The following is a 57,671-nucleotide window of genomic DNA, read 5'->3' as shown; positions in this document are numbered from 1 at the left end:
ATATCTCGGTTCACGTTGAGGTAAGCCACCAGCCCCTGATTTTGCCAGTTGTTACCGATATCCACCAATTCCGGCCGTTGTTGCAGGGCATGTTGCAACTTGGGTACCCAGACTGCCAGCTCATCGAGCGAAGTGGCTTGCAAGGTAAACTGGTATTGCGTGCGCGATACTTGGGTATCAATGGTCAAATCCTGTGTCGGTTGCAGGTATAATTTGACGTCAGGGACTTTGGCAATACGTGCCTGTAGGCGTGGGATCACCTCATCAATACGAGCGTCCCGCTGACTGAGGGGCTTCAACGTGATTTGCAGGCGCGCATTATTCAGGGTTGGATTGCTGCCATCGACACCGATAAAGGTCGTGATATTGTCCACCGCCGGATCGTTTAATAACAGCGCTGTGACTTGCCGCTGTTTATCTGCCATGGCATTAAATGAAATGGATTGGGGGGCTTCCAGTGTACCCTGAATCAAGCCGTTGTCCTGCAAGGGGAAGAATCCCTTGGGGATCATGACATAGAGCAGGGCAGTCAGCGCCAGCGTACCGAGTGCAACGCCAAGTGTCATCCAAGGGTGATTCAATACCCGTTTCAGGAAGACGGCATAGACGGCAATCAGACGTTCAAAGAAACGTTCACAGGCCTGTTCGAAGCGATTGTGCTTAATATTCGCTTCAGATTTCAGCATCCTTGCACACATCATTGGTGTCAGTGTCAATGACACCACGGCAGAAATTAAAATGGCGACAGCCAGGGTAATGGCGAATTCCCGGAACAGCCGGCCGACGATATCGCCCATAAACAGCAGCGGGATCAGGACGGCAATGAGTGAGAACGTCAGGGAGATAATCGTAAAGCCAATTTCTCCCGCCCCTTTTAGCGCCGCTGCCAGCGGTTTTTCTCCCCGTTCAATATAGCGGGAAATATTTTCTATCACCACAATCGCATCATCCACCACAAAGCCGGTTGCGATGGTTAAGGCCATTAAGGTGAGGTTATTGACGGAAAAGCCGCAAAAGTACATCACGGCAAAGGTGCCTACCAGCGAAAGTGGTACGGCAATACTGGGGATCAAGGTGGCCGTGACATTGCGTAAAAACAGGTAAATCACCATGACGACCAGCGCAATCGCCAGCAACAGTTCAAACTGCACATCTGCGACTGAATGGCGGATCGAGACGGTACGGTCTGTCAGAATGTCCACCTTGACGGACTTGGGCAGGCTGCTGATCAATTCTGGCAGCATAGCACGGATATTATCCGTCGTCTCAATCACATTCGCGCCGGGCTGGCGCTGAACATTAATGACGATAGCCGGCTTTTCATTGGCCCATGCGCCCAATTTGCTATTTTCCACGCCCTGTTCAATGGTCGCGACATCACGCAGGCGAACCGGAGCACTGTTTTTATAAGCGACGATTAAATTGCGGTAATCGTCGATAGACTTCATTTGATCGTTGGAAGAGATGGTGATGGAGCGCGTCGGCCCGTCAAAGCTGCCTTTTGCCGAATTCACATTGGCTTTCATGATGGCAGAACGGATCACATTGCTGTCTAATCCTTGCGCTGCGACGGCTTGTGCATTCAATTTCACCCGGACAGCGGGGCGTTGCCCGCCCGCCAAGGTGACCAAACCGACACCACTGACTTGAGAAATACGCTGGGCTACGCGGGTTTCCACCATATCTTGCACCTGAGTCATCGCCACGGCATCAGAGGTGACAGCCAGCGTCAATATCGGGGGATCAGCCGGATTGACTTTGCTGTAAATCGGCGGATAAGGCAGATCATCAGGCAGTAAATTACTGGCTGAATTGATCGCCGCCTGCACATCCTGCTCTGCCACATCCAGCGGCAATGAGAGCTGGAATACCAATGTGATAACCGAAGCCCCACCGGAACTTCGGGAAGACATCTGCTTTAGGCCGGACATCTGACCAAACTGACGCTCCAGCGGTGCGGTAACCGCGGATGTCATCACATCGGGATTGGCACCGGGATACAGTGTGACCACTTGGATAGTGGGGTAATCCACTTGCGGCAAGGCAGAAACCGGCAGCATCCGGTAACCAATGATCCCAGCCAGCAAGATCGCAATCATAAACAGCGTCGTGGCAACCGGACGTAAGATAAACAGGCGGGATGGCCCTCCGCCTGTTATTGGCGCATCAGATTGCATTAGGCTTTCTCCACTTGACCGTTTGCTTGCCCTGAATTTTTCTGTTCTTTATCCGCATCAAGTGCTTCAAGGGTCAAGGGTTTGACAATCTCGACTTTGGCACCTTCGGTCAGGCCGTCAATGCCATCAGTAACAATCCGTTCACCGGCTGACAGGCCACTATTGATCACCACCGATTGATTATTTTGCAAACCCGCAATCACTTTATGCTTGCTGACCTTGTCTTCTTTATCCACTTTCCAGACGAAATTACCGCTATTGCCCATTTGTAACCCTGCAACGGGAATCACAATGGCATTGCTCAAGGTATTGACTTTTATCTGGATATTGACGAATTGATTGGGAAACAACCCATTATCTTGATTATTGAATTGTGCTTTCATCTTGATGGTGCCGGTTGTCACATCAATCTGGTTATCGATACTGGAGAGTTTTCCTTGGGCTAATTGCTGTTGATTATTGCGATCCCACGCAATAACAGCCACATTTTCGTGATCTTTTTGCGCCTTTAACACGGTGCTGATATCGTTTTCAGGCAGGGAAAACAGGACATCAATCGGATCGACCTGCGTAATGACCACAATCGGCGTTGCACCGCCACCGGAGATATAGTTACCGACATCAATGCGTTTCAATCCGACACGACCGGAAATGGGTGCCGTGATGCGGCTGTATGCCAATTGCAGTTTGGCTTCGTCGATATCTGATTGATCGGCGGTTAAACTGGCTTCACTTTGGCGAACCAACGAGACTTGTTTATCCAAATCTTGCCGGGAGATCAGTTGACTTTTCGCCAATTGCTGAAAGCGGAGCAAATCCTGTTTCGCATTCGCCAAGGTTGCCTGATCTTTGGCATATTGCCCTTGCGCTCGTGCCAGTTTGACCTTCAGGGGACGGGGGGCGATTTCTGCCAGCAAATCCCCTTTTTTGACATATTGGCCTTCATTAAAATGCAGGGCGATTAACTGGCCTTCCACTTGGCTCGTGACAGTCACCGTATTTGCCGCCTGCACCGTTCCTAATCCGCCTAAATAATGGGGAACAGATTTGATTTCAGCCGTCGCTACCTGCACGGGGGGTTGATTGGGATTAGGCAGCTCCTGTTTTGCTTTTGCATCTTGAGAACCACCTGTTGATGAAGGCGCGTTGAAGTATTTCCACGCAAAGAAAACGGCCACGACGATCACGGCTAACACCGCAGCGAGTCGGAAAAAGGAGGAACGGCTTTTGTTATTCATGTGCTCGACATTCTCTTAATATTGTGGCGGTAACCAATCATGCGGCATCTTATTCTATATTAGACGCAAGAGTACATTATTAGTGTAACCAACAGGAATTCGTCAATAATGAAGAAAATATGGAGGTTATGTCAAAAAGATAATGTTCCCGGGGCGCTGGGTCAGTCGAAAGTTTAAGGCGTTGCGCCGACGCAAAAACTCAGGGCGCGAAATTTCTCGAAAGACTGTGGGGGCAGCGCCCACGGCATTCTCACCTTTCTTACCCTGTCTCATCTAATCAAGATGACCATTACAATGTAATATAATGATATTAAATATAATTTTATTTACCATATAGAAACATTAATTTAACTTAAATTAAACTAATTGTTAACGAGTCATTTGATTACATTGACAACAAATCATTAGCGGTTTAGGTTGGATTAAGGTGAAATTTCTATATTAGAATCATTTCATCTATGTAATTTTTAATTAATCAGCCAATGTTGAAGAATTAGATTTTAAGAGGTACATATGAACGGAAAAACTGATATTCAAGATGTGCAAAATCAAGCTATTAGCGAGATTGAATCCATAGAATTAGTTGAAGTATTAGAACAAATTGAGGAAGCTGGATTAGCCTGCTTAAGCTGCTCTTAATATAATTAATAGAGGGTAATAACTATGTTACCCTCTGTCGTTTGTATATCAAGATTATTAAATTTAATAATTAAGGGAGTGTTTTTCCTTTATGAAAAGTATCTATTTAAAAGAATCATTGAAAAATGATTATTTGAACTTAACTGACTTTCTTGTGTTTCGTAATATTAGAGAGGGTAGGGGGGATAATGTAGCTATATCATATAATGGAAAAATTTTTACTTACCAAGAACTATCAGAAAAAATTTCAAAAACATCAAACTATTTTAAGTCAATAGGCATCAAGAATAAAACTAGAGTTATATTAGCTATTCCTGATACACCTGCATTCGTAATAAATTTCTTTGCCGTTATCGCATGTAATGCTATGGCTATATTAAGTAATCCTCTTAGCGAATTGGTAGAGCTAAACGAGATAGTGAAAAAAACAAATGCAGAGGTATTAATCATTGACCATGAAATAGAAAAGAATAGAGAATTATCTCTAAAAATAACTAATGGCATTAGAACTATTTTCACTGGAGATTTCCATTTAAATCCATCTAGTTTAGAAATAGCAATAGAAAACCAATCGAAAGATTTCTTGAACAGTTATACAAGTGCTGATAACTATGCATATGCTTTACTTAGTTCGGGTACGACAGGAAAAACTAAAGTAATACCTAGGCGTCATAGAGATATTTTGCACTGTGCTTATGCTTTTTCTGAAAATGTTTTACATATGAATTCAACTGATAGAGTACTAGCAGTTCCTAAACTAACTTTTGGTTATGCATTAGGTGGGGTATTACTATTTAGTTTCATATATGGTGCGTCGTGTATTATTTTTAGAGAAAAAACAACATGCAAAAAAATTATGGAATTAAGTGAAGGTTTAAAACCAACGATATTTCTTGGAACACCAAGGATGATATCTGAATTACTTAGTGATAAGAGGAAAAACAAGCTAACATCTTTGCGTATATCTACTTCTGCTGGAGAGGTTTTATCACCTATTCTTTTAGAAAAGTGGAGTAAAGAAATAGGAAGTCCACTTTTAGATGGTTTTGGTTCTACAGAGGTAGGCCATATCTTTCTATCTAATACTCAAGAAGATATAAAACCGCAGACAGCAGGTAAATGCTTAAGTGGTTTTCAGATTAAAATAATTGATGAAAAGGGAAATGAAGTTAATGAAGGAGGCGTTGGTAGGCTTTGCATCCGTGGTCCAAGTGTTGCTTGTGAATATTTAAATGATGCAGAGAGGAGTAAACAATCTTTTAATGGTGGCTGGCATATTAGTAATGACATGTTTAGTGTTTACAATGATTATTTTACCTATTTTGGTCGAGCAGATGATATGATTAAGAAAGGTTGTGGTGAATGGATATCTCCTTATGAGATAGAAAATGAGATATTAAAAAATGATGAGGTTTTAGAGTGTGCAGTTATTGGAGAAACGAATAAAAACAATGTAATTAAGTTAATCAGATAAACTATCTGCATTACTGTTACAATCGATAACACGATAACCTGATTTTCTGCCTGTCCTTATGAAATCGAAGATAATACTTTCTGAGCCTGAACGAATAACATTGCAACAACTCGCTTTGAATCATCCCCACCGGGATATCCGTACGCGAGGAACGGGTTTGCTCATGCTTGCCAGAGGGAGCAAGCCGTCCCAGATCACCGCTGAAATAGGATGCAGTCTCCGGGTTATCTATAATTGGGTTCACATGTGGCACAATTCAGGGATAGCGGGATTATTAGGCGGTCATGCTGGAGGCCGGTATCTCGCTATGACGCCTGAAATGATTGCCACTGCGGTCGAAGCTGCCTGTGCAGAGTCCCTAACTCTCGCACGGATAGCCCAGTGCGTTGAGGCAAAGCATGGGCCCCTGCCTTGTACGCTTGAAACGCTGGCAAATACCCTGAAAAAGCAGGGGCTCACCTATAAACGCACCCGTCTATCGCTTAAAAAAAGCGCAACGAAACGGAGTTTGCTAACAAATCCGCCTTGCTGAATAAAATTAAGGCTGGAGCACAGTTAGGCCATTACCGTTTGGTCTATTTTGATGAGGCGGGTTTTGCCGCATCTCCTCCGGTGCAATATGGATGGAGTCCACGGGGTAAGCCCCATGAAACTGAGCCTCAAGAGCATGACAGGCGGTCAGTTCTGGGGGCGTTAAATTACACGGATAACACGCTGTTTTACCAGACAACGTCAGGCAGTATCACGCGAGATGACGTGATTGATTTTTTAGAGCAGCTCGCCCAACAAGGGGACAACCGCCTGACATTTTTAGTGTTGGATAATGCGCGTATCCATCACGGGATTGAAGAAAAAATCAGAAATAGCTGGTTACGAGAACACAACCTGTTTTTATTCTACCTTCCCGCCTACAGCCCAGAGCTGAATTTGATTGAAATCGTCTGGAAACAAGCCAAATACCATTGGCGACGTTTTATCACTTGGACTCAGGAGACAATGGAGAATGAATTAAATACGTTATTGGGCGGTTATGGTAACCAATTTGCAATTAATTTCTCTTGAGTACTTATATTAAAAGCATGTGTTGTATGTAAGAATAAAGTAATTATATCCTCTTCCTTAGAAGAAAGAATTTTCAATTCAGTAAAAAATAGATGGGCTGACTTTCCACATAAGCATCTAGAACAAATTGAATTTATGGATGCTTTGCCGCGAAACAGCTCAGGAAAATTACAACGTAATATTTTAGGGAGCAAAACTCTAACTGAATTTTCATATGATTGTTAAAAATTTATTTGTCAATTGATTGAGATTATAAGCAAAAATAAGTGTGAGTTTAGTTAAATTAATTATTATGTAAATGAATCTCATAATATATAATGAATGAAGTTTAATTGTATGGCTTTAGTTATACAATCGTATTTTTAGGGGGAGATTATGAAATTTATTGATTTTGTGAAAAAAATAAACCACGAAATTACATCAGTACAAAATATTCCTGATATGATCAATAATATTAGAAATCTTGTATCTATATCAATTGTAGATGAGGTTTTTTTGTACGATTGCGTCAATGAGCTCATTGAAAACACTAAAAATATTTTAAATATTAATGAGAGCAAACCACTTTATATTAATTACGAAAATAAATGGAGAATGAATATTTTTTTGTGGAATCCTAAAAGTGAAAACCAACCACATCAACATAATACGTGGAGTGTAAGTGGGATTATGCACAATAAGATAAAAATAAAAATTTTTGAAAAAATAAATGAAGAAATATCTGTTAGTAAAGAATTAATTGCTGGTGAAGGTCAGACTGGTTATTTAATACCACCATGTACCCATACATTGGGTAATCCCGACTTATTTGAATATAGCGTTACTCTACATGTTTTCTGTGATTCTGACCTGAAAACAGATAAAAATGGCGATACTATATGGTTAGGAAAAAGGGATCCCCGTGATAATATTGATTACTCAATTGTAGCCTTGCGTAATTTGACTTCATGTTTATTGATTTCCGATAAATTAAGTTCAGATCTTCAATTTGATATATTGGAGAAAATATTTACCCTAGGTTCACCACCAATTAAATTAAAATGTTATAAAAAAATGATCAGGCTTAATGTAAATAAAGCTGAAAAATACTCATCTCAGTTGGAGTCTGTTCTATCTGGTGATATTCTAATTAAAATTAGAGAAGGTAATGATAAATTATATGGGAGAGAAGCGTGATGGAAATAAAAGAAAAGGAAGCAATGATTCAATATTTGATTGGTTACTTGGTTACTTGGTTACTAACACTCGATCATTGGATTTTTATACGCAAACCAAAAAATTTGACATTCCTAATTTCAATATACCTGAGGGAATTAAAGATGTTATCTACAATTTAGTTACAATTCAGAAAAAAAGAATTAGAGTATTAAGTGAAATTTTAGATAAAAGACTATATAAGCGTGTGCTTTTATTTTTTCCTTTGTCAACAAAAATAATGGAGGAGGAAATGTTTAACATAAAGTGGATTGACTTTCGTAATACATTATCTAATCATAGATGGAATGATGCTTACTTATATGCATTGGATTTTATCAAATATATCACTAATAAAGATTCGTTATTTTATTCCGATAATGAATTTTTCGTTTCTGAAGTTATTCGTTATGAAACTAGTATTCTTGAAGTATTAAATAACGCTAAAGAAAGTAGATATAATTTATCATCAATATCAGGTTCTAAAAGAGATTGTAATTATCCTGTAGTAATGACAAATCCAGTTTATCATACTTATGATTTTGATATAGTAATGCTGATAGCAAAACTTAGAAAAAATGATGATGTAGACATAGAATTATCGTATGAAAAAATTTTAAAAAATGAGAAAAATAATATTTTAACTTATATCTCTTGGCATGACCAGAAAGTCAGAACTATAAAGGTAAGTTCACTATTGATAAAGTTAATCAAAGAATGTGATTATCGAACAACTTATAAAGAAATTTGTAATGAAATATTTCCATCAGAGTTATCAGATGAGAATTGTTTGAAAATAGACTTGATATTTAATAAGTTAGAGTCACTTGGTGTGATTAGATGGTTTTCAAACATACATTAAAACAAAATAGAAAAAGGAGTTAATATGTTATACAATCTTCCATACGGTATTGGGATTAACTATCGCGCTGAAATAGGTAATGATTTATTAAATAATATTGATGCTTTTGATTTTATAGAAATCATCACTGACTTGTTTTTTTTATCTAAAGATATCCCTTTATCTTTGCAAAAAATTTTAACCAAAAAACATTGTGTACTACATGGATTGAAATCATCGATAGGTACCTATGAAGATATGGATTCAAAATATTTAAAAGCAACAGTAAATATCATAAATAAATTATCTCCATTATGGTTTAGTGATCACTTGGCATATACAAAAATAAATGATTTTGATATAGATCAATTGATGCCTATTAGAAGGAATTCATATAATAAAAAAAGAATAATATCAAAAATAAAAGAGGTTTGCTCATCTGTTAATATACCATTTTTAATAGAAAATATTTCATATTATTTTGATTTTCCTGACAATGAATATAGTGAGTGTAAATTTATATATGATATTGTTAAGGAAAGTGGATGCGGATTATTGCTTGATGTAAATAATCTTTATATTAATTCTAAAAATCATAATTATGATCCTTATAATTTTTTAGAAAAAATAAATTTGAATTCAATAGTGGAAGTTCATATAGCTGGAGGATATATCCATGATGAACTGTTAATAGATAGCCATGGGCATACAATAGAAAAACCAGTATGGGAATTACTTGAATATCTATGCTCTAGAATTGTGCCTCATGGTATTGTCTTGGAAAGAGATTCCAATTTCGACATTAATGATATTTTAGAGAGTTTGCACCGTGCTAGAGAAATATTATTTACTTCCCCTGCATATTGTCGTCTCACCTGTCCACGTAAGTTTGGGCATAAACTAGTGTAATTTTTTGATAACCAATTTATATAATCAACATAATTCTATTGATAATGACGTCACTAACTATATAGAAAGGATATAATAAACAATCTTGGATTCGCATAGTAAGTGCAATTTCTAAGAAAGGCGGTCAGTTGCTATAGTAGGCATCTTTCTCGCCAAAGGAAAATGCACTATGGCCTATACGCAACTGACCGAAACAGAAAGATACCAGATTTTCGGCTTAAAAGAAGCCGGTTTTACACAACGTTTTATTGCAACGTCGCTTAATCGGGCCCCATCAACAATTAGCCGGGAATTGAGACGAAACCGGGAAGCCGAGAAATATGAACCTGAACAAGCTCAGCGTAAAGCATTAGAACGCCGTCATTCTAAGGTAAAAGCCGTAAAAATCACGCCAGAGATAACAAAGTGGATAAAACAGTTAATTTGGCAAGATTTAAGTCCGGAACAAGTTGTGGGTTATCTCAAGCGGGAAGCGAAAATCTCTTTACATCATGAAACAATTTATCGATTGATTTATAAAGATAAAATAAATGGCGGTGATTTATGGCAACATCTTAGGATAGCGAAAAAACCGTATCGTAAACGCTATGGAAGCCATGAGCACAGAGGAAAAATTAAAAACAGAGTCAGTATTGATAAGCGCCCAAAAATTGTTGATAAAAAGCAGCGTATTGGGGATTGGGAAGGGGATACTATCGTTGGCAAAGATCGTAAAAGTGCCTTATTGACTTTAGTTGAACGAAAATCGTTATTTACGATCATCATTAAACTTGAAGATAAAACAGCAGAAGGTGTTGCCAAAGCGGCGACAAGACATTTATCGATGATAAAACATAAAGTTAAAACAATTACCTTTGATAACGGACTCGAATTTGCCGAACACGAACGGATCGGTAAAAATTTAGAGACAAAAATTTATTTTGCTCATCCGTATTCCCCTTGGGAAAGAGGGATAAATGAGAACATAAATGGATTAATCAGAGATTACTTCCCAAAAGGAACCGATTTTAATAAGGTATCAGAGCGGGAGGTTAACCTTGTGGCAAACCGACTAAATAATCGACCACGTAAGACACGAGATTATAAAACACCGAATGAGTTATTTACAGGAACCCCAACTCATTTACTTCGTTCATTACGGTGTTGCGCTTAATATGCGAATCCAAGAATTAAATTTAGTATTAAACTAAGTTTATTTTTATATATAAATTTGATTTTATAGTATATTTTGATTTGGCATAAAAATAAAATCTCATATAGATGGTTTAATAATTTATTGAAATTAAATAGGTGATTGATATGAAATTAGCAATCAATGGTGGTAGAGCTATTCGTCTCGATAACTTTCCCAAATGGCCTTATTATAATGAAAACGAAGAGCGAGCATTATTGAGAAGCTTGCACCAAGGATATTGGTGGAGAAATCAAGGGGAAGAAAATAATTTATTTGAACAAGAATTCGGTCAATACCATAATGGTTATGCTGTTACTGTCGCTAGTGGAACGGTAGCATTAGAATTAGCATTATTAGCTTCTGGTATAAAACCTGGAGATGAGGTTATAGTTCCAGCTTTTACATTTATTTCTACTAGTATGGCTGTTCAACGAGTTGGTGCAATACCAATAGCGATAGATATTTTAAAAAGCACTTATTGCATCGATCCTAATTTAATTGAAAAAAATATAACTCCCCGAACAAAAGCAATCATACCAGTTCATATGGCTGGTCATTTATGTGATATGAACAAAATAATAAAAATAGCTAATAAACACGGCATTTTTATTGTTCAAGATGCCGCTCATGCACATGGAGCCTGTGGAGAAAAAGGGAAAAAGATAGGTGATTGGGGAACACTGGCATGCTTTAGTTTTCATAACCTTAAGCTAATGACAGCAGGGGAAGGCGGTGTTGTTTTGTGCCCTACTCAAGAATTACGTGATCTTGTTTTTCTTTATAGTAATTGTGGACGTCATGCAAAAGATAGAGAATATCAGCATACTGTAATCGCAACAAATGCTAGACTAAATGAGTTCTCTGCTGCAGTTTTACGTACTCAACTAAAAAGACTCAAGGAACAAACTCAGATTCGAGAGCGTAACGCGGAAAGTTTAAAGGAACTATTAAAAACGTTACCAGAAATTACTCTTCAAGAATACGATAATAAAATCGTAACATTTCATCCTCATTATATGTTTATGTTTACACTTAATCAAAGGATTGCATATATTGATCGTAATTACTTTGTATCCTGCCTCTTCGCGGAGGGAATTCCAGCATTTCGTACTTATAAAGCAATCTACCATGTTGATAATTATTGGCTATATCCTTGTACGACACAACATAAGCAAAAATTTGTAGACTCGTGTCCAGTTACTGAATATATTTCAAATAGAGGGGTTTGGATACATCACCGAGTTTTATTAGGGGGCTATGATGATATGCTAGATATTTACAGAGCGATAAAAAAAGTAATTTTGGCATTGAAAAATTAATTAAATATTTTGTTTTTAACCATGCAAATATTAAAATAATTCATTAACAAGAAATCTAGATAAAACAATAAGTTACTCTCGTGCGAATAACTTAATGGCGGTAGCTTTGTTAAACGGAAAATAAATAACAATAGGTGTGTGATTATGCAAGTTAATCTGTTATGTGAAGTAAGTATTTATCATCTCTTCACTTATGAGGTAGATGATTTTAAATATAAAACACTAATATTAATATTTTTAATTAGATGTAAATGATGCTTGTATTAAAAAAACTTATTATATCTCACCTTTCTAGGTGCCTGTTATTCAATATTAAGTTACATGATTATTTAGTGTCTTTTTATACATGACTATATAATAGATAATTAAAACCTAATGTTTTTGATGAAATGGGTAGTTAAATAATTAAAATCCATGTAGCCGGATGATGGAATTAGTTGCAATCATATATTATGACTAAATGTATTTATTTTAAATTAAAATAGGTGTCACGATGATTAAATTATCCAATATATGTAAGGAATATTCAGGAAGCTTTATAATTAAGGATGCTTGCTTTACTTTTCCTAATAATGGTATCTATTGTCTGGAAGGAGAAAATGGTTCAGGTAAATCAACTTTGCTAGGAATTATAGCTGGTGCCATTAAACCTGATTATGGGGATGTGTTTTTAAGGGGGGGGGGGCGGTTGTAGAAAAAAACTTATAGCCTATGCTCCTGATATCCCTTGTATATATGAATTCATTACTGGGAAAGAATTTTTAGATCTTATTTGTTCTATAAGAAAAATAGAGATAAAAAAACAATTTTATTTAATCGATGGTTTTAATTTGCATAATTATATGCATACTCATTTTCGTGATATGTCTCTTGGAACTGCAAAAAAGTTCATGTTAATTTCTGCTATTATAGCAAATGTAAAAATACTTATTTTTGATGAGCCAACTAATGGACTTGATAATGATTCACTTTTATTTTTTATCAAAAACATAAAAAAATTCAGTTTGTCTGGATTGGTTATAATGACATGCCATGATTTTGAAGTTAAAAAATACCTAAAACCTCATGTTATTAACATAAACATATTTAAGGGTAATTAAGTGAATTATTTTTCATTTGTTGGAAAACAAAGTATTTTTGAAACACCATTTATTATCTCATTGCAAAATGATAATAAAGAAGATGTGGTTTTGTCCTGGATTGCTAGTGATGGTAATAACGTATACCATTATTGGTATAAAATTTTTGAAGAGGAAATTATTTTTTTGCATCTAGAAGAAACCATTTATAAAAACATAATTTCTTTTTCTAACGAAAACTATGCCTTGAGTACAAGTAATAACGTTAAGGTTTTTTCTCTCGAAAATAATAAAAGATGTGGGTTAATTAATTTAAAAAACATAAAATCAATGCAATTTGATAGCAAAAATAAATTATGGCTATTATCTGGAGAAACATTGTTTAAAACCTTGCCGAATTCTTTTGGTGAATATTATATTTTTCAAAAAAATGTTAAATCTTTTCTTTTAAATGAAAATAAAAACTATATACTCTCTAGAGATGATGAAAATAATTTCACTTTAGTCATGAATGAGGGGGAAGAAAGTTTCATATATAGAATAGGGGAGATAAATTGTAATTCTAGAACCCATTTTAGTATAGTTTCTACTGAATCATATATATATATCTATATACAACCAAAAGATTTAATTGGTGAAAATAATAATCATCTTATTGTTTTAAATAAATATGACTTTAATTCAATCAAAAATATAAGTGTTGATGCAGTATCTCATTTAAGTATAAAAGATATTAATTTATCAAGATGGAAAAATAACGATGTTTTATTTCTCTGCGAGAGAAATAATAACGTTTATTTATGCCATTATAACTCTGTAAATGAGCATATAACTCCTATATCTCTACCACAGCATGTGGTTATTAACTTTGTTTCATCGAATTTTTACTCTTCAATATATTACATTGCAATTGAATATTCCTCAAATAAACCGGTCAGAAAAATTTTTGAAGTAACAAACTGTGGTAATAAATTCGTCACAAGAATGATTTTTGAAGATGTAGGCTATAAATTGGTCATTATAAAAAACGGTGATTGTATTTTTTATGGATTACTGGAAAATAAACTATCAATATTGAAGTTCAGTCGTGTTAGTAGAGATGTAAAAATATTACATCAAACCAAAACAAAATATCCATGTATATCTGGGATTAATTGGTTATCTGTAAAAAAAGACATCTTAAATCTAAATTGCAAAAAAGAGGATATCATTGTTATTTATTATCCCGGAGCCCATAAATTGGCAATGAGTGGTATGCAGCCAAATATGTTTCAAGAATGTATTTGTCGTCTCTTTACCAAAGATAACTCAAAAGACTATCAAGGTGTTATAATTAATCTTCCTAGTTCCTTTAGTTCTGAAAATAACTTTGAAATCAATAAAGATATTAATGAGGATGATTATCTGAGAGGTGTAATTACAGAGTTGCATGAAATTGGTTTCAATAAAATTGTACTTTGTTCTGGTAGCTTAGGTAGTTTATCTATACTGAAATTTTTGCATAACACTAATTCATCAATTCCAACCATTCTTATTAACCCAGTTTATGATTATAATGTTTTAAAAGAATCTTTAATAAAGAATGAAGCTATAATAAATAAGTTATTTGCAAAGATAGATACCGATATGTTGATAATTCATTCAAAAGAAGATGAGGTGACTCCTTGGGAACATTCAAAGTCTTTCACAGATGCAAGTGTTAAACGTAAATTGTATACGTTAGAAAATGATAATCACATATTTAGACGAAGTGACAGCTGGGAGTACTGTAATATCGAGATAGATAAATTTATTATGCATCTTGAATTTTCATAATAAACAAGGTTGTTAATTAATTGTTTATTTATTTAAGTACAAGTAAGAGTGTTTTTAGTGTCTTTAAAGTAACACCGTTCTCTACGGATATGCAATCTGCGCTTAAATATGTCGCAAATGCAGATCTCATTACATTACTGGAAAGAGTTACAACGAAATGACTTTTGATAAACATTATATTGCTGTCATTACTGGCGCTTGTGGGGGTATTGGTGAGGCTGTAGCCCGTTTGCTGGCGAAAGAAGGTATTTCATTAGCGCTGTTGGATAACAAGTCGCAAGCATTGGAATCTCTGGTTGTCGAGCTAAAAGACGAATATACGCAGCCAATTATGGGTTTTACCGTTGATGTAGCTGACGCTCAATGTGTTGAAAAAGCCTTTGCCACACTGAGTTGTCAGTTGGGGCCGGTGGGATATCTGGTCAATGGTGCGGCCGTATTATGTCACTCTTTTGTTACTGAGACATCCCTTCAGGATTGGGAAAAAACCTTTGCAGTCAATGCAACCGGCGTATTTAACGTTAGCCGCCATGCGGCCAACGTGATGATGAAACAGCGGAAAGGCAGCATTGTGACTATAGCGTCTAACGCAGCGCGTGTGCCTCGAGCCACTATGGCGGCGTACTGCGCATCAAAAGCAGCAGCACAAGCATTTACTTATGCATTAGGGTTGGAGGTTGCACCGTATGGTATTCGTTGCAACGTTGTTGCTCCCGGATCCACCGACACACCTATGCTGCGGAGTATGTGGCAGAACGAACGTGATCGGCAAAATACCCTCAAGGGCAATCTGCAACAATTTCGTATTGGTATTCCGCTCAACAAGATCGCAACGGTGAAAGAGATCGCCACGGCAGTCTGTTTCTACTTGTGCGAAGAGTCAGGCCAAACCACGCTTTCAACATTACTGGTCGATGGCGGTGCCGCCCTCGGAAGTTGTTAATTTTGAGAAGGAAAGCAGAATGGAAAAAATATCGTCTTATCCATTACCGATAGAACACCTATTACCGATATCCATTGCAAACTGGCAGGCTGATTGCACACGCATAGCATTGCTCATCCATGATATGCAGCACTATTTTCTCAAATTTTTTACGGCGAATACATCACCTGTGGCACAGGTTATTGATAATACGTGTCATTTGCTGAATGCTGCCCGATATCTGCAAATTCCCGTGTTTTATTCTGCTCAGCCGGGAGACATGACTCCCCAGCAGAGAGGATTGCTGAAAAGTCTATGGGGACCGGGTATGCGGGCCAGCCACGACCACAAACAGATTGTTCCACAACTAGCACCCCAGGAAGGTGAACAGGTTTTAACCAAATGGCGTTACAGTGCGTTTTTCAATTCCCCACTGTTGTCTATGCTGCACAGCCTTAAACGCGATCAGCTCATCATATGCGGTGTTTATGCTCACATCGGCTGCTTGTGCACAGCACAGGAAGCTTACTCCAATGACATCGAAACTTTTTTCATAGCCGATGCCGTTGCTGATTTTTCTGCAGAAAAACATCGCCTGGCACTAGAGTTGGCAGCAGAAACTTGTTCCGTAGTGTTATCCACCCAACAGCTCATCAACATGTTGGAATAACGTCCTGTATTAAAGGAAATAATGATGTTATCTACTAATAAAACAACACTCGCCGCTTGCAATATCGCTGAACTCCCGGTTTATATCGCCAATCTCGATCGACCTTTTGCTTGTATTTATCGTCCGCAAGTCGATATGGCTGATTCGGTATTATTCCTTGAGGGCAATATTGAGCAATTTCCTTTCCTCTCTGATTTAACCCTCGATACTCCGACGATAGATGCTAACATTCATCAAGTGTCGCAGTTGGTGCTGCTACCTTTTAATCAATTAAAGGAAAAGGGCTATGCTTGCATTGACGACCACGAACAGGTGATCGTTATGCACATTGATAAACTGGCATATCATCCTGTTAACCAGTTTATGGCAGCCATCGCCAATTATGATATTCAGCCACAGAATCTTCATTTCGATCTCGATGATCAAGCGTACAGTGAGATTGTCGATACTGTAATTAACCGGGAAATCAGCACCGGGGAAGGCAGTAATTTTGTTATTTCACGTAGCTTAGAAGCTGATCTTGATGGTTTTAGTATCAGGCACGCGCTGAGTTTATTTAAACGATTGGTACAGTCAGAATGTGGAACTTACTGGACATGGATATTTTATACTGGCAACCGCTATTTTATTGGCAGTACACCCGAACAACATATTAAGGTTAGCCAACAGTCTGTTTCGATGAACCCCATCAGCGGTACATTCCGGTATCCTGAATCTCAGTATTTAGAGCGTGCACTGTGTAATTTTTTACAGAATAAAAAAGAGTGCAACGAGTTATTCATGGTGGTCGATGAAGAACTCAAAATGATGAGCAGTATTTGTCAACGCAATATCCAAGTATCCGGTCCGAAACTCAAGGCGATGTCGCATATCGCCCACACAGAATACTATATTAATGGTGAATCTGACCGGGGTCTGAAGGAAATTATTCAGCAATCGCTGTTTGCTCCAGCAGTCACGGGTAGTCCAATTGAAAATGCTTGTAAAGTCATTGCACGCCACGAACAACGAGGCCGTGGTTATTATAGCGGTGTTGTTGCTATTATCGGTAATAACGGCAAAAAACGTTATCTGGATTCTGCAATCGTGATCCGTACTGCTGATATCAGCTCACAGGGGCATTTCCGTTTGATGGCAGGTTCGACTATTGTCAGGGATTCCGTACCACATAATGAAGCCTGCGAAACACGCGCTAAATTGCAGGGGTTGATGCATTCTTTCTTTGATGTTGCGACAAAATCTTCAGGTTCGCCAAAAGCGGAAATATCCGCAGAGTTGTATAACAGAGCAAACCAACTTTTGGCACAACGCAATGAGAAAGCATCCGCATTCTGGCTGGGAAAGATGGAACAAAACCAGATGATCCTGCCTCACAACAAGATCTTCCTGATTGATATGGAAGATACTTTTACCGAAATGATCGCCTATCAGCTAAGAAGAGTGGGCTGCTCTATCACAATTGTTCCCTGGTATGACAGTCAGTGCAAATTGCCACAGACCAGTAACAACATCGTGTTCATCGGCCCGGGACCGGGTGACCCTACCAACCTGAAACTCGAAAAAGTTCGGATTGCCCGACAAGTTATTGCGCAACAATTGCGTTTCCAGCATCCGCTAATTGGCACGTGTCTGGGGCATCAACTCATTTGTGCTGAGCTTGGCATCCCAATTATACGCTTACCCAAAAATCGTCAGGGTAGTCAATATCAGGTATTGATTCAGGGAAAAAATCATTGTGTCGGTTTCTATAATAGTTTTTCGGCTATGTATCATGAGCCTTACTGGTATAGTACAAAATATGACAAAACTATCCATTTTGAAAGGCTTATTTCCAATGAAATTATTGCATTGTCGTCAAATAATGTGACCTCAATTCAATTTCATAACGAGTCATTTTTAACACAAGATGCTTTTACCATTTACTTATGGCTCATACAAAATGCATTAAGAAAAACGTCAACATCAGAAAAAATTGACCCTGTTTAGAACCATTTTCCGATTTTTCCTGATGTAATTTTTCCAGCTCGGTTTTGTTTGCACCATTTTTATAAAAAACATTTTGTTTTGTCCGTGTTGGATTATTGCCTTTTTAAAGACAAGCAATGCGACCTATTTATTCCTATGATTTATCAATAAAAATACACTATGTCACCGACTGGGCTTACAGAACAGTTGTAATGATAACAATCTCAGGATTAATATTCTGCTGAATTTAATCTGGAATTGGTTAAGAGTCATTTTTCATGAGTGAGGCCTTATGGGTTGTCTTATTAACCGTGGCTCAAGGATCTCTCGGGAAACACACTAAGATAGGGTAAATAAATGAAAGTTTATATTACACTTTTACTTTTTCGTCTCCGACATTATTCTAATGTCACATCTGAAATACTTAAAAAACGCATGGGTGTCACGCTATTTTTTCTTTTAATTATTTCTCCTATGGCAATGCCATTTTTATCACAGATGCGCCTGTTAGCCACTCCTATTTTAGCATTAACTGATGATCATAATATTTATCATGTGTTATTTATATGGTCTTTATTATCAATTTCATTCATTGTTATTTGTAGCATCCAGACAAAAGGTATTAGTGGCGGAAATTGTCAGAATTTTTTAGAGACTTTACCAATCAGTAAAAGTATTATAAATTCATTGAATTTGTCTTTACTATTCATTATTGATATTCCCATTTTTTTGCCATTCTTTGCTGCAATGTTATTTTGTCATGAAGGGGGGGGCAATATTGTTTTTTTAAAAAAAGAAATAATAATTTTATTGTTAATGATGTATTTTTTGTTTTTTCAATTGATTTTCCTCTATTCGCCACATTCTTGTTTAATTGTTTTTTTATTGTCATTATTTATCCCTTTTGTGATGTCTATTACATCATTGCTCACCATAAAAATATTTTCATTTTTGGTGGTATATGTATTTATTTATAAAATTAAAAACTTTCAATTTGTTTTTTTTAAAAAAACAAAACCCCTAAAAATAGTTGACCCAAATAAAGGCTTTAAATCAAATGTCGGAATGATATCATTTTATTACTTGTTTGGTTTGAAATATATAAACCAAAGAATAAATTTATTTATTATTTTAATTGTTCCCATTTTAATACTTTTATTATTAAATTCTATGGGCTTGAGTTTCTCAGTTGTTATTTTACTTGCTGCATTTTTTCATGTAATTCTCATATTTCAAACATCAGCTCTTTTATATACAATGATTTCTTTGCATATGCCGATGCTTGGATTATTTAGGTCTTTTTGTATATCAGAAAAAAATATTTTATCTGCAATTTTAAATGTTTTATCAATAACAATGATTGTACTAACCATTCCTCTTGTTATAACTTTGTGTTATAGTAAATTAACGGCCATAGCTATTTTTATTTTACCAATAACACTTTTCCTATTTAGGATTATCTGCATATTACAAAAAAATAGATCTGGATTTATTTTTAAATTTTTATTATTCAATATATCAGTATTTACTATATGGGAAGGGAGTTGTTTAATACATAATTTAAATATATAAAATAAAAGGGTCATGACTCTGATTCATCCTTATCAGTAAATTGGAGTCATGACCCATTTTTACAAAATGAACTAAACCAAAAACAACGTTGCCAATCCCAAAAAGATAAAGAACCCGCCGGTATCCGTAATGGCGGTGATCATCACACTGGAGCCAATGGCCGGATCTCTGCCCAGTTTCATCATAATAAACGGGATCAATACGCCCATCAGCGCGGCCATTATGAGGTTCAATACCATCGCCAGGGTCATGACGCCTCCCATCGCAAGGTCACCATAGAGCAGATAAGTGATAACACCCATTATTCCGCCCCAGATAATGCCGTTGATAAAGGCAACCCCCAGTTCCCTTAATAGCAGGTAAGAAAAACTGCCTGTCTGGATTTGATGGAGCGCGAGCGCGCGGACGATCATGGTAATGGTCTGATTACCGGTATTGCCGCCAATCCCTGCAACGATGGGCATCAGAGTCGCAAGGGCAACGAGTTGGGAAATGGTATGCTCAAAAAGCCCGATAACCCGTGATGCGACAAAAGCGGTGCACAAATTGATGGCAAGCCACGTCCAGCGAGTTTTGACCGCCTGACCCACAGGGGCAAAAACGTCTTCTTCACGGCTTAAGCCCCCCATGCGGCGAATATTGGTATCCGTTTCTTCGCTCAAGGTATCAACAATATCTTCAACCGTCAGGCGTCCCATTAGGCGCCCGTTATTGTCTACCACGGCGGCAGAAACCAGGTCATAACGTTCGAACGCACTGGCGGCATCTTCCCCTTTTTGCTCCGGCAGGAAAGTCACGGTATCCGTATTCATGACTTCGGAAACGAATTTACCCGGTACGTTAGTGAGCAACGTGGTGAGCGGAAGCTCTCCCTGTAGGCGATTTTTGCGGTCAATAACAAAGATCTTATCGGTGGTTTCAGGAATATCGCCGCGGGAACGTAAAAAGCGCTGAACAGCACCGAGTGTCACATTGCCCCGCACGGTCACGAACTCGAAATCCATCATTTGGCCGATACTGTCTTTATGGTACTGCAACACTTCCCGGATACGATTGCGTTGTCTTGGCTCCAGATAGGTCAGCAGGCGGCGGGTGGTATCGCGGGGAAGATACTCTGCGATATAAGCCTGTTCATCTACATGCAGCTTACCGATGGCGCGTAACAGCTCAACGTCAGACATATCCTTGATCAGGTTATCCCAAACGGGGATGGACGCTTCTACTAAAACCTCACCGCGCTGGCGATTGTCAATCAAGCGCCATAAAGCAAGACGTTCATCATAAGGCAAGGCTTCCAGAATGTCGGCGATATCGGCAGCGTGCAGGCTGGTCAGCAGCGCACTGACTTCCTCTATTTTCTCCAGTAACTGCTCGTCACTGATCGCTGAATGTTCATCAGCTTGCCCCAATAAGGTATCGACAAACAGCTTATCGTGGATAAACAGTGAAAGCAGGTGTTGACGGGCATGTGCCAGTTTTTGGGAATGCTGGTTGGCAACGGTGGTATTATCAGGCGTAAAGGCCGATTGTGACATGAGGCACCTTTAATTGAGCGATTTCTCTGTTTGTTGCTGTATTTGCTGGTGATGCTCCAATGCTGCCACAAATGAATAGATAAAGCGCCCAAATAAAATTAAGAAGCTGATAAACAGGATCAATTGGATAATTTGAACAGGTTTCTTTTTCATAGCGCGACATCGTTAAATCGATTCCTCTTTAATCTGTAAGTGCCAGCCAGTCACGTCACCCCAATAGCTTTGCTCTTGTTCCAGATCGAGCAAGACCAGCGCATTTTGTTTTAAATAATCTTGGGGCAGGTAGAGTGTCCAATGGCCATGATCGGTTTCTAACCTCAGTGACTCCGGTGTGGTAGTTGATTGGCGTTGGTTATTCAACAAGGTTGCCAAGCGTAATATCTTCAACATAGGAAGATACTGTTTTTTCTTAAACAGATAGAAGCGGGGATGCTCATGGACTTTAACCGTTTTACGGTGATAACGCACCAGTGTTGCCAGCAATAATTGCTGTTCTTGGGTGAACCCCGGTAATTCGGTATTTTGCAGGATATAAGCTGAATGCCGTTGCAACCCACTTAAATTAATGCTTAAACCCACTTCATGCAGCATGGCTGCCCACAATAGAATCGCTTCCAGTTGTGGATGAACCCGTTTGGGATTCTGTTCTGCCCATTGGTCATACAGGTTTTTGGCGGTATCCCAAACGCGGCCGGCCTGTTCCCGATCGATATTATAGTGTTCGGCAAGGCTTTTGGCGGTTCTCTGGCGAATATCCTGATGACGGAAACGATCTTCCATTTCATAAAGTACACCTTCCCGCAATGCACCTTGAGACAAGCGTAATTCCTGAATATGCAGGGCATCGAAAATACCGCACAAAATTGACAGGCCGGGAACAAATGTTTGTTTGCGGTCATTGGACAATCCCGGCAATTCCAGCTCGTTGAAATTTTTATATTTCAGGATGCGTTTCACCAGCATGTTTAAGCGTTCTGGTGTAATCAGGCCATCTTTTTCACCCAATTTCACCAAGAGTTCGTGTATGGCTTTGATCGTGCCTGACGCACCCAAGGCAAAATCCCAGCCTTTGGTTCGAAATTGCCAAACGAGATTTTCCAGTTTTTGTGCCGCCTGGAGTCGTGCCTTGCGAAAATTATGTTCATTAATCACACCGTCCGGAAAGAATTGACGGGAAAAACTGACACAACCCATACGGCGGCTCTCAATCAATAGCGGTTCGAAGTCTTCACCGATGACCAATTCTGTGGAGCCTCCGCCAATATCAATCACCAGTTTCCGGCCTTTTTCCGGTTGGGTGTGCTCAACGCCCATAAAAATCAGGCGGGCTTCTTCATGGCCAGAGATAATTTCAATGGGATAGGGGATAACTTCTTTTGCCCGTTGCAAAAATTCTTGTACGTTGGTCGCTTCACGTAAACTATGTGTTCCCACTAAACAGACATTATTGGCGGAAAAACCCTGTAACCGTTCGGCAAACAGGGAAAGACAATTCAGGCCACGGTTTATGGCTTCTTCGCTTAACGCATTTTTGCTGTTTAAACCATCGGCAAGATAAACCCGCTTTTTTAAACGCCCAATCACCTGTAATGCACCGTTAACAATACGGGCGATCACCATGTGAAAGCTATTGGAACCCAAATCAATTGTGGCAATCTCTTGAGGTTTGGGTATTGGGGTGTCATGTTTCAACGGCATAGATCAGGCTCTTGGTTCCGGTTGTTCGAGGTTCTTTAAATAATCATAAACAGCAAGTTGCGCGCGGATTTTACGCTTATTTCCCCGTGGAACATAGCGATTGCTCAATTCCTTATCAATATAGCGTGCTTTGACGGTATCACTGAATTGGAGTTCGAGGATATCCATAACCTGTTGTTTTAGCATCGGATCGAGCAGGCAAACCGCCACTTCAATGCGGTAGTCAATATTGCGGGTCATCCAGTCGGCCGAAGAAAGGAACACTTTTTCATTGCCTTTGTTGGTGAAAACATAAACGCGATCGTGTTCCAGAAAGCGATCCACAATACTGGTGACTTGAATGTTTTCACTAAAGCCGGGCTGATTAGGCACCAAAGAGCACATGCCTCGTACAAGAATGCGGATCTTGACACCGGCTTCCGAGGCATCATACAAGCGATTGACCAGCTCCCTGTCTACCAGGTTATTGATTTTCAGGGTGATCCCCGCCAATTCACCGGCTTGTGCATGCTCAATTTCCTGAGTAATCAGCCGGTTAAGCATAGCGCGTGAATTTTGCGGTGAGACCATTAAATTATCAAACATGACCGGCCGGTAAGGGTTTTCAATAAAGTTAAATACCCGGCGCACCTCATTGGTGACTTCGGGTTTGGCCGTCAGCAGCGAATAGTCGGTATAGAGGCGCGCGGTTTTTTCGTTGAAATTCCCCGTGCCAATATGGGCGTAACGGATAATCTCTTCTCCTTCCAGCCGCGAAATGATGAAGAGCTTGGCGTGAATTTTCAGGCCGGGCGCGGAGAAAATAACATGGACACCCGCTTCAGTGAGGCGTTTTGCCCAATGGATATTGGCGGCTTCGTCAAAGCGTGCCTGCAACTCCACCACCACAGTCACTTTCTTGCCATTGTGCGCTGCATGGATCATCGAGTCGATAATGCGTGAGTCTTTGGCGACACGGTAGATATTAATCTTGATGGAGAGCACACTGGGATCGAAAGACGCCTGACGCAGCAATTCCAGCACATGTTCGAAGGTGTGATAAGGGTAATAAAGCAGGACATCTTTTTCACGGATGGCGTCGAACCCGTTGCGGAAATGGTCGAACCACGTGTGGCGCAGCCGCGGTATGGGTTTATTCAGCAGGTTGCGATTACCTTCATTGGGGAACTTGATGAAATCCCTAAAGTTATGATAACGGCCGCCTGCAATCACCGAGTCATCGTTGGACAGCCCCAGTTTGCTGCGCAGCAGTTCCACCATTTCATCCGGCATATCACGCTGATAGACAAATCGCACCGGCTCCGCGGTCAGCCGCTGTTTCAGCGTGGAAGACATCAGTTCCAGCAGGCTGGATTCCATCTCGGTTGCCAGATCATATTCGGAATCACGGGTCATTTTCATCGAATAGACGTTCAGGGTATCGTAATCGAAGAACCCCTTGAAAATTTCATCCAGTGTGTAGCGCAGAATATTATCAATCAATATCATTGATTTGCGTTTTTTTGGCATCTCCGGGGGCAGGTTGACAAAACGCGGGACTTTATCAGATGGAATCTCTAACAAAGCATATTGCGTTTCTTGCCCCCGGATAATTTCAACGGCCAAATAGGTATAATCATCTTTGAGAAACTCAACCAAATTGGTCTCTGAATTGATGACGATTGGCGTGATGTGTGGCCGCAAATGCTGGCGAAAATATTGCCGCAGCCAGATTTGTTGATTCGGGGATATCTGCCGTTCGTTAATCAAGAAAATTTGGTTACGTGCCATTTCCAGCAGCAAATCGTTATACAGAGCATCAAACTCTTGATCGGTTTTGGCTACCTTGGCTTGAATCTTTCGCAATAATTGGCGGGCAGCCGTGGCTGAACCTTGCTCTTCACTGATAAGAATGCGTCGCTTGACATCGGCAAAGCGAACTTTATAAAACTCGTCCAAATTATTGGAGTAGATCCCTAAAAACCGCATTCTTTCAATCAGCGGGTTACTTTTGTCAGCGGCTTCCTGAAGTACACGCTCGTTGAAAGAGAGCCAGCTAAGTTCTTTATCGGTATAAAGACGATCGTGGGACATGACTACTCCTTACTACTCCTGAGTTTTCCACTGGGTTTAATGGTTGGCATTTAATGAGTTGTGCGGGTTTAGGCTTCACGTGCTTTATTGGTGAAATTTATTGGCAAAATTTATTAGCAAAATAGTGATGTTGGAAAGTACACATTCTGATAGCGGTATGATAAGAGCCGTTGACAAAAAATTCATCGATTAATTCACCTTCAGTGTGGAATCCCAATTTACTGTATATATGAATGGCTTTCGAATTTTCTTTATCCACAATCAGGTACAGCTTGTAAAGATTCAACACAGCAAAAGCGTATTCCATGGCAAGTTTGGCCGCCACGGTGGCATAACCTTGCCCTTGATAGGCTGGGGCGATGATAATCTGGAATTCTGCCCGACGGTGGACATAATCAATTTCAACTAATTCCACCAAACCCACTTTGGAGTTCAGGCTTTCGATGATAAAACGGCGCTCACTTTGGTCATGGATATGCTTGTCATAGAGGTCGCATAATTCAACAAAGGCTTCATAAGGCTCTTCAAACCAGTAGCGCATAACACTGGCGTTATTATCGATTTGGTGAACAAAAGGCAGATCTTCCCGTTCAAGGGGGCGTAAATTGACGGATGGATTTTCTGAACCACTGGACATGGGATACCTCAGGATTTTTTCCGAAATAGGCACTTACAGCAAAGTCTCACCGAAATATAGCACTTAAAAATACTTTAACAAAATCCGCTAACGCAAATCCGTTAACACAAATTCGTTAACACCATGCTGTAAGTTGAAGCTGCCTATTACGCTGTTATAGGTTATTCCGATGCGTAACCTTGTGGGGGTAGAATCTGGCCATCCATTATTGCGCTGTTCCTTTCCATAACCAGACGCTGATCTAAAAACCAGCCGATAACCAAAGGATAAATACTGTGTTCTTGCGTTTGTACCCGCTTGCTCACATCTTCTTCCTGATCTCCCGCAAAAATGGGCACTTTAGCTTGTAAAATAACCGGGCCACCGTCTAATTCTTCCGTCACGAAATGGACAGAGGTGCCATGTTCTTGATCACCGTTTTCAATCGCTTTTCGATGGGTATGCAGGCCGGGATATTTAGGCAACAGAGAAGGGTGAATATTGAGCAGACGCCCATGATAGTGTTGGACAAATCCGGGCGATAAAATTCGCATATAACCCGCTAAAACCACTAAATCGGGAGCATATTGATCAATGGCTTGGCGTAGGGCGATATCATAGCTTGCACGATCTGCATAGGCTTGCGGGTTGATAAAGTGGGCAGGGATATCGGCCCGTTCAGCACGTTGCAGGCCATAGGCATCGGCTTTATTACTAAAGACGGCGGCAATATGCCCATTAATTCGGTTTTGTTGGCAGGCGTCGATGATGGATTGCAGATTGCTGCCATTGCCGGAGACTAAAACGACAATTTTTTTCATAACTTGTCTTCACTGAAGAAATTCATTGACTAATATGCTCTGCATTTTTCAAGTTGCAGCTTTGTCGGTCACGCTGCAACTTGACATCAGTGGGGTAAAAAGCAATCGGGTAAAATAGTTACTTGATAATAACAACCGGTTGCTCATCAGCATTGAGTTCGGTAATGATACCGATTTGCCACGCATTTTCGCCTGAGGCTTGCAGATATGAAATCGCCTGTGCTGCCTGAGATTGGGGCAGGGCGATGATCATACCCACACCACAGTTAAATGTGCGGTACATTTCGTGCTCGCTGACATGACCGGCTTGCTGTAACCAGGTAAAAATGGCCGGCCATTGCCAACTGCCGGCATCAATTCTGGCCTGCCTGTTTTCTGGCAGTACACGCGGAATATTTTCCCAGAAGCCACCGCCGGTCAGGTGTGCAATCGCATGAACGTCAACTTTTTCAATCAGTTCAAGGATGGATTTGACGTAAATTTGCGTGGGGGCAAGCAGATGATCTGCGAGAGGTTTTCCTTCAAGCTCGGTCGTTTCTGGATTTGCCTGACTGACCTCAAGGATTTTACGGATCAGAGAATAGCCATTAGAGTGTGGCCCGCTGGAGGCAAGTGCAATCAGGGCATCCCCGGCCTGAACCTGACTGCCGTCAATAATGGCTGATTTTTCAACGACACCAACGCAAAAACCGGCGACATCATAATCTTCACCGTGATACATGCCGGGCATTTCTGCGGTTTCACCCCCGACCAATGCACAACCGGCTTGTTTGCAGCCTTCTGCTATGCCCGTGATAACACTGGCGGCGGTATCGACATCCAGTTTGCCGGTAGCGTAGTAATCAAGGAAGAAAAGCGGCTCGGCGCCCTGAACAACCAGATCATTGACACACATGGCAACCAAATCAATGCCGATCGTGTCATGGCGTTTCAAGTCCATGGCCAGACGCAGTTTAGTCCCAACGCCATCGGTACCGGAAACCAACACGGGTTCACGATATTTTTGTGGCAGGGCACATAATGCACCGAAACCACCTAATCCTCCCATCACTTCGGGGCGACGGGTCTGTTTTACGACACCTTTAATACGATTGACTAAGGCATTACCAGCATCAATATCGACACCGGCATCTTTATAGCTAAGAGAGGTTTTGTTGGTCACTGCGTAGCTCCCAGGCGGTTGCATTTTTATAAATAAAACAGAACGGCGACAATTCTAACAGTCTAAGCAAACGTTTGCGATAGCTTTATATCAGTTTCCTGTTAGATCAGAATCAAAGAAAACGATGTTTGATTGATAAAAATGAATAGATGAGTAGTGGCTTGATGTTGAAAAGGCGTTATAATCCCGCGATTTTTTTATCTGCCGGCGATATTAGGAGAAACCCATGAAGATCGTTGAGGTTAATCACCCGCTAGTTAAACATAAACTTGGTCTGATGCGAGATCATGATATAAGCACCAAACGCTTTCGTGAACTGGCCTCAGAGGTGGGTAGTCTTCTGACCTATGAAGCAACTGCTGATTTAGACGTTGAAAAAGTGACCATTGAGGGATGGTGTGGTCCGGTAGAGATAGAGCAGATTAAAGGGAAAAAAATTACGGTCGTTCCTATCCTGCGTGCGGGTTTGGGCATGATGGATGGCGTACTGGAAAATATCCCCAGTGCGCGAATCAGCGTGGTTGGTGTGTATCGTGATGAAGAGACCCTTGAGCCTGTGCCTTATTTCCAGAAATTAGTTTCTGATATCAATGAGCGCATGGCATTGGTTGTCGATCCGATGCTGGCAACCGGTGGCTCCATGATTGCGACCATTGATTTGCTGAAAAAAGCGGGATGTCCTGTTATTAAGGTATTGGTGTTGGTGGCTGCGCCGGAAGGGATCGCGGCACTGGAGAAAGCTCACCCTGATGTTGAACTGTATACCGCTTCAATTGATCAATATCTCAATGAGCATGGATATATCGTCCCAGGTTTAGGGGATGCAGGTGATAAAATATTTGGTACTAAATAATATTGACAGCCGACTGAAAAGTCGGTTTTTTTTGGTTTCTAGCAAGGTGATATAAGAGGATATCAATCATGACCCGTCGGACTATTGGGGTAGAAGAAAAACCGCCTTTGGCACAGACTATTCCTTTAAGTTTGCAACACCTATTTGCCATGTTTGGAGCAACCGTTTTGGTTCCCATTCTGTTTAAAGTTAATCCCGCGACAATTTTGTTGTTTAATGGCATTGGAACATTGCTGTATTTGGTTATTTGTAAAGGAAAAATCCCGGCTTATTTAGGCTCCAGCTTTGCTTTTATTTCACCGGTCTTGTTGTTACTGCCTTTGGGATATGAATTGGCATTGGGTGGATTTATTGTCTGCGGTTTGTTGTTTTGCCTGGTTGCCCTGATTGTCAAAGTCGCGGGAAGGGGGTGGATCAATGTGCTATTTCCACCGGCAGCGATGGGCGCCATTGTTGCGGTGATCGGGCTGGAATTGGCCGGTGTTGCTGCGGATATGGCGGGGTTGCGCCCGGCGGCGGGGACTGAGGTTAATATGACCAACCTGACCATCTCTATGGTAACACTGGGTGTGACGATCTTGGGTTCGGTCATGTTCCGGGGTTTTATGGCGATTATTCCGATTCTGATTGGTGTTTTGGCCGGTTATGCGGTGTCATTCTTTATGGGGATTGTTGATTTAACGCCAGTCCGTGAAGCGCCGTGGTTTGCACTGCCGACGTTCTATACTCCGCGTTTTGAATGGTTTGCCATTATGACGATTTTACCTGCGGCGCTGGTGGTCATTGCGGAACATGTTGGGCACTTGGTGGTCACTGCAAATATTGTGCAGAAAGATTTGCTGAAAAATCCGGGTCTGCATCGCTCAATGTTTGCCAACGGTTTTTCAACGATAATTTCGGGCTTTTTTGGTTCAACACCTAACACGACATATGGCGAAAATATTGGTGTGATGGCGCTGACCCGTGTTTATAGTACGTGGGTGATTGGCGGCGCTGCGGTGCTGGCAATCTTGCTTTCCTGCGTCGGTAAACTGGCAGCGGCGATCCAAATGATCCCGGTTCCCGTTATGGGCGGTGTTTCCCTGTTGTTATATGGCGTGATTGGTGCATCCGGTATCCGGGTTTTGATTGATTCGAAAGTGGATTACAGCAAGGCACAAAATCTGATCCTGACGGCTGTGATTTTGATTATTGGTGTCAGCGGGGCGAAAATTCAGCTTGGTGCGGCTGAATTAAAGGGAATGGCGCTGGCAACGATGGTGGGGATTGGTTTGAGTCTGTTTTTCAAACTGATAAGCATTATCCGCCCAGAAGAGCCGTATATTCATTCCTCTGTCGAGCCAATAAGAAATGATAATAAGAGTGTAGAATAAAATACGTTCATTAAACTGATTAGATTAGAAAGGGCTTTTACAAGGCCCTTTCTGCTTTTAAGTTATTTAACATCTTTTGTTCAAGGCCATATGAATTAATCCACGATATATACGTGCTTTTTCCCTTAATTTCTCGGCGGTTATATCAGATAAGTTATTGGAATGAAATGGATTGTATACACTGTTACGAGGAGAAAGATTGCTATTTATATTGCGTAAACCCAGAGAGGTAAGTGCTGATTTATCTATCTCACTAATATCATAAGGAATTATATTATCAGTTCCATCTTTTGCTAATGTGGCAATATTCCCATCTTGATCAATGAAAACTAATTCTGATACGTGAAATATTGAATTTTGTTGGACTATATTGAATATATTTGGTCTTAAAGGGGAAAATAATGTCTTGTATCGGTCTGTGTCAGGTATTGTTCCGGCAATATCTTGGGTAACTACAAATTTTTTTTTATCATACCACTCTTCCATTTTATTTTTCCATTGAGAGAAATATTTTTCTCCTTCACAAACAATCTCTGCCCACGGATCACATATCCATGATCCTGCTTGAATATGTGAGAGTACAGCTTTCATCTCTGCTGAATCAATTTTATCTTCCATATAATGGATGCTTATAAAAACATGGTCATAAGGCTGCGGAGCACTGTACATGATGATGTATATTATTTTTTTGCGATCGGGATCTTTCTGCCTGTAGTAATTGAAAATTTGGAAAGAATGCTTTTTGATCAAATAATGAAAGGCATAATTAGCAAGTTCACCACAATTTCCGACAAGTCTAGCCCTGAATTTGTTCTCAGTAAAATACTTATAATGATAAGGGATTTTTGTTGTTATATCTGTATTTGCGCGTAGCTTATTAAGCTGTTTATCTTTTTCTAACATGATATTTATTAATTCTTGTACTGCGGGAGGTTCATTTCCATTTATTTTATCAATTGCTCTTGTGTGAAAATGAAATTTGTTGGAAGAATAACCCATAAAAGTATTTTGTGCTTTTCTCATCGCATCGTGTAATAAGTATTTTATTAACATATTAACCTCTATTGAAAATAATTTAAGATGGATAAGTTAAAACTTCTGGTAATGTATCGTATTTCTACTATTGGCAGTCTTGGCTATTGATAGTATGAGATTGTCAGATATAAGACCTTTTTCGCCAGAATAGGTTATCTCTGACTGGCGAAGAAAATAGGCCTCGTTTTGCCATGCGGCGTTGTATGGAAAGACTGCCCTGATATTAATCTGAAAGTTTACTGGAATACCAGTTAAAAAAATCAATTTGTGCTATCCGAGTGGTCGTAATTTATCCATTTTATGGAAGAGTGTACTTTGATAGTCACCTTCTACTTTAAACAAAGCATTCGTTTCATTTATAGGGACTTTTTGTGGTAGACTTAGCGCTGTTCGTTATCCATTCTGTTTGAGGTGCTTCTGAATACACCGTCGCAGCTTTCATTACCATTATATTTGCCCGATGATGAAACTTTTGCCAGTTTCTTTGCAGGTGAGAATACCTCCTTATTAGCTGCAATAAAATTGGCCATTAGTCAGTCACACGGCAGTTATATCTATTTTTGGTCCCGCGATGGCGGGGGTAAAAGCCATTTGCTTCACGCAGCCTGTGCCGAATTGTCCCAACAGGGAGAAGCTGTAGGGTATGTACCACTGGATAAACGTGCTTATTTTGTTCCTGAAGTTCTTGATGGTATGGAACATTTATCATTGGTGTGCATCGATAATATTGAGTGTATTGCCGGTGATCAGGAATGGGAAATGGCTATTTTCAATCTTTACAATCGCATTGTAGAAATTGGCCGCACTTGTCTTTTGATCACAGGTGATCGTCCTCCTCGGCAAATTAACCTGACGTTACCGGACTTAGCATCCCGTCTGGATTGGGGGCAAATTTATAAATTACAACCTCTGTCTGATGATGAGAAAATTCAGGCATTGCAACTACGGGCAAAATTACGGGGTTTTGAATTGCCTGAGGATGTGGGGCGATTTGTGTTGAAGCGGCTCGACAGGGAAATGCAAACGCTGTTTAAGACCTTGGATGAGCTTGATCGGGCATCTATTGTGGCACAACGCAAACTGACGATCCCGTTTGTAAAAGATATCCTTGAGCTTTGAGTAACTAAAGCGGAAAGGAAACGAGATCAAATAAAAAAGTGATAGCGAATATACCGCTATCACTTTTTTATTGAAAATTTCTTCTTGCAAAATAGTTACAACAGAATTTCTTTAACCTGTTCAGGAGGACGCCCCAAACGCGCTTTACCGCCGACAACCACAATCGGGCGCTCTATTAATTTGGGGTTTTCAGCCATCGCCTGGAGTAAGGCTTCTTGGGATAATGCCGCATCGTCAAGGTTTAATTCTTTGTAACGATCTTCTTTGGTACGCATCAATTGGCGGGCATCTTTGAAACCGAGTTGCTTTAATAGTATGGCAAGTTGTTCTGCTGTAGGTGGCGTATCAAGATAGTGAATGATTTCCGGCGTAATACCGAGTTTTTCAACCAGCTCAAGTGTTTCACGGCTTTTTGAGCAGCGGGGGTTATGATAAAAAGTAACATGTTGCATGTAAAAATCCTTCATTTATATTGGCTATAGCTTTGTTGCAGTTGGCGCAATTGATCAATACGGGCATCAAATCGCTTCTGATCATCACTGCCCAATTTTGCCAATGCACTGGCCTTGCTAAGTTGTTCGATGGCAGAGTCAAGATTACCTTGCAATGCCATGATTTCCGCATAGGCGGCGAGTTCGTCGTTGTATTTTCCTTGCCCTCCGGCTGTTTTTCTTAATAGTGTCCAGCCGATAAGATCATCAGGGTGACTGAAGGTATAACGAAACAGGAGTTGTGAAGCCTCAGAATACTTTTTGTCCATAAGGTAAGTGTTTGCAAGATTAATTTGCAATACCGGATCGTTTTTTTGTTTCTTGAGTGCTTCCTGCAAGCGCGTGATAGCGTTGGTATACTGTTTTTGCCCGATATCAATATCCGTCATCGTATCAATAAACCAAATGTTATCCGGTTGTTTATCCAGCATTGGAGACAATATTGCTCTGGCCTCAGTATACTTTTTATCTTGGGAAAGCAAAATAGCGTGTCCATAGGCAGCCGCAAGCTGTTCTTTGGCGGTTCCCTGGCTATATTTTTTTAGCAATTGTTCAATATAGGGGCGTTGATCCGTTGAATACATGGTTAAAATACGGACACGGGCGAACAGAAAATTTTGAGACTCCGAAACAGTTTTAGCCGGGTATTGATTTGACCGATTACGGGCATCAGACAAACGGCTGTCAGGTAATGGATGAGTATAGAGCATTTCAGGTAGCTTGGAGCTATAGCGGGATTGATCGACCAGTATTTGCATAAAATCAGGCATTCCGTGTGGATCAAATCCTGCTCGACTCAGCGTTCGCATTCCAATACGATCCGCTTCTTGCTCATTCGATTGGGTAAAACTGATCATGCCTTGTTGGAAGCCTGCCAGTGTACCGCTGAGTGCAGCTATACCGGCTTGTGGATTGGCCATCATAAGCAGGACAGCACCCAGTGTGCCGGCCCATGCCAGAGGGCTGGTTCGTTTTTGTTCTTCCATCAATCGTGCTAAATGTCGCTGTGTCACGTGGGAAATTTCATGAGCCATGACCGATGCCAGTTCACTTTCACTGCGACTATAGCGAAATAGGGCCGAATGGAGAACAACGTTACCGCCGAAAAATGCGTAGGCATTAATATTAGGATTATCTAACAAGTAGAAATGGAAAGGTGTTTTGACTGAATCGGCATGGCTGACTAATTTCTGACCCAACTGATTAATGTATTGAGTCAGCAACGGATCATAAATCAGAGGTGCCTGGGCCCTTATCGAACGTATATATAAGTCGCCCATCGCCATTTCCTGATTGATGCTAAGGGTGGCTCCCGCTGTGGTGCCGATATCAGGTAGTGAATCTTCAGTGGGTGCGGAGAATGCGGGAGGATTTCCTAATAACAACAGGCTAATAAAAAGGGTTATCAGTGATTTCTTGGATGTTTTTCTCATAAAGTGATTCTCATAAAATGGTGCGTTCCATTCTAACTATCAGTTTCATGAATACTTTTATGATGAAAGAGTACCCTAAAATCATTCATCATAATAAATTTTAGTGAAAAATACTTATTACGTATTGCAGCAAAGGAGTTGTACTTATGTTGGATATGATCATGCAATGGTATCGTCGCCGTTTCGCTGATCCACAAGTCATTGCATTATCAGTTATTTTATTGGCTGGTTTTGGGATTATCTATTTTTTCAATGGGATTCTGGCTCCTGTCCTTGCTGCCATTGTACTGGCTTATTTGCTGGAGTGGCCCACGGTACAGTTAGGTAAGTTAGGGTGTAGCCGCACGCTCTCTGTTGCCATTGTATTAACCATTTTTATGGGGATCAGTGCGTTAGTTATTTTGATTGTTGCACCGACCGTCTGGAAGCAGGGTTTAAATTTATTTTCCGATCTTCCCAATATGCTTAATCGGTTTAATGAATACGCGCATACTTTTCCCTCCCGTTATCCTGCGTTAGTTGATGCCGGTATTATCGATATGGTGGCTGATAATCTGCGTAGCAAACTCTCTTTGGCGGGGGAATCCGTTTTTAAGTTTTCGGTTGCTTCCCTGATTGGATTATTGACGCTGGCGATTTATTTGATCCTGGTTCCCTTAATGGTGTTCTTTCTGTTGAAAGACAAAGATAAAATGGTGGCGGCATTGCAGCGTATATTGCCACGTAATCGCAGTTTGGCAGGGAAAGTGTGGCGCGAAATGAACCAGCAGATCACCAATTATATTCGTGGCAAAGTGACAGAAATGGTGATATTGACGCTTTGCACCTATGCGGTATTTGCCTTCTTTGGGCTGCATTATTCTCTGTTGCTTGCGGTCTTGGTTGGTTTATCTGTGCTCGCTCCTTATATCGGCACTGTGCTTGTCACCATTCCAGTGATTGTGGTGGCGTTGTTTCAATGGGGATGTGGGGCTGATTTCTGGGCTCTGTTTATCGCCTATCTGGTGGTACAAGGGTTAGATGGTAACCTGCTTGTGCCAATTTTGTTTTCGGAAGCTGTTAATCTTCATCCCCTTGTTATCATCCTTTCTGTCATTATTTTTGGTGGATTATGGGGATTCTGGGGCGTTTTCTTTGCCATTCCACTGGCTACGTTAATCAAGGCAGTGATTCATGTCTGGCCGGAAGATAAATTGGCAGAAAAAATGAGAATGGCAAAGGCTAATATTGCAGCATTACAGAGGGTTATTGATTGCGAGGAATGCTAAGAACCCGCTTGCTTTGAATATGATGTCATAAAATACTCAGTGAAAATAAATAAGTTGCCGCTTTATTAAGTGAGCGGCAACGCATGACAGATTGACGATTAATGTTGTTTCAGATAATCCAGTACAACTTGATGATGCTCGCTGGTTTTAAATTTATCAAAAACGTGTTCAATCTCACCGTGTGGATTAATCAAAAAACTGATGCGGTGCATGCCGTCATAGGTTTTCCCCATGAACTTTTTTTCTCCCCAAACACCAAATTGTTCGGCAACTTGATGGTCAACATCAGAGAGCAGCGTGAAATTTAGCGTCTCTTTTTCTACAAAGCGGGCTAACTTTTCAGGTGCATCTGTGCTGATACCCAACACTTCAACATTGATGTTTTTTAGTTCATCCATTGAGTCACGCAAGCCACATGCCTGAACGGTGCAGCCTGGCGTCATTGCCTTGGGATAAAAATAAACTAAAACACGTTGGCCTTTGAAGTCAGATAGCTTAATGGTTTCGCCATCTTGGTCAGGAAGGCTGAATTGAGGGGCCTTATCACCGGCTTTCAATGCACTCATCATTCATTCTCCGTTTGATCGTTTTGATTTAAATGTGCTTGTACGATAATACTGCCCCATCGTTGATTTCAAGGGCTTTTACTCTTTGCGCAGGCAGTACCGGATAAGGGCCTGTCGAATACTCTGCTTGGTGCTAAGGAAAAGAAGGGCGTAGACAGTCCCCTCTATAGTTGATACCCGGTATATCACTCTTAACTGGAGATTAGGATCAATATAATCGTGGTAAGTCGTTAAACCAATATCTGCTGCTTCTTCACATAGTGGGGCACTCTCTGGATGTGACTTTATTCTGTTCTCGAAGCTATCAATAAAACCATCCAGAAGTTTTTGTGAAGCAGCCTGACCAATATGTTTGGATAGATAGTGGAAACGGTCATAGAGCTGCTCCTGAAAAGTCTGAGAATATTCAAACTTAATTGTTGTTGTCATCGACCAATCCTTTCAGCCTAGCTCTGAGATCGGAGGATGAAACAGTCCGGCCTGCCTTCACATCTTTTTCTGCGAAAGAGAGCAATCGCAACAAAGCCATTTGTTCCTGTTGCATTTCAAACTGAGCGGGATCTTGAACCACATAGAGAGGCTCTCCATTCTGCGTAACAACTACCGGGTCAGAAACATCCATTGAAGCCAGCTCTTTCTTGAATGCCGAAACTGTCGTTATGCGGGGCGAGGTAAGTAGGGACATAACGTTCTCCAGAGATAAAAATTATCAATTGCAGTATCGATTACAGCATATAGCGCCCCGGTGAAAATGTCCATATATGGACCATATATGGGATTGTCCTGCAAGTTAAAGGGCAGAAATCTGCCCTATAGTGGTTATCCTTCCTGTTCTTCACCTTGGCACTGATCTCAATTTTTCCTATCTAATCAGTATAAAACCTTCTATTTACGTCATTGTTTTTTATATATTTAATTTTTTATCTGAGCTTGTACGATAATACTGCCTTGTGCATTTAATTCTGCACATAGGTGATGAAAAGTTTCTTTAAATATCGTGCCATTATCGTCAACTGGATTGTGGCCTGTAATTTGAATTTGCAGGCGCGCGGGGTGATTTCCTTCGGCAGGGTGCGTTTTTGAGACCAGTTCCGCGATATTAAGATCCTGAGCCGTGAATAAACTGGTAAAACGTTCAACAATGCCTGGTGAATCATCGACATCTACTTTAACGGTGATGGTCGAAGGAAATTTTTTCTGCACCCCACATCGGGTACGTTTCATGACGATGAGTAATTCAAGTTCTGCGCCCTTTTGTGGCAGGGTAGATTCAATCAACGTAATGGCATTCCAGCTACCGGATAGTAACATGATGAAAGTAAATTCTTCGCCAAACATTGCCAGGCGGCTGTCCTCAATGTTACAGCCGCAGGTACTGACGAGGCGGGTAATGGTATTAACGATGCCGGGGCGATCGGTACCTAGGGCGGTGATCACTAAAAAATGCTGTTCTGATGTTGGCAAAGCGATTTTCCTTTAATTTTAGTCGTTGTTTGCTGTGTATGTGGTGTTTAAACATAAAAAATGATCAAGAGAAGGTCAATCGCATTTGTCGGGAGAGCAAAATTATAATTTCTGTTTAATTGGCTACACTTGATATTAACAAAATTCATTGAAATCGCGTGGCTAAAGAGTTTTCTTCTGTATAACAAGAAAGTACCATGAACTTCTTATTTGCAGTTTTAGGCTTAACGAAGGGGAAAGTGGTAATGGTAAGCAATCATTCTGGTTTTACAGGCAGTATAGTTGCATTGATAACGCCGATGGACTCAACCGGTCAGATCGATAAGGCCAGTTTGAGAAAATTAGTTGATTATCATATCGCCAGTGGTACATCTGCGATTGTGTCTGTTGGCACAACAGGCGAGTGTGCAACACTTAACCATGACGAACACGTTGATGTGGTATTGACAACACTGGAAATGGCGGATGGACGCATTCCTGTGATTGCGGGAACGGGGGCAAATGCCACTGCGGAAGCCATTTCTCTGACCCACCGTTTCGAAAACACGGGGGTTGTGGGTTGCCTGTCGGTGACACCTTATTATAATAGGCCATCACAGGAAGGTTTATATTTGCACTTTAAGGCAATCGCTGAGAATACTGACTTACCACAAATTCTGTATAATGTGCCATCTCGTACCGGATGTGATTTATTGCCACCGACTGTCGCGCGTTTGGCGGAACTGAAAAATATTGTTGCGCTTAAGGAGGCGACAGGGAACTTAAGTCGTGTTAGTCAGATCCAAGAATTGGTTAGTGATGAAAATTTCATTCTACTGAGTGGTGATGATGCAAGTTTTGTCGATTTCATGCAGCTTGGTGGTAAGGGAGTGATTTCTGTGAGCGCAAACGTTGCGGCAGCGGAAATGGCGCAGGTGTGTGAATTGGCTGGGCAAGGTAAATATTTGCAAGCTCGTGCCCTGAACAGTCGACTGATGGAATTGCATCATCAATTATTTGTTGAACCTAGCCCGACGCCAGTTAAGTGGGCTTGCCGTCAATTGGGATTGATTACCGATGATACATTGCGTTTGCCAATGATCCCGCTCACGCAGGAAGGGCAAATTCCAGTTGGTAAGGCCTTGAAAATAGCTGGATTACTGTAAAACTTTAGGGAATTTTAATGGCAACATTATTGCAAAAATCGAAGGTCATGAAGATTGCTGGCCTGTCATTGGTGGTTTTGTTAGCTGCCTGTTCCAGCGATCAGCGCTATAAACGTCAGGTCAGCGGGGATCAATCCTATCTTGACACGCCTCCACTGAAAATATTGAACATCCCTGCGGGAATGGTATTACCGTTACAAAATGGCGAGTATAATATCCCGACAACGGCTTCAACAGGGGCAGTGGGTAAAGATTTGGATATACGTCCTCCATTGCAGGCGCTTGCATTATTGACGGGTTCCCGTGTTGAAAATAGTGCTAACAGCAGTAAGTTGTTGCTTGAAAATACCCCGGAATACAGCAAATTATGGTCACAGGTAAACAATCTGCTGACAGAAAAAGGATATAAGATCAGTCATAAAGATGATTCTGCGCAAACCTTGACGACAGATTGGGTTACTTGGCCGCGGGCAGATGAAAATATTCCTTATCAGGGTCGCTACCGTATTTCGGTGACCAAACAGGATTACCAAATAGTGTTAGCGGTTTCGAATGACGGCTTGAAACATGGGGAAAAGGAAATTACCAACCCAGTGGAAATCCAGCGTTACAATGTTGTCATGCTTAATAAACTGGCGGGTGACTTAAGCCAGCAACAAGAAGCCGCGAGTCTGAGTAGTGCTAAAAACTCCGGTGCATTAGCGGTACAAAGCGGTAGTGATAATACTGGATTGCCGCAAATCATCGTGCGTGCACCCTACAACGTCGTCTGGAACAGGTTACCATACGCGTTGGAAAATATAGGTATGAAAGTCACGGACCGTACCCGTTCCACGGGAGCGATAGCGGTGACTTATCAGGGACGCAGTTCTTCTGATTGGGAAGCGTTGGGAGTCGAAGCGCCTTCCATCAGCGAAGGAAATTACAAGTTACAGGTGGGTGATTTGGATAACCGGAGCAGCCTACAGTTTATCAGCGAAAAAGGTAAACCGCTGACGCAATCTGAAAATGATCAAATGGTGGCTGTGCTGGAAGCGGTATTTAGCCAATCCAAAGACCAATCAAAAGATAAGTAATAGATATAGATAAAGGGGCTCAGGCCCCTTTATCTTTGGGATAAGATGTTTGTTCAATTCTTTACGTTTAAAGATGTCATATTTCTGGAGTGTAAAATGCAGAAAAAAGCTGAGTTGTATCGTGGAAAGGCAAAAACAGTGTATACCACTGATAATCCTGACTTACTTGTGCTGGAATTCCGTAATGATACATCAGCATTGGATGGTGAACGCATTGAACAGTTCGATCGCAAGGGAATGGTGAATAATAAATTCAATCATTTCATTATGAGCAAACTGGAAGAGGCGGGTATTCCGACGCAAATGGAACAACGGTTGTCAGATAATGAATCCTTGGTGAAAAAACTTGATATGGTGCCTGTTGAGTGCGTTATTCGTAATCGTGCTGCCGGTTCTCTGGTTAAGCGTCTGGGAGTGGAAGAGGGAATGGTGCTTAATCCGCCACTGTTTGATCTGTTCCTGAAAAATGATGCCAAACACGATCCTATGGTTAACGAATCCTACTGTGAGACATTCGGTTGGGTGAGTCAAGCGCACTTGGCTGAAATGAAACGCTTGAGCTACAAGGCTAATGAAGTTTTGAGCAAATTGTTTGATGATGCGGGCTTGATTCTGGTGGATTTTAAGTTGGAATTTGGTTTGTTCAAAGGCAAAGTCGTATTGGGAGATGAATTTTCACCGGACGGTAGCCGCTTATGGGATAAGCAGACGATGGATAAAATGGATAAAGATCGTTTTCGCCAAAGCCTTGGTGGCTTGATCGAAGCGTATGAAGAAGTTGCACGCCGTATTGGCGTTATTTTGGACTAATGACGCAAACGATTACTTAAAGGTTTTTTTAAATACCAGGATGCCCGATAATATAAAGGGCATCCTGCCCCTGTCTTGCGCGTTGAGTAAATTTAAAGCAGGGATTTAGTTTGTTGTTTCCAGCCTTTTTGTCGCATGCAACTGTAATAAGATCCTCTTCTGGAATCGCTGTTAACATCTATTACATAGCTTTCAGTCATGGGAACACTTTGATAGTAATAGCCATCTTTTCCGCATTGAACGCCATTTACGCAGTGTTGTCGCACGCTTTTCAGCGTTGATCTTTGGGCAACTTCATTTTTTACAGGAAATAGACTTGATGCTGACAGGTTGCATTCAGCCGTTGCTTCACTGAAAGGCGTTGGATGACTTGTTGTAGGTACCCATTGAGTGGTACAACCCGCTAAGGAGAGACAAATTATAAGGGAGGATGTTAATTTTTTCATATCGCTTATACGAACGCATCTTAGTTGCAAGGTATTTCTTACAATCTTTCTGCATTGGCCTTGGTAAAAATGTGGGTGTTTATCAATAAAACCAATTTGTTACTGACGTTATGGTAAATTGCTTATGTTGTGATACTTTCCACGATCAAGATTTTGCTATCAATAAATTAAGATGGCACCTTGCTCTAGGTGAGTAATTATTTATCAATGTTATTACTGAAAGCAAGCGTGTTAGCAAACCGCCAGTCGCTTCGCTATTCTTGTTTTATAGGGAGTTATAGGAAAATTCATGAGCCACATTGATCCTACGTTACTTATTTTGCTTGTGCTTGCAGGGCTTGGCATCATCAGTCATAACATGACAGTGACACTTGCCATGTTATTTTTGTTGGTTGTTCGCATCACGCCATTAAATCAGTTTTTCCCTTGGGTGGAAAAATATGGCTTGACGATAGGTATCCTGATTCTGACTGTCGGCGTCATGGCACCTATCGCAAGCGGGAAAATCTCCGCACAGGACATTTTTAGCTCTTTCTTAAATTGGAAATCACTGCTGGCTATTGTGGTTGGTGTTCTTGTGTCATGGTTGGGAAGCCGTGGTGTTGCTTTAATGTCTAGCCAGCCTTCTACGGTGGCCGGATTATTAGTCGGCACTGTGTTGGGGGTGGCGCTATTTAGGGGCGTTCCCGTAGGCCCGTTGATTGCCGCGGGTATTTTATCGATTATGATTGGCAAATTGTGATTGTGCGGGTCACCATTTTAACGTATTCATCAATCAGATAGTTCATATATTATACAATTCACATTATGGATAGTTCGTTCTATGTATAGCTTATGGCACAGCGCATGGGAAAAGTTGCAGATACAGATGCAGCAACAAGGACAGCGCCGTTTGGTCGTTTTGAGTGGTGATCCTCAATGGAGTGCATCGATTGTCAATCAGCTAACAGAACAGTTCCAAGGGGATTGGTTAACGGTTTCAGCTCATGTATCCGGTGCGATTGATCCGACAAAAGCCGTCAGCTTGCTTGGGCGTGAATTTTTGCATGGTGTTTTTGACGCAACGAAAGGGTTTAATGCGGAAGCATTGGCAATACTGGCCGGCACACTAAAAGCGGGAAGCTGGTTAGTGATGCGTGTACCCGCGTGGTCACAATGGCCGGAACAGCCCGATGAAGATAGTTTGCGCTGGAATGAATCGGCAGGCGTCATTTCGACGCCTAATTTCATTCGCCATATCCGGCAACAAATCCTCGCGTTTCCTGAAGTGATATTATGGCGTCAGGAAATCCCTTTTCAGCTATCTCAGAGAGTTCCACTGCCTGAAACCGGAATGTGGCAGATGCCTGACGGCAACCCGACGGTGAGTCAGCGGGTTATTCTTGGCGAATTGCTACAGGCGACACAAGGCATTTGGGTGATTACCGCACCGCGAGGGCGGGGAAAATCGGCGCTGGCCGGCATGTTAGTGCGATATTGGCAAGGAAAATGCTGGTTATGTGCCCCGGCAAAAATAACGACGGAAGTGATCCGACGTTATGCCGGTATTTCAGATCCTGTTGAGCAGGCACCTTTGGAACAAGAGACGCCTTTTTGGGCAGTCGATAATTTATTGAAGTATTGCCGCACAAAAAAGAGTGGACAGGAAAATAAAAGTGATGCTGACTGGCTATTGATTGATGAAGCCGCGGCGATCCCAACTCCCCAGTTGGCCGAATTGATCCGCTATTTTCCTCGTGTGTTGTTGACTTCAACGGTTCAAGGTTATGAAGGCACGGGACGCGGTTTTTTGCTGAAACTTTGTGCTGCCTTACCTGACTGTCATATCCGTGAATTGAAAACCCCCATGCGCTGGGCTGAAAATGATCCCCTGGAAGCCTGGCTGGATAGTGCTCTGTTATTCGATGATAAACAGCCCGCTGATGACACACGGTTAAGCACAGAAAAATGGCATTTTCACCCGATTTATCAGCCTGAATGGTTACAAAATGCCACATTGCTGCGCCAATTTTATGGCTTATTAACCAGCGCGCATTACCGTACCTCTCCGCTTGATCTGCGTCGATTAATGGATGGCCACGGGATGACATTTCTGGCTGCTGTCGCGCGTTGTTCAAAGCATCAGCCACAACTGATCGGTGCTTTGTGGATGGTGAACGAAGGGGGGTTGTCACCGGCATTGGCACATGAAATCTGGGCAGGACGCCGGCGGCCAAGGGGAAATTTGGTGGCCCAATCTCTGGCGGCACATGGTGGTTTTCCGCAGGCTGCCACCTTGCGATCACAGCGAGTCAGTCGCATTGCTATACAAGCGCAATATCGTCGTCGGGGTATTGCGCAACACTTGATCATCCAACAATGTCAGGAAGCCAGTCAACAAAAACTGGATCTCATCTCGGTGAGTTTTGGTTATACCGCCGCCCTCTGGGCTCTTTGGCAAAAATGTGGTTTTCGACTGGTGAGAATGGGTACCCATCGGGAAGCGAGTAGTGGTTGCTATACCGCAATGGCTGTTTTGCCACTGAGCGAGCAGGGGGGACGTTTTGCCCAATCCGCACAACAGCGGTTATCCCGCGATGCCAGCGGATTGGAATCATTACTCGGCTTTGCCTTGCCAATTGAATACGAAAGTGACGGAAGGCTTAATGCCAGTGATTGGCAGGAATTGGCGGGTTTTGCATTTGCCCATCGTCCGCTGTCAGCATCTTATTTCGCATTACAGCGATTATTATTGCAGAGTCATTTGGCCTTGCCGGCGTTGAGAAAACATCTTCAGCAACAACTAAGTATCGAGCAATGTGTCAGTGACTTATCGTTGAGTGGCCGTAAGGCACTCTTGAAACATTGGCGGGAAGAGACGGCGGAGGCATTGACAAGCATCGATAAAATGCTTGCCAATGACTGGAGAGATTGGGTTATTTCTTACGATCCCGCTGCGGCCAATCATCCTCATCATCCCATTGATCGTTAAGATCCCGATGCGGGGGTAATTCGGGTTTGTTATCTAAGAAATGTTCTTTATCGACGCGACTGAGTGCTTTTACCGCGTTAACGATAATGCCAACGAGCACTAACAGAACAATCCACCAATAATCTATCAGCCAATTCATGATATTTTCCTCGGAACATTAAGAGCCTCTTCCATGAGGCTCAGGAGCCTAATAGGTTATTTCTGTTAAATCCTGATGTATTTTTCAAATATATAGGATAGATTGGTTTTTAACCAGTTGATGCTGGCAATATCACGGTTTTCCCAAGCACTCAACAGGACGTGTTCATCAAATAAATTTTCGGCTTCATGGGATAATGGCCAATAGCTGATATGCCACGGCTCATAAGCTACGCCGGCATCATGGCGTGTAAAGGGACGATAGAAATCATAGTGAGACATGTTTTCTGTTAGCCAATGGGTTAAAGGCTCAAAGTACCCGCCGTTTTCATATTCCCACGGCTCCAGTTGCAGTTTTTTACCTTCTGGCAGCAGAAAGGGATCATAAATATCCAGCTCTGTACCCCAATGATGGCGGCTCGCTCCCGGCAGGGCTGACCAGCGGAGAATGGCTTCACAACGTTCGCCTTCACTCAATTTTGAGATATCAAGGGGGTGGCTGTTATTATCTAATACTGGACGCTGACCACGGAATTTCTCATTCCAGATCGTTTGCTGGCGCGTGAAATCGCGAAACGAACTGGCAGGTTGTAGCTTAAAACCTGCCTTGGCAGCTTCTTTCTGCATGGCAAGAAATGCTTTAGTGGCATTAAACTGCAAGCGGTGATTGCCGGTCAGCGTGATGAGGTGATCAGTGGACAGTCCAGTCAGGGATTCAGGTGTCATCATTTGAGTAATTGCTCCATGATACGTTGATAAATCAGGCTCAATGCTTGTAAATCAGACACCTTGACACATTCATCGGTTTTATGAATGGTGGCATTGATGGGGCCCAATTCCACGACCTGAGCTCCCATTTTGGCAATAAAACGCCCATCTGATGTACCGCCGCTGGTTGATAGCTCTGGCTGATATCCACAATAGTGTTCAATAGACTCAACCACCGCATCAACCAGCTCCCCTTTACTGGTCAGAAAAGGTTGGCCTGATAGCCACCAGTCAATCTCATAGTTAAGGTGATGCTTTTTCAGCATATCTTCAACTTGCCGGCGGATTGCGCTATCAGTCAGTTCAGTGCTGAAACGGAAATTGAACTGAACCCACAATTTCCCAGGGATAACATTATTACTGCCGGTTCCTGCCTGAATATTGGCGATTTGCATACGGGTGGCCGGGAAAAATTCATTGCCGTTATCCCAATGAGTATTGACGAGTTCCTGCAAAAAAGGCACTGAACGATGAATCGGGTTATCTGCCAATTGTGGATAGGCAACATGCCCTTGGGTGCCAAAGATCGTCAAGCTCGCCGTCAGCGAACCCCTGCGCCCGTTTTTGATCATATCCCCAAGGCACGTTTGGCTGGAGGGTTCACCCACGAGACAATAATCCAAACGTTCATGGCGCGACATTAACGCTTCAACCACCTTAACAGTACCATTGGTCGCTTTGGCCTCTTCATCGGAGGTGATCAGAAAAGCCAGACGGCCTTTATGTCCAGGATGCTCTGCGACAAAACGTTCAGCAGCAACCACCATTGCCGCCACTGAACCTTTCATATCTGCCGCGCCACGACCATATAACATGCCATCACGGATAGCCGGTTCAAAAGGGGGTGTTTGCCATTGTGAGATATCGCCGGCAGGAACGACATCAGTGTGTCCGGCAAGGGCAAAAGTCACGCCGGTTCCACGATAAGCCCAAAAGTTCAGGGTGTCGCCGAAAGGCATTCGTTCTACTGTAAAGCCAATGTCTTGCAGGCGCTGGATAAGAAGTTCTTGGCAACCCTGATCATCCGGGCTGACAGAAGGACGCTTGATTAACTGTTGAGCAAGGTCAATGACTGGACAAGTCATAGTCATCTCCGTATCTCGTCATGTGAGAAAAATTGTTGATACTGCTCCGCCTTGAAACCGAGTAAATATTTCTCTGTTTCTGCCCCGTTGTTTTTTGCGCCTTCTGTGCTGGATACCAGCAGAGGTCGTTTTATGATCGAGGGCTGCTCTAGCATAAGTGCTTTGGCGGACTCGGCATTATTAATGGCGGCTTTTTGCTCGTCGGACAATTTGCGCCATGTTGTACCTCGGGTATTCAAGAGGGATTCCCAGCCAACGTTTTCAATAAATGATTGAAGTAACTCAGGAGATAGGCCATCAAGTCGATAATCATGAAAGTGATAAGGAATTCCTTGATCTTCTAACCAACGACGCGCTTTTTTTATGGTATCGCAGTTTTTGATACCGTAGAGAATGGATACTTTGTGAGAAAGGGTATCTGACATGATAGGAGCCTTGATTCTGTTTTGTTTAACCTATCCGACATAATGCGGGAAATGGGGGATTTTATCCAGATAAGGCGTTTTTTGCGCACACTTTATGTTTATTACTTTCCTGACATTTACTCTGGCATTTATGTTATGGATGTCTAAACTCTCAACAAAAACCGATTAGCTACATTTAAAATAATAAACCACATAAATAATACCATTATTTATTATATACAAAATTAATTTTTTTGTAATTAATTTATGCGCCTTGATAACTCACAATTTCCCCACTGACAAAACTTAGGGAAATTGTGTTCCATATTGGTGCGTTGAGAAAGAATTCAATGCTAAATGAACGCCGTCTTTCTATGTTTTAGATAGATGATAGTGGCTTCGAGACGGGAACGGGACTTGAGTTTTTTCAATAAGTTACGGGTATGGACTTTCACGGTTTCTTCTGAAATAAAAAGGAAGTTAGCGATTTCTTTATTTGTCATTCCTTCGGCAATTTCTTTTAAAACGTCTAATTCTCGTTTGGTTAATTTTGATAACGGATCAACATAAAGGTGGCGGGTGGATAAATATTGATGGACTTTTTCACTGAACACCGCATGACCCTCTATGGCTTTTTTTATGTTGTTCAATAGAGAAGTCAGCTCGATATCTTTTAATAAATAACCATTCGCACCGGCATCAACTGCCTCGTAAATATCGCATCTGTGATCTGAATCGGAGAGTACCAGGATATAGGCATCAAGCCCTTTGCGGCGGAGAGATTTAATCGTATCAATCCCTGAAAGGCCGTGGATTTTTAAATCCATTAGAATAATGTCGGGTTTTATTTGGCAAGCGATATTAATCGCATCTTCACCATTGCCCGTTTCGGCAGTCACAATGAGTTCTCGTTCTAATTCAATCAACCCTTTTAAGCCGTGACGAATGATTGGATGATCATCAACTATCATGACTGAATGATTATGCATGTCCTTTCTCCCATATAGAAATGCAGATTTATGTTTAATAAAACATAAAAGACAGGTTCCTGCTTTATGTTAAATTGCTGTGTGGTTTTTATGGAGTATATTGAATCATCGTTAATGAGATTCTGAAAATATATCCTGATATAAAAATAGAAATATCGCAAACAGGTTAAACCACTCAGATGAAATAAAATTCACTTTCATAAGAAAATGTGTTTCCTTAATTGCCAATAATTTTCCAAATAAATAAATTTTCATAATAGTGAGAATTTGTAATCTTGTCTCGCGTGGCGCGTGGGACAAGATTTATTCCTATCATTTTGAAACGCCATTTAAATTTGGATAGATATTTTATAGATTAATTTTTGTTTTTGTAAACTTATTTTAAATGTTGATTTAAAAATGTATCTTGGATTCGCATATTAAGCGCAACACCGTAATGAACGAAGTAAATGAGTTGGGGTTCCTGTAAATAACTCATTCGGTGTTTTATAATCTCGTGTCTTACGTGGTCGATTATTTAGTCGGTTTGCCACAAGGTTAACCTCCCGCTCTGATACCTTATTAAAATCGGTTCCTTTTGGGAAGTAATCTCTGATTAATCCATTTATGTTCTCATTTATCCCTCTTTCCCAAGGGGAATACGGATGAGCAAAATAAATTTTTGTCTCTAAATTTTTACCGATCCGTTCGTGTTCGGCAAATTCGAGTCCGTTATCAAAGGTAATTGTTTTAACTTTATGTTTTATCATCGATAAATGTCTTGTCGCCGCTTTGGCAACACCTTCTGCTGTTTTATCTTCAAGTTTAATGATGATCGTAAATAACGATTTTCGTTCAACTAAAGTCAATAAGGCACTTTTACGATCTTTGCCAACGATAGTATCCCCTTCCCAATCCCCAATACGCTGCTTTTTATCAACAATTTTTGGGCGCTTATCAATACTGACTCTGTTTTTAATTTTTCCTCTGTGCTCATGGCTTCCATAGCGTTTACGATACGGTTTTTTCGCTATCCTAAGATGTTGCCATAAATCACCGCCATTTATTTTATCTTTATAAATCAATCGATAAATTGTTTCATGATGTAAAGAGATTTTCGCTTCCCGCTTGAGATAACCCACAACTTGTTCCGGACTTAAATCTTGCCAAATTAACTGTTTTATCCACTTTGTTATCTCTGGCGTGATTTTTACGGCTTTTACCTTAGAATGACGGCGTTCTAATGCTTTACGCTGAGCTTGTTCAGGTTCATATTTCTCGGCTTCCCGGTTTCGTCTCAATTCCCGGCTAATTGTTGATGGGGCCCGATTAAGCGACGTTGCAATAAAACGTTGTGTAAAACCGGCTTCTTTTAAGCCGAAAATCTGGTATCTTTCTGTTTCGGTCAGTTGCGTATAGGCCATAGTGCATTTTCCTTTGGCGAGAAAGATGCCTACTATAGCAACTGACCGCCTTTCTTAGAAATTGCACTTACTATGCGAATCCAAGTATCTTTAATTAATTTATCAGGTTATTAATTAGAGATAAAATACCTCTCTATGGGTATCATTAGGATAATATCCCTATAATGTTGATCAAATAACATTCCAACATTGTCGATCACTTCCTTACTCCTTTTGTTTGTTTTTTGCGCCTTGATTTTAAAGATTATGCACAAAATGCCGCTGACATCATGATTTAACCTTCTGTAACTATTATACTGAAACCATTTTTACTAAGACATGACGCGTAAGGGATCTGATGATGGATGAAAAATTAAAACAAAGTGCTCTTGATTTTCATGAGTTTCCACAACCTGGAAAAATTACAGTGACACCCACCAAGCCACTGACAACACAACGTGATTTGGCATTAGCATACTCACCGGGGGTTGCTGCGCCTTGTCTTGAAATAGCAGAAGATCCTTTGGCAGCCTATAAATATACGGCACGTGGCAATCTTGTTGCGGTTATCTCCAATGGTAGTGCTGTGTTAGGGTTGGGGAATATCGGCGCACTGGCCGGTAAACCGGTTATGGAAGGTAAGGGCGTTTTATTCAAGAAATTCTCTGGGATCGATGTTTTTGACATTGAAGTGGATGAATCCAACCCTGATAAATTAATTGATATCATTGCGGCACTGGAGCCCACTTTCGGCGGTATTAACCTTGAAGATATCAAAGCACCGGAGTGTTTTTACATTGAACAGAAACTCCGTGAGCGCATGAAAATTCCGGTATTCCACGATGATCAACATGGGACGGCAATTATCTGTACCGCCGCGGTACTAAATGGATTGCGGGTGGTTGATAAAGATATTGGTAAAGTGCGCATGGTGGTCTCAGGGGCGGGAGCGGCCTCCATTGCCTGTATGAATCTGCTGGTGGCACTGGGTCTGAAACGTGAAAATATTGTCGTTTGTGACTCAAAAGGGGTTATCTATCGCGGCCGCGAAGAGAATATGGAAAAGACCAAAGCGGATTATGCCATTGAAGATAACGGCAGCCGTACACTGGCAGATGTGATCCCTGATGCGGATATTTTCCTCGGCTGTTCCGGGCCGGGCGTATTGACACAAGACATGGTGAAAACCATGGCAAAAAGTCCGCTGATTATGGCATTGGCTAACCCAGAGCCGGAAATTTTACCGCCACTGGCAAAAGCCGTGCGCCCTGATGCCATAATTTGTACCGGTCGTTCTGATTTTCCTAATCAGGTCAATAACGTTCTCTGTTTCCCATTTATCTTCCGTGGCGCATTGGATGTTGGGGCGACCACGATTAATGAAGAGATGAAACTTGCCTGTGTGCATGCCATTGCGGATCTTGCCTTGGCGGAACAAAGTCAGGAAGTGGCTTCTGCTTACGGCGATCAAGATCTGTTCTTTGGCCCTGATTATATTATTCCGAAGCCGTTTGATCCTCGCCTGATTGTCAAAATTGCCCCGGCCGTCGCGAAAGCGGCGATGGAATCCGGTGTGGCAACCCGGCCTATTACCGATTTCGGGGCATATATCGAGAAACTCAATGAGTTTGTCTATAAAACCAACCTCTTTATGAAACCCATCTTCTCTCAAGCCAAAAAAGAGAAGAAACGTATTGTCTTGGCAGAAGGGGAAGATATTCGTGTGCTGCATGCGACACAGGAACTCGTCTCCCTTGGCCTGGCATTCCCTGTCCTGATTGGCCGCCCCGGCGTGATTGAAATGCGGATTAAAAAGCAGGGCCTGCATATTGAAGCCGGTAAAGATTTTGAAGTGGTGAACAACGAAAATGATCCACGTTTCAAAGAATATTGGCAAGAATATTATCAAATGATGAAACGCCGCGGTGTTTCACCAGAGCAGGCCCGCCGGGCGGTGATTGGCAATCCGACGCTGATAGGTGCCATCATGGTGCATCGTGGTGAAGCGGATGGCCTGATTTGTGGTACGGTTGGCGGCTATACTGAACATTACCAAGTCGTGAAGGATGTCTTTGGTTTCCGTCAGGGCGTCCATACCGCAGGTGCCATGAACGCCTTGATGTTACCAACAGGAAATACCTTTATTGCCGATACTTATGTTAATGAAGATCCAAGCCCGGAAGAGTTGGCAGAAATCACGCTGATGGCGGCGGAAACGGTACGTCGTTTTGGGATTGAACCTAAAGTGGCCCTGTTGTCACGTTCGAGTTTTGGTTCATCTGATTGCGATTCTGCGCGAAAAATGCGTAAGACTTTGGAGCTGGTTCAGCAAATGGCACCATCACTTGAAATTGATGGTGAAATGCACGGAGATGCGGCTTTGGTCGAAAGTATTCGTCGCGATATCATGCCTGACAGCCCACTGAAAGGTTCCGCCAATCTGTTAATTATGCCCAACATGGAAGCGGCACGTATCAGCTATAACTTGCTGCGTGTGACCAGTTCCGAAGGCGTCACCGTTGGTCCGGTTCTGATGGGGGTTGCAAAACCCGTTCATGTTCTGACACCGATTGCTTCTGTCCGCCGTATTGTCAATATGGTGGCATTGGCGGCAGTTGAAGCACAAACCGATCCTCTGTAAATAACGCGGAATTGCAACAGTCAATCTGGAATTAACTCACGAGTTACCCTGTTAAGTTTATGCTTAACAGGGTTTTTATTTGTAAATAATTCTCATTATCTATAGTATGCGGGCAATTTTTTAATCACAAATTTGATACTACTAAGTTATGAAAATATCTCCCCGTATAAGATCGACTTTTTTAACCTGTTCTCTCCTGCTTGGCAGTAGTATTCTCGCGGGTTGTGCCGTCACGCCAGACGGCGCGCAGAATAGCTCCCAAATGGTATTTCAAACTCTTCCTGCTGAGTTAATGCAGTCTGGTGCGGTGCTTGACATGAAAACAGGCCAAGCCATTACCCCCGATCAACTGCTGGAACAATTGGCGAATTATCCGCGTGTTATTGTGGGTGAAAAACATGACAATCCTTACCATCACCAAATCGAGTTATGGTTAGTACAACAATTGGAGAAAAAACGTCCTCATGGTTCCGTATTACTGGAAATGATTAATCCAAACCAGCAAGAAAAAGTGAATAAAGTGAAAAGCTGGTTGCAGGGGAATCCGATTGTCAGGCAAGAACGTATCCAGCAATTATTGGCGTGGCAGCAAGGCTGGCCGTGGGAATGGTACGGTGATTTAGTGACGGCGCTGATGAAAGCCCCTTATCCGCTGCTGGCGGCAAACCTGAATCGCTGTGAAGTCGATCAAGCCTATAAAGATCACCGGGCTGGGGACAGAACGTCACTGGTTGCTGATGATGTCAAAAAACTTATTGAAGCAACGATTAAAAATTCCCACGGCGGCAATATCGATGAGTTACATCTTTCTGCCATGACTAAGATCCAGCAAATGCGCGATCAACGCATGGCTGAACAACTCGTTAAAGCACCCTTACCAGCGATGTTATTTGCGGGAGGGTATCATGCGGCAAAAGCGATGGGTGTCCCTCAGCATGTGAAGAAAATCGCGCCAAATGAAAAAGTGGTGGTATTTTTCATTGCTGAACAGGGTGTTTCTTTGAACAGCGAATATGCGGATTTTGTCTGGTTTACGCCAAAAGTGAGCGAAAATATAACCAAATAACGTTAATTATCACAAGGATGTGAGTGATTAATAAATAAAAATAGTTTTCATTTATATATCTAATTGATTATCATTCATGTCAATTTATTATTGACATAATGTGCTATAAAAGATGCTGACGTACACCACGTATCAAAATGCTCACACAGGTCATGTGACAAAATCTTTTTTCGCTGCGATCACACTGCACGTCTTGTTCGTAGGATGGCTGATCCACAAACCCAAAGATATCGATATCGAGGAATTTCTTCCTCCGCCGGCGGTGATGGTGGAACTGTCAACGCAGACGGAAGCTATCCATAAAATACACGTACAGCCGATTGGCATTGAACAGCAGCTATCTGTGGCCAGTAATCAGAAAGAAAGCAAAGTTGACGAACTCAACATGCCAAAATTAGAGGTTAATGAAAATGCCTTGCTGTTGGTGGATAAGCCGAAGAAAAAAAAGAAAGAACAAGATGCACTGAAAAAACACAGCCGGTTAAGCGAGTGAAAGCCGAAGAGCAGGAAAGCGAAAAATCTCGCAGCAGTGCTGCGCCAACGACCAGTAGCGCAAAGGCGAATAATGTGACCGCTCGCACGGCAGCGTCTTATGAAAGTAACTCTGACGCTATTGCTGATGCCAAAGCCGTTTGGCAGGCAGAAGTCACGGGGCACCTGAATCGTTATAAAAAATACCCGGACGATGCCCAGAGAAGGAAACGAACAGGGCGCCCGATGGTGAAATTCACGGTAAACCAACTGGGAGCCGTGCTTGACAGTGAATTAACGCGACGTTCAGGAACTAATTCACTGGACAGGGAAGCCAGGATGGTGCTGGAAAGGTCACAGCCTTTACCTAAGCCGCCCGACGTCATTTTAACGCATGGCAGGATCACCGTTGAACTGCCGATAGATTTTTATTTATCTCAGTAAAAATACAGGATTGATGGCATGTCACAGGATAAAACCGTGTGCGAGAAAGCAGTGCGCAGTAAAAGAAGGGTGCTTGGCTTTTTGCTCGGTGGTAGTTTATTGGGGCACAGTCTTGCCACTATCGCAATGGAGGAAAATAGGGTGCTACCTATCGCCACAAAACATCTCGTCACAAAACAAGCAAATAAAATGGAAATGCACGGCGATGTTCGTGTTGATAACTATTATTGGCTACGTGATGACAATCGTCAGGATAAAAATGTTATTGATTACTTAAAAACCGAGAATCAATATACCGAGCAAATGCTGAAACCGGGTCAAGCATTGCGTGAAACCCTCTATAACGAAATGGCTGATAGAATGAGTAAAGAAGATCAGTCCGTTCCTTATACCTATAATGGGTATGTTTATCGTACCGTTTACGAGGCAGGAAAAGATTTTCCCATCTATCAGCGCAAGCCAGTCGATAATTCCAATGATTGGCAGATCATGGTTGACGGCAATGAGCGGGCAAAGGGGCATAAGTTTTATCAACTGGGTGGATTTGCGGTTACCTTAGATAACAAACGCATTGCTGTGGCGGAGGATACCCAAGGTCGTCGTAACTACAAGATCTCATTTAAGGATTTTGCAGATGCCGACTGGCAGAATGATGTGATAGAAAACACGTCCGGCAATATTTTGTGGGCGAATGATGGTGAAACGCTGTTTTATGTGCGCAGAGATCCACAAACATTACTGCCTTATCAGTTAGTTCGTCACCAATATGGCACGGATAGCCAGCAGGATAAAAAAGTCTATCAAGAAGAGGATGAGCGCTTCTACCTGTCGATTTCGGAAAGTACCTCACTGGATTATATTTTGATTTCGAGTACCAGTTATTCGAGTTCAGAATATCGGCTGATTGATGCCAACCAGCCGCAATCAGAACCGCAGATTTTTTCTGCTCGTCAGGCGGAGCGTGAATATGACCTCGACCACTTCCGTGGGCAATTCTATATCCGTTCTAATCATGAAAATCCCTTATTTGGCCTGTATCGGACAGATGCCATTAATAAACCCTGGGAAATCGTGATTGCGCCACAGGAAAATACCGATCTGGAAAATTTTGCCCTGTTTAACGATGGGTTAGTTGTGCAGGAACGCACGAAAGGATTGTCATCGATTCGCCAGATTGATTGGCAAACGCAGCAGGAGAAGCGTGTCCAATTCGATGATCCGGCCTATATGGCATCATTGGGTTATAACCCGGAACCCGATACCCATTTCTTGCGCTATAGCTATTCATCAATGACAACACCCAGTTCTGTATTCCAATGGAATATGCAAACGGGTCAGCGTGAGTTGTTGAAGCAACAGGAAGTGAAAGGGTTCAGCCAAGAGAATTATGCCAGCCAGCGTCTTTGGGTAAAAGCGCGCGATGGCGTGGAAGTGCCGGTTTCTCTGGTATACCGCAAGTCCCTGTTCAAAAAAGGGGAAAACCCGATCCTGATTTACGGTTATGGTTCTTACGGCATCAGCATGGACCCTTATTTCAGTTCAGCACTGTTAAGTTTGCTGGATCGTGGATTTGTCTACGCATTAGTGCATGTGCGTGGTGGTGGGGATTTAGGTAAAAATTGGTATCTGCAAGGTAAACTTGGGAACAAGATGAACAGTTTCCACGATTTTATCGATGCAACCAAAACCCTGATTGCTGATGGTTACGGCAATAGCCAGCGTGTTTATGCTGAAGGCGGCAGTGCGGGCGGTTTATTAATGGGCACAGTGATTAATCAGGCACCGGAACTCTATCGTGGTGTCATTGCAAAAGTGCCTTTTGTGGATGTGTTGACCACGATGCTTGATCCATCCATTCCATTAACCACGGGTGAATATGAAGAGTGGGGTAATCCAAATAATAAAGAAGATTACTTTCGGATTAAATCCTATAGTCCTTATGACAATATTCAACATCAGCGTTATCCTCATTTGTTGGTGACGACAGGTTTGCATGACTCTCAAGTGCAATATTGGGAGCCAGCAAAATGGGTAGCGAAATTAAGGGAAATGAAACAAGGCAATAGTCTGTTATTGTTAGAGACCAATATGGATACGGGGCATGGTGGAAAATCAGGGCGTTTTAATCGTCTGAATGACATTGCCTTTGATTACAGTTTCTTATTAATGTTGGATGATGCTAAAACCTATTTTCCAGAATTAAAAGACTAATAAAAAAATAGCTAATGATGACTCAAGGCGCTGATAATTTTATCAGCGTCATGGGTTTTTTATTACGCAAATTTGTGAAGCAGTGTGAGTCGTCAATCAATACTTTTTTTAATTTAGGTGATATTTTAATGAAAACTGTGGCAAAAATAGCTGGAGCCAGCGCAATGCTGATTGGGCTTCAGGGCATCGCTTATGCTGAAAATGACAATGAAAAAGAAAAAGTCGTGCGATTTAGCAGCCTGAAAGTTTCAGGCTCTCAAGATAATAAGAATGCACCTCAGATTGAAGCGATGGAAAAACCCGGCGCTTATAGTTCTGTGGGCGAAGATAATAAATTGGAATCTGTGGACAGCATATTGCGCAGCTTGCCGGGAACTTATACTCAAATGGATGCCAGTCAAGGGCAAGGAGTTGTGAGTGTTAATATTCGCGGTTTAAGTGGTTTCGGCCGCGTTAATATGATGGTGGATGGTGTTAGCCAGAGTTTTTATGGTACAGCGCCGAATGAATTTGCACATGGGCAACAGCCTTATAGCCAATTTGGCGCTTTGGTTGATCCTAACTTTATTGTGCGAGCAGATATTGCCCGTGGGCAAGCTGATGACGCTGATTCTATCAATGCCTTGGTAGGAAGTGCCAATTTCCGCACCATTGGTGTCGATGATGTCATATTTGAAGGTAATAATCTGGGAGTCCGAACTAAGTGGACATATGGTAATAATGGTATCGGCCGAAGTGGCATGATGGCTGTTGCAGGAAAAACCCAAGCATTCAGCCCAGAAGGTTCTATCGGAGCTTTGTTCGCTTTCAGTGGACACAATATTGAAGCCCATTATAGAAATGCTGATGGCGTCAGTAGTGAGGAGTTTGGTACGAGTAACACATTCAAACAAAAACCCAATTCTCAATTAATGAAATTAAATATTAAACCCAATGAATTTCATGATTTGGAATTAAGCAGCCGTCTTTACCATAATAAATTTAACCGTCGTCATATTGATAACTATGATTATTATTTGAAATATCACTACACCCCGTTTACTGAGTTAGTAGATACTAAAATCATGATCAGTACCAGTAATGGTCAACAACGTTTGCAAGATCGTGCAACGGGAGTATTAAGCGCGAGTGAAGCAAAAAGTCGCTCCGATTCTATCAATATCCGTAATACCAGCCGATTCAATTATGCTGATACTGATTTTGCATTCACGGTTGGCAGTAAATGGATGAGAACTGAATATCGTAAAAACATTGGTACCAGTTCGCCGGATGAAAAAACAGATGGTGAAATGCGTGAAAACAATGGATTTTCCCCAAGTGGTAAGCAAGATATTGCCAGTATTTATAGTAAGTTAAAAATTGAACGTGGCATTTACACTGCTGATCTGATGCTAAACTATCAGGATTATAGTGTTAAGGGTTTAAAACCCGCTTGTGATGAACGTGTCAATTGCTTCCCGCAAGGAGAGGCTCAATTAAACTTAAAAGAGCGTGGATTTAATCCAAGTATTTTATTGTCGGCAGAAATTATTCCTGAATTTCAACCATTTGTGAGTTATACGCATTCAATGCGGGCACCCAATGCTCAGGAAATTTTTCATTCCAACGATGCTGGTACTTCTATTAACCCATTCCTTAAAGGAGAAAAAGCAGAAACCTATCAAATTGGATTTAATAGCTATCGCCCAAATTTAATTGTAGATGGAGACACATTTCGGCTAAAGGCAACGTTATTCCATACTAAAATTAAAAATTATATTAGCAGTGATCCTTATATGCTTTGTAAATAGGTTTTCAAAATAGTAGATCACTTGAAGGGAACTCAGTCCGATTTTCGCGATCTGATTAATCGCCAAATCAAAACAAATCCCAAAATGGACTGAGTCATGCCAATCATAACATCAATACCCCGAAATGAACGACGTCAAATGAAAAAAGCTATCCAGAAAACCCGGGATAAGAACTATGCACGTCGCCTCACCGCGCTCTTGATGTTGCATGAAGGGAGTACGGTTTCTCACGTTTCCAGAACGCTTCACTGTTCACGTTCTTCAGTTAATCGTTGGG

Annotated in this window: 53 protein-coding genes and 1 pseudogene (2 of these 54 cut by a window edge); 31 read left to right on the top strand and 23 right to left on the bottom strand. The window is 41.5% G+C overall.

Annotation, left to right across the window (positions count from 1 at the left end):
• Positions 1–2,177, bottom strand: the 5' portion of a protein-coding gene (locus XDD1_RS11305) for an MdtB/MuxB family multidrug efflux RND transporter permease subunit (RefSeq protein ID WP_045971223.1). Its footprint begins 988 nt before the window's first position; the window shows 2,177 of its 3,165 coding nt (coding positions 1–2,177); the start codon lies at positions 2,175–2,177; its stop codon lies beyond the left edge, outside the window.
• Positions 2,177–3,415: an MdtA/MuxA family multidrug efflux RND transporter periplasmic adaptor subunit gene (locus XDD1_RS11300; RefSeq protein ID WP_045971221.1), complete on the bottom strand. Its 1,239-nt coding sequence runs from the start codon at positions 3,413–3,415 to the stop codon at positions 2,177–2,179. The genes XDD1_RS11305 and XDD1_RS11300 overlap by 1 nt, the downstream gene beginning before the upstream one ends.
• A gap of 513 nt (positions 3,416–3,928) precedes the next feature.
• On the opposite strand from XDD1_RS11300, the gene XDD1_RS20220 reads away from it, so the two are divergent.
• The 15 genes from XDD1_RS20220 (at position 3,929) to XDD1_RS11230 (ending at position 20,050) form a co-directional block, all read left to right on the top strand.
• Positions 3,929–4,054, top strand: coding sequence for a hypothetical protein (locus XDD1_RS20220; RefSeq protein WP_269450514.1), 126 nt, complete (start codon positions 3,929–3,931; stop codon positions 4,052–4,054).
• Between the two features lie 91 nt (positions 4,055–4,145).
• On the top strand, positions 4,146–5,528 hold the full coding sequence (locus XDD1_RS11295; RefSeq protein WP_045971220.1) for an AMP-binding protein: 1,383 nt from the start codon (positions 4,146–4,148) through the stop codon (positions 5,526–5,528).
• 58 nt (positions 5,529–5,586) lie between these two features.
• Complete coding sequence (locus XDD1_RS11290; protein ID WP_045968011.1) at positions 5,587–6,060, top strand: helix-turn-helix domain-containing protein; 474 nt, start codon at positions 5,587–5,589, stop codon at positions 6,058–6,060.
• A complete protein-coding gene (locus XDD1_RS11285) occupies positions 6,054–6,590 on the top strand; it encodes an IS630 family transposase (RefSeq protein ID WP_084720900.1) in 537 nt (178 codons plus the stop codon). The genes XDD1_RS11290 and XDD1_RS11285 overlap by 7 nt, the downstream gene beginning before the upstream one ends.
• A 375-nt stretch (positions 6,591–6,965) precedes the next feature.
• The gene (locus tag XDD1_RS11280) at positions 6,966–7,766 is read left to right on the top strand and encodes a hypothetical protein (protein WP_045971218.1); all 801 of its coding nucleotides are present in this window, start codon (positions 6,966–6,968) and stop codon (positions 7,764–7,766) included.
• Complete coding sequence (locus tag XDD1_RS11275) at positions 7,738–8,646, top strand: hypothetical protein (RefSeq protein WP_167541632.1); 909 nt, start codon at positions 7,738–7,740, stop codon at positions 8,644–8,646. The genes XDD1_RS11280 and XDD1_RS11275 overlap by 29 nt, the downstream gene beginning before the upstream one ends.
• 24 nt (positions 8,647–8,670) lie before the next feature.
• Entirely contained in the window at positions 8,671–9,534 is an 864-nt protein-coding gene (locus XDD1_RS11270; RefSeq protein ID WP_052705691.1) for a DUF692 domain-containing protein, read from the top strand.
• Positions 9,535–9,703: 169 nt separating this feature from the next.
• Complete coding sequence (locus XDD1_RS11265) at positions 9,704–10,687, top strand: IS30 family transposase (protein WP_045968417.1); 984 nt, start codon at positions 9,704–9,706, stop codon at positions 10,685–10,687.
• A gap of 146 nt (positions 10,688–10,833) precedes the next feature.
• Positions 10,834–12,027 carry a DegT/DnrJ/EryC1/StrS family aminotransferase gene (locus XDD1_RS11260; RefSeq protein WP_045971213.1) on the top strand — a complete coding sequence of 398 codons (1,194 nt, stop codon included), beginning with the start codon at positions 10,834–10,836 and terminating at the stop codon, positions 12,025–12,027.
• A gap of 493 nt (positions 12,028–12,520) precedes the next feature.
• Positions 12,521–12,721, top strand: a complete 201-nt coding sequence (locus XDD1_RS18450; protein WP_052705690.1) for an ATP-binding cassette domain-containing protein — start codon at positions 12,521–12,523, stop codon at positions 12,719–12,721.
• A 406-nt stretch (positions 12,722–13,127) separates the two neighbouring features.
• On the top strand, positions 13,128–14,921 hold the full coding sequence (locus tag XDD1_RS11250) for an alpha/beta fold hydrolase (protein WP_045971211.1): 1,794 nt from the start codon (positions 13,128–13,130) through the stop codon (positions 14,919–14,921).
• 157 nt (positions 14,922–15,078) lie between these two features.
• Positions 15,079–15,864, top strand: a complete 786-nt coding sequence (locus tag XDD1_RS11245; protein WP_045971210.1) for a 2,3-dihydro-2,3-dihydroxybenzoate dehydrogenase — start codon at positions 15,079–15,081, stop codon at positions 15,862–15,864.
• Between the two features lie 19 nt (positions 15,865–15,883).
• A complete protein-coding gene (locus XDD1_RS11240) occupies positions 15,884–16,513 on the top strand; it encodes an isochorismatase family protein (RefSeq protein WP_045971208.1) in 630 nt (209 codons plus the stop codon).
• A gap of 21 nt (positions 16,514–16,534) precedes the next feature.
• Complete coding sequence (locus XDD1_RS11235; protein ID WP_231854394.1) at positions 16,535–18,499, top strand: chorismate-binding protein; 1,965 nt, start codon at positions 16,535–16,537, stop codon at positions 18,497–18,499.
• Positions 18,500–18,835: 336 nt separating this feature from the next.
• A complete protein-coding gene (locus XDD1_RS11230) occupies positions 18,836–20,050 on the top strand; it encodes a DUF6136 family protein (protein ID WP_045971204.1) in 1,215 nt (404 codons plus the stop codon).
• A 71-nt stretch (positions 20,051–20,121) separates the two neighbouring features.
• On the opposite strand, the gene mgtE is transcribed toward XDD1_RS11230, so the two are convergent.
• From mgtE to purM, 7 genes are all read right to left on the bottom strand, one after another.
• Positions 20,122–21,585 (bottom strand): magnesium transporter, encoded by a 1,464-nt coding sequence (gene mgtE / locus XDD1_RS11225; RefSeq protein ID WP_045971202.1) that lies wholly within the window; start codon positions 21,583–21,585, stop codon positions 20,122–20,124.
• Positions 21,586–21,594: 9 nt separating this feature from the next.
• Positions 21,595–21,738 (bottom strand): YfgG family protein, encoded by a 144-nt coding sequence (locus tag XDD1_RS18900; RefSeq protein ID WP_071827267.1) that lies wholly within the window; start codon positions 21,736–21,738, stop codon positions 21,595–21,597.
• 12 nt (positions 21,739–21,750) lie between these two features.
• The gene (gene ppx, locus XDD1_RS11220) at positions 21,751–23,283 is read right to left on the bottom strand and encodes an exopolyphosphatase (RefSeq protein WP_045971200.1); all 1,533 of its coding nucleotides are present in this window, start codon (positions 23,281–23,283) and stop codon (positions 21,751–21,753) included.
• Between the two features lie 3 nt (positions 23,284–23,286).
• The gene (gene ppk1 / locus XDD1_RS11215) at positions 23,287–25,356 is read right to left on the bottom strand and encodes a polyphosphate kinase 1 (protein ID WP_045971199.1); all 2,070 of its coding nucleotides are present in this window, start codon (positions 25,354–25,356) and stop codon (positions 23,287–23,289) included.
• Between the two features lie 97 nt (positions 25,357–25,453).
• Complete coding sequence (speG, locus tag XDD1_RS11210) at positions 25,454–25,993, bottom strand: spermidine N1-acetyltransferase (protein WP_045971198.1); 540 nt, start codon at positions 25,991–25,993, stop codon at positions 25,454–25,456.
• Positions 25,994–26,154: 161 nt separating this feature from the next.
• Entirely contained in the window at positions 26,155–26,793 is a 639-nt protein-coding gene (gene purN / locus XDD1_RS11205; RefSeq protein WP_045971197.1) for a phosphoribosylglycinamide formyltransferase, read from the bottom strand.
• A gap of 118 nt (positions 26,794–26,911) precedes the next feature.
• The gene (gene purM / locus XDD1_RS11200; RefSeq protein ID WP_045971196.1) at positions 26,912–27,955 is read right to left on the bottom strand and encodes a phosphoribosylformylglycinamidine cyclo-ligase; all 1,044 of its coding nucleotides are present in this window, start codon (positions 27,953–27,955) and stop codon (positions 26,912–26,914) included.
• Positions 27,956–28,181: 226 nt separating this feature from the next.
• Here purM and upp point away from each other — a divergent pair, with 226 nt between their 5' ends.
• Together upp and uraA are read left to right on the top strand one after the other, a co-directional pair.
• Positions 28,182–28,808, top strand: a complete 627-nt coding sequence (gene upp / locus XDD1_RS11195; protein WP_045971195.1) for a uracil phosphoribosyltransferase — start codon at positions 28,182–28,184, stop codon at positions 28,806–28,808.
• Positions 28,809–28,876: 68 nt separating this feature from the next.
• Entirely contained in the window at positions 28,877–30,181 is a 1,305-nt protein-coding gene (uraA, locus tag XDD1_RS11190) for a uracil permease (protein ID WP_045971194.1), read from the top strand.
• Between the two features lie 66 nt (positions 30,182–30,247).
• Here the strand turns inward: uraA and XDD1_RS11185 are convergent, their stop codons facing one another.
• On the bottom strand, positions 30,248–31,234 hold the full coding sequence (locus XDD1_RS11185; RefSeq protein ID WP_045971193.1) for a hypothetical protein: 987 nt from the start codon (positions 31,232–31,234) through the stop codon (positions 30,248–30,250).
• A gap of 393 nt (positions 31,235–31,627) precedes the next feature.
• Between XDD1_RS11185 and hda the strand changes: the two genes are divergently transcribed.
• The gene (gene hda, locus XDD1_RS11180; RefSeq protein ID WP_045971192.1) at positions 31,628–32,335 is read left to right on the top strand and encodes a DnaA inactivator Hda; all 708 of its coding nucleotides are present in this window, start codon (positions 31,628–31,630) and stop codon (positions 32,333–32,335) included.
• 95 nt (positions 32,336–32,430) lie between these two features.
• On the opposite strand, the gene arsC is transcribed toward hda, so the two are convergent.
• The gene (gene arsC / locus XDD1_RS11175) at positions 32,431–32,787 is read right to left on the bottom strand and encodes an arsenate reductase (glutaredoxin) (RefSeq protein WP_045971191.1); all 357 of its coding nucleotides are present in this window, start codon (positions 32,785–32,787) and stop codon (positions 32,431–32,433) included.
• A gap of 11 nt (positions 32,788–32,798) precedes the next feature.
• Positions 32,799–34,259 carry a beta-barrel assembly-enhancing protease gene (gene bepA / locus XDD1_RS11170; protein WP_045971190.1) on the bottom strand — a complete coding sequence of 487 codons (1,461 nt, stop codon included), beginning with the start codon at positions 34,257–34,259 and terminating at the stop codon, positions 32,799–32,801.
• Positions 34,260–34,405: 146 nt separating this feature from the next.
• Here bepA and XDD1_RS11165 point away from each other — a divergent pair, with 146 nt between their 5' ends.
• On the top strand, positions 34,406–35,527 hold the full coding sequence (locus XDD1_RS11165) for an AI-2E family transporter (RefSeq protein ID WP_045971189.1): 1,122 nt from the start codon (positions 34,406–34,408) through the stop codon (positions 35,525–35,527).
• 98 nt (positions 35,528–35,625) lie between these two features.
• On the opposite strand, the gene bcp is transcribed toward XDD1_RS11165, so the two are convergent.
• From bcp to XDD1_RS11145, 4 genes are all read right to left on the bottom strand, one after another.
• Positions 35,626–36,093 carry a thioredoxin-dependent thiol peroxidase gene (bcp, locus tag XDD1_RS11160; protein WP_045971188.1) on the bottom strand — a complete coding sequence of 156 codons (468 nt, stop codon included), beginning with the start codon at positions 36,091–36,093 and terminating at the stop codon, positions 35,626–35,628.
• A gap of 78 nt (positions 36,094–36,171) precedes the next feature.
• Positions 36,172–36,522 (bottom strand): type II toxin-antitoxin system RelE/ParE family toxin, encoded by a 351-nt coding sequence (locus XDD1_RS11155; protein ID WP_045971187.1) that lies wholly within the window; start codon positions 36,520–36,522, stop codon positions 36,172–36,174.
• A complete protein-coding gene (locus XDD1_RS11150) occupies positions 36,506–36,778 on the bottom strand; it encodes a type II toxin-antitoxin system prevent-host-death family antitoxin (protein ID WP_045971186.1) in 273 nt (90 codons plus the stop codon). Before XDD1_RS11150 ends, XDD1_RS11155 begins: the two co-directional genes overlap by 17 nt.
• A gap of 227 nt (positions 36,779–37,005) precedes the next feature.
• Positions 37,006–37,557, bottom strand: coding sequence for a glycine cleavage system transcriptional repressor (locus XDD1_RS11145; protein ID WP_045971185.1), 552 nt, complete (start codon positions 37,555–37,557; stop codon positions 37,006–37,008).
• 245 nt (positions 37,558–37,802) lie between these two features.
• Here XDD1_RS11145 and dapA point away from each other — a divergent pair, with 245 nt between their 5' ends.
• The 3 genes from dapA to purC all read left to right on the top strand — a co-directional run bounded on the left by dapA (position 37,803) and on the right by purC (position 40,588).
• On the top strand, positions 37,803–38,702 hold the full coding sequence (gene dapA / locus XDD1_RS11140; RefSeq protein WP_045971184.1) for a 4-hydroxy-tetrahydrodipicolinate synthase: 900 nt from the start codon (positions 37,803–37,805) through the stop codon (positions 38,700–38,702).
• Between the two features lie 17 nt (positions 38,703–38,719).
• Entirely contained in the window at positions 38,720–39,778 is a 1,059-nt protein-coding gene (bamC, locus tag XDD1_RS11135; RefSeq protein WP_045971182.1) for an outer membrane protein assembly factor BamC, read from the top strand.
• A gap of 96 nt (positions 39,779–39,874) precedes the next feature.
• Entirely contained in the window at positions 39,875–40,588 is a 714-nt protein-coding gene (gene purC, locus XDD1_RS11130) for a phosphoribosylaminoimidazolesuccinocarboxamide synthase (protein WP_045971180.1), read from the top strand.
• A 28-nt stretch (positions 40,589–40,616) separates the two neighbouring features.
• On the opposite strand, the gene XDD1_RS19660 is transcribed toward purC, so the two are convergent.
• Positions 40,617–40,766 (bottom strand): hypothetical protein, encoded by a 150-nt coding sequence (locus XDD1_RS19660; RefSeq protein ID WP_167541631.1) that lies wholly within the window; start codon positions 40,764–40,766, stop codon positions 40,617–40,619.
• A gap of 557 nt (positions 40,767–41,323) precedes the next feature.
• On the opposite strand from XDD1_RS19660, the gene XDD1_RS11125 reads away from it, so the two are divergent.
• Positions 41,324–41,776: a DUF441 domain-containing protein gene (locus tag XDD1_RS11125; protein WP_045971178.1), complete on the top strand. Its 453-nt coding sequence runs from the start codon at positions 41,324–41,326 to the stop codon at positions 41,774–41,776.
• A gap of 81 nt (positions 41,777–41,857) precedes the next feature.
• Positions 41,858–44,005: a tRNA(Met) cytidine acetyltransferase TmcA gene (locus XDD1_RS11120; protein ID WP_045971176.1), complete on the top strand. Its 2,148-nt coding sequence runs from the start codon at positions 41,858–41,860 to the stop codon at positions 44,003–44,005.
• On the opposite strand, the gene XDD1_RS11115 is transcribed toward XDD1_RS11120, so the two are convergent.
• From XDD1_RS11115 to XDD1_RS11085, 6 genes are all read right to left on the bottom strand, one after another.
• Positions 43,950–44,144 (bottom strand): YpfN family protein, encoded by a 195-nt coding sequence (locus XDD1_RS11115; RefSeq protein WP_045971174.1) that lies wholly within the window; start codon positions 44,142–44,144, stop codon positions 43,950–43,952. The genes XDD1_RS11120 and XDD1_RS11115 overlap by 56 nt on opposite strands.
• A 65-nt stretch (positions 44,145–44,209) precedes the next feature.
• On the bottom strand, positions 44,210–44,872 hold the full coding sequence (locus tag XDD1_RS11110) for a M15 family metallopeptidase (protein ID WP_045971172.1): 663 nt from the start codon (positions 44,870–44,872) through the stop codon (positions 44,210–44,212).
• Positions 44,869–45,996, bottom strand: coding sequence for a succinyl-diaminopimelate desuccinylase (gene dapE / locus XDD1_RS11105; protein ID WP_045971170.1), 1,128 nt, complete (start codon positions 45,994–45,996; stop codon positions 44,869–44,871). Before dapE ends, XDD1_RS11110 begins: the two co-directional genes overlap by 4 nt.
• 2 nt (positions 45,997–45,998) lie before the next feature.
• Positions 45,999–46,421, bottom strand: coding sequence for an ArsC family reductase (locus XDD1_RS11100; protein WP_045971168.1), 423 nt, complete (start codon positions 46,419–46,421; stop codon positions 45,999–46,001).
• Between the two features lie 332 nt (positions 46,422–46,753).
• Complete coding sequence (locus tag XDD1_RS11095) at positions 46,754–47,389, bottom strand: response regulator (protein WP_045971166.1); 636 nt, start codon at positions 47,387–47,389, stop codon at positions 46,754–46,756.
• 419 nt (positions 47,390–47,808) lie between these two features.
• Complete coding sequence (locus XDD1_RS11085) at positions 47,809–48,792, bottom strand: IS30 family transposase (RefSeq protein WP_045968417.1); 984 nt, start codon at positions 48,790–48,792, stop codon at positions 47,809–47,811.
• A 340-nt stretch (positions 48,793–49,132) separates the two neighbouring features.
• Here XDD1_RS11085 and maeB point away from each other — a divergent pair, with 340 nt between their 5' ends.
• The 7 genes and pseudogenes from maeB to XDD1_RS11055 form a co-directional block, all read left to right on the top strand.
• Positions 49,133–51,412 (top strand): NADP-dependent oxaloacetate-decarboxylating malate dehydrogenase, encoded by a 2,280-nt coding sequence (gene maeB, locus XDD1_RS11080; protein WP_045971162.1) that lies wholly within the window; start codon positions 49,133–49,135, stop codon positions 51,410–51,412.
• Positions 51,413–51,560: 148 nt separating this feature from the next.
• Positions 51,561–52,478, top strand: a complete 918-nt coding sequence (locus XDD1_RS11075; RefSeq protein WP_045971160.1) for a ChaN family lipoprotein — start codon at positions 51,561–51,563, stop codon at positions 52,476–52,478.
• Positions 52,479–52,590: 112 nt separating this feature from the next.
• Positions 52,591–52,971, top strand: coding sequence for a hypothetical protein (locus XDD1_RS19985; protein WP_231854393.1), 381 nt, complete (start codon positions 52,591–52,593; stop codon positions 52,969–52,971).
• Entirely contained in the window at positions 52,968–53,393 is a 426-nt protein-coding gene (locus XDD1_RS19980; RefSeq protein ID WP_231854392.1) for a TonB family protein, read from the top strand. Before XDD1_RS19985 ends, XDD1_RS19980 begins: the two co-directional genes overlap by 4 nt.
• 18 nt (positions 53,394–53,411) lie before the next feature.
• Positions 53,412–55,604, top strand: a complete 2,193-nt coding sequence (locus XDD1_RS11065; RefSeq protein WP_084721014.1) for a S9 family peptidase — start codon at positions 53,412–53,414, stop codon at positions 55,602–55,604.
• 128 nt (positions 55,605–55,732) lie between these two features.
• Positions 55,733–57,391, top strand: a pseudogene (locus tag XDD1_RS11060) (TonB-dependent receptor domain-containing protein); the annotation flags it as partial.
• Between the two features lie 99 nt (positions 57,392–57,490).
• Positions 57,491–57,671: the 5' portion of an IS630 family transposase gene (locus XDD1_RS11055; protein ID WP_045971158.1), read on the top strand. It continues 863 nt past the right edge of the window; 181 of the gene's 1,044 nt are visible here — the first part of the coding sequence; the start codon lies at positions 57,491–57,493; its stop codon lies beyond the right edge, outside the window.

The sequence above is a fragment of the Xenorhabdus doucetiae genome (assembly GCF_000968195.1).
GTDB lineage: Bacteria > Pseudomonadota > Gammaproteobacteria > Enterobacterales > Enterobacteriaceae > Xenorhabdus > Xenorhabdus doucetiae.
This window is presented reverse-complemented; position numbering and strand designations above follow the sequence as displayed.

Excerpts from the sequence above, each read along its gene's own strand:
- XDD1_RS11300 (WP_045971221.1), bottom strand. The coding sequence starts at position 3,415 with ATGAATAACAAAAGCCGTTCCTCCTTTTTCCGACTCGCTGCGGTGTTA.
- XDD1_RS20220 (WP_269450514.1), top strand. The coding sequence starts at position 3,929 with ATGAACGGAAAAACTGATATTCAAGATGTGCAAAATCAAGCTATTAGC.
- XDD1_RS11295 (WP_045971220.1), top strand. The coding sequence starts at position 4,146 with ATGAAAAGTATCTATTTAAAAGAATCATTGAAAAATGATTATTTGAAC.
- XDD1_RS11290 (WP_045968011.1), top strand. The coding sequence starts at position 5,587 with ATGAAATCGAAGATAATACTTTCTGAGCCTGAACGAATAACATTGCAA.
- XDD1_RS11280 (WP_045971218.1), top strand. The coding sequence starts at position 6,966 with ATGAAATTTATTGATTTTGTGAAAAAAATAAACCACGAAATTACATCA.
- XDD1_RS11275 (WP_167541632.1), top strand. The coding sequence starts at position 7,738 with ATGATAAATTATATGGGAGAGAAGCGTGATGGAAATAAAAGAAAAGGA.
- XDD1_RS11270 (WP_052705691.1), top strand. The coding sequence starts at position 8,671 with ATGTTATACAATCTTCCATACGGTATTGGGATTAACTATCGCGCTGAA.
- XDD1_RS11265 (WP_045968417.1), top strand. The coding sequence starts at position 9,704 with ATGGCCTATACGCAACTGACCGAAACAGAAAGATACCAGATTTTCGGC.
- XDD1_RS11260 (WP_045971213.1), top strand. The coding sequence starts at position 10,834 with ATGAAATTAGCAATCAATGGTGGTAGAGCTATTCGTCTCGATAACTTT.
- XDD1_RS18450 (WP_052705690.1), top strand. The coding sequence starts at position 12,521 with ATGATTAAATTATCCAATATATGTAAGGAATATTCAGGAAGCTTTATA.
- XDD1_RS11245 (WP_045971210.1), top strand. The coding sequence starts at position 15,079 with ATGACTTTTGATAAACATTATATTGCTGTCATTACTGGCGCTTGTGGG.
- XDD1_RS11240 (WP_045971208.1), top strand. The coding sequence starts at position 15,884 with ATGGAAAAAATATCGTCTTATCCATTACCGATAGAACACCTATTACCG.
- XDD1_RS11235 (WP_231854394.1), top strand. The coding sequence starts at position 16,535 with ATGATGTTATCTACTAATAAAACAACACTCGCCGCTTGCAATATCGCT.
- XDD1_RS11230 (WP_045971204.1), top strand. The coding sequence starts at position 18,836 with ATGAAAGTTTATATTACACTTTTACTTTTTCGTCTCCGACATTATTCT.
- mgtE (WP_045971202.1), bottom strand. The coding sequence starts at position 21,585 with ATGTCACAATCGGCCTTTACGCCTGATAATACCACCGTTGCCAACCAG.
- XDD1_RS18900 (WP_071827267.1), bottom strand. The coding sequence starts at position 21,738 with ATGAAAAAGAAACCTGTTCAAATTATCCAATTGATCCTGTTTATCAGC.
- ppx (WP_045971200.1), bottom strand. The coding sequence starts at position 23,283 with ATGCCGTTGAAACATGACACCCCAATACCCAAACCTCAAGAGATTGCC.
- ppk1 (WP_045971199.1), bottom strand. The coding sequence starts at position 25,356 with ATGTCCCACGATCGTCTTTATACCGATAAAGAACTTAGCTGGCTCTCT.
- speG (WP_045971198.1), bottom strand. The coding sequence starts at position 25,993 with ATGTCCAGTGGTTCAGAAAATCCATCCGTCAATTTACGCCCCCTTGAA.
- purN (WP_045971197.1), bottom strand. The coding sequence starts at position 26,793 with ATGAAAAAAATTGTCGTTTTAGTCTCCGGCAATGGCAGCAATCTGCAA.
- upp (WP_045971195.1), top strand. The coding sequence starts at position 28,182 with ATGAAGATCGTTGAGGTTAATCACCCGCTAGTTAAACATAAACTTGGT.
- uraA (WP_045971194.1), top strand. The coding sequence starts at position 28,877 with ATGACCCGTCGGACTATTGGGGTAGAAGAAAAACCGCCTTTGGCACAG.
- XDD1_RS11185 (WP_045971193.1), bottom strand. The coding sequence starts at position 31,234 with ATGTTAATAAAATACTTATTACACGATGCGATGAGAAAAGCACAAAAT.
- arsC (WP_045971191.1), bottom strand. The coding sequence starts at position 32,787 with ATGCAACATGTTACTTTTTATCATAACCCCCGCTGCTCAAAAAGCCGT.
- bepA (WP_045971190.1), bottom strand. The coding sequence starts at position 34,259 with ATGAGAAAAACATCCAAGAAATCACTGATAACCCTTTTTATTAGCCTG.
- XDD1_RS11165 (WP_045971189.1), top strand. The coding sequence starts at position 34,406 with ATGTTGGATATGATCATGCAATGGTATCGTCGCCGTTTCGCTGATCCA.
- bcp (WP_045971188.1), bottom strand. The coding sequence starts at position 36,093 with ATGAGTGCATTGAAAGCCGGTGATAAGGCCCCTCAATTCAGCCTTCCT.
- XDD1_RS11155 (WP_045971187.1), bottom strand. The coding sequence starts at position 36,522 with ATGACAACAACAATTAAGTTTGAATATTCTCAGACTTTTCAGGAGCAG.
- XDD1_RS11150 (WP_045971186.1), bottom strand. The coding sequence starts at position 36,778 with ATGTCCCTACTTACCTCGCCCCGCATAACGACAGTTTCGGCATTCAAG.
- dapA (WP_045971184.1), top strand. The coding sequence starts at position 37,803 with ATGGTAAGCAATCATTCTGGTTTTACAGGCAGTATAGTTGCATTGATA.
- bamC (WP_045971182.1), top strand. The coding sequence starts at position 38,720 with ATGGCAACATTATTGCAAAAATCGAAGGTCATGAAGATTGCTGGCCTG.
- purC (WP_045971180.1), top strand. The coding sequence starts at position 39,875 with ATGCAGAAAAAAGCTGAGTTGTATCGTGGAAAGGCAAAAACAGTGTAT.
- XDD1_RS19660 (WP_167541631.1), bottom strand. The coding sequence starts at position 40,766 with ATGTTAACAGCGATTCCAGAAGAGGATCTTATTACAGTTGCATGCGAC.
- XDD1_RS11125 (WP_045971178.1), top strand. The coding sequence starts at position 41,324 with ATGAGCCACATTGATCCTACGTTACTTATTTTGCTTGTGCTTGCAGGG.
- XDD1_RS11120 (WP_045971176.1), top strand. The coding sequence starts at position 41,858 with ATGTATAGCTTATGGCACAGCGCATGGGAAAAGTTGCAGATACAGATG.
- XDD1_RS11115 (WP_045971174.1), bottom strand. The coding sequence starts at position 44,144 with ATGAATTGGCTGATAGATTATTGGTGGATTGTTCTGTTAGTGCTCGTT.
- XDD1_RS11110 (WP_045971172.1), bottom strand. The coding sequence starts at position 44,872 with ATGATGACACCTGAATCCCTGACTGGACTGTCCACTGATCACCTCATC.
- dapE (WP_045971170.1), bottom strand. The coding sequence starts at position 45,996 with ATGACTTGTCCAGTCATTGACCTTGCTCAACAGTTAATCAAGCGTCCT.
- XDD1_RS11100 (WP_045971168.1), bottom strand. The coding sequence starts at position 46,421 with ATGTCAGATACCCTTTCTCACAAAGTATCCATTCTCTACGGTATCAAA.
- XDD1_RS11095 (WP_045971166.1), bottom strand. The coding sequence starts at position 47,389 with ATGCATAATCATTCAGTCATGATAGTTGATGATCATCCAATCATTCGT.
- XDD1_RS11085 (WP_045968417.1), bottom strand. The coding sequence starts at position 48,792 with ATGGCCTATACGCAACTGACCGAAACAGAAAGATACCAGATTTTCGGC.
- maeB (WP_045971162.1), top strand. The coding sequence starts at position 49,133 with ATGGATGAAAAATTAAAACAAAGTGCTCTTGATTTTCATGAGTTTCCA.
- XDD1_RS11075 (WP_045971160.1), top strand. The coding sequence starts at position 51,561 with ATGAAAATATCTCCCCGTATAAGATCGACTTTTTTAACCTGTTCTCTC.
- XDD1_RS19985 (WP_231854393.1), top strand. The coding sequence starts at position 52,591 with ATGCTGACGTACACCACGTATCAAAATGCTCACACAGGTCATGTGACA.
- XDD1_RS11065 (WP_084721014.1), top strand. The coding sequence starts at position 53,412 with ATGTCACAGGATAAAACCGTGTGCGAGAAAGCAGTGCGCAGTAAAAGA.